Below are 55,805 nucleotides of genomic sequence, written 5' to 3'. Positions count from 1 at the left end.
AATAACCAGCAACCACTTGATTAAGATCTTGATATTTGATTGGTGTATAAGGCAGTGAGGCACTCTCAAATGCATCATTTATATTTTGCTCAGTAGTGGTACCTGAGCCTACACATATAGATTTATTTGCAAGATCTTTGAGACCACTAATTTTACTTTCCTTCTTGACCATCAATCCCTGGCCATCATGGAAGACAACTGGTGCAAAAGTTAATCCATTTCCTCCTGAGGAATCTCTACTGAGAGTGAAAGTGGTATTTCTTGACAAAAGGTCAATTTCCCCAGTTTTAATAGCCGTGAATCTTTCTGCTGCAGTTAGAGGTCTGTATTGAATTTTTTCTGAATCTCCTATGATTGCAGCAGCAAATGCTTTACATATATCGACATCTAGTCCTTGATAAGTGCCATCACTTTTCAGAAAACTAAATCCAGGAATCTTTCCACTTACTCCACAAATCAACTCATTGCGATTTTTTATAAGGTTAAGTCTAGAACTATTGTCTTGATTTGTTGTCGCACAGCCAGCTGATAGAGCTGCTAGACCAACTATTACAGATACCAATCGACGCATAATTTTTTTAATCATTAAATTTGATTTTCGCCAGTTATTTCTGTTTCCTAGGCAATTAAAGAAAATCTTTTACTTTTTCTTCATTGAAAGTTGTGATCCCAAAAATAAAGCTTACTAGATGTAATTTCTAATCTCCCTCAGTTTGATTTGGTCTTAATTATTGTGATTTATTTTCCTGTTTGGTGTTTACTTTGTACTTCTTTCTTTTGCTTAAGAGCTTCTTTTTCAGTGGCTATTTTTTGCCGCTAAGGCAAATGATTCTTAATAGGCTATCTTCACGTCTTGCTGCTCTAGCTCTCTTATCCATTAATTATGGTGACTTACATTCCAGCCACTTCGCATTCTTTCTTCAATCTTAAGAAGGGCAAATAATAGTGAATAGAATTTAATCTAATTCTTCTTTTCAAAAGCCTTTTGATAATCCTTTTTGCAGTAGTCGAGAACATGCTCAAGGTACTTGTCAGTCTATTCTTCACACTTGGCTCTTTCGAGAATGTAAAACATGATCTCATCCAATATTTCTGGTCTGCTTGTCATTGGCAAGATTGGGGATGAAAAGTGTGAACAGATTCTATTAAATCAGCCAAATCTCTTTAAGTCACTCAAGTTTAACTTGTCATTAGCCAATACGAGATATCTTTGTCTGACATGGATTATGGAGAAAATGCAGGGTTAAAATAAAGTTCGAGTAACTTCGAACCTAGTGACTCGCAAACTTTCTTTGTTAGGCGAAGTCTAATGTAGATCAAGCAGTCAAAACAGATCGCACAACACGCACGAAATAAATACGTCTTCAGCTACCCGTCGTATAGAAAGATGGGGGTTGGGTTGTCTACCTGTATATATGACTGACCTCTTCTCACCGTATACATAGCTGACCTCAATACTTCAGCCAGAGAATGGGAAAATAGTTGTCTACATCAGATCTAAGTAGTATTTGAGGCGTTGCAGTCGCAAACTATTAAGAGAAAAGCTCAAATAGAGCTTGATCAGCTAGAAAGAATATATCTAGTTACTTTTTTTGTTTTTTGAATAGGAATAAAATATATGGAAAAATCAGACAAACAAGAACAAAGAAAGAATAAATTCTTCAATATAAAAACATTCAATGTTCCATTGGATTTAGGAGAAATAAAAGAAAACACCATTATTACTACTAACACTTCCTCTAATCCTTCTGAAGAACAAATATTCGATCAAGCATTTAAGTTTCAATCACAAGGTAAAATTTTAGAGGCAGCAAAATGTTATCAATATTTAATTTCCCAAGGTATTCAAGATTCTAGAGTATTTTCAAATTATGCAATTTTATTAATATCTTTTGAAAATTTTAAGGAAGCTGAAAGATATTTTCGGAAAGCAATAGAATTGAATCCAGATTTTGTAGATGCTTATTTTAATCTTGGAAACTTACTAAAAGACTTGAATAGAATTAAAGAAGCTGAAGTATTTACACGCAAAGCTATTCAAATTAATCCTAATTCAGCTGTTTATCATTATAATCTGGCAAACATTTTAAAAGAACTTGATGATTTTGATAAGGCTCAGGATAGTTATGAAAGAGCTATAAGATTGAATCCAATGTATGCTGATTCTTATTATTCTCTTGGTTTAACACTACTTGCAAAAAATGAACACGATAAAGCTTTAAAATATTTTTCTAAATGCTTTGATTTGCTAAGAGGGTCTCAAAAGTTAGATTTTGATACCTTGGAAAGATTTAAGAAAATTAGTAAGGCAAAGATTGATCATGATATTCAACAATTCGACTATTTATCATCACTTTCGATTGAGAATAGACGATTTAGTGAGCTTGCAAATTTATATAGAAAAATCTCATTAGAGATTAACTGGCCTTCTGAAACTGAAATAATTGTTCTAAATGAAAGGCATCAAAAGTTGCTTTATGATAATTATAATCTTTCTCTAAATAAAGTAGAGTTATCTAAGCTAACTAAGCCAGCATTAAGTAATTCTATAGACGTGGATAAAATTACGATGAGTTATTTAAACCATGAATCTGGTGTGACTTATGTAGATGATTTATTATCTACTGAAGCACTTGATTTGTTGCTGAAGTTTCTTCTTGAAAGTACAATTTGGTTTGGAATTAAACCTAATGGATATCTAGGAGCATACTTAAGAGAAGGCTTAGCTAATCCATTAATTATTCAAATTGCAGAAGAACTTAGAAAGAAATTTCCAAAAATATTTAAAGATCATCTTTTGGAACAACTTTGGGCTTTTAAATACGATAGTCGCGCAAAGAATAAAGAATCAAATATTAGAGGTATTAAGATTCATGCTGATCAAGCCGCAATAAATGTAAATTTCTGGATTACAAAAAACGAAGCTAACTTAAATCCAACTAATGGCGGTTTGATTGTCTACCACTTGGAAGCACCAAAAGAATGGGATTTTAAAAAATTTAATGGTAATGATATGGCAATCCAGAAAGAATTAAAGGCAACGAACTATAAATCTACCGTGATTCCTTATAAAGCAAATCGTGCCGTTATATTCAATTCAAATTTATTTCATGAAACTGATACTTATGAATTCAAAGAGGGATATGAGAATCGTCGAATTAATGTCACGATGTTATTTGGAAAAAGAATTAATGCGTAACTAGTTTCACTGTGATGTAGAACATGATCTAATCTTTCTGAACTCTTTATTGATTATTTTTCCCAAAAGTAGATGTATTGATAAAAAGTATATTTTGTGGAACAAGGTCTTTATTCTTTATGCATTTAATCCATTCTCTGTATTCTTGACCAATAGCTAACTGATCTCCAGTATTGAGATGGTCGGTTCTTTTAAGCATATGACATATGAGGTCTGACATCGTTTCCTCGACAGAGTGATGAAATGACATTGGCTAAAAGTAGCTAATATAGGTTACCTTTTGAGATCAGTTTGTAAACTTCCAACAACCTGGCTAAAAGTAATTTAAATATTTGTAAGAATGAACATAAGCCTCTTGCCTGGTCGCTATATAAGTATCTCGCCGTTATTGAATAGATATATCTATTAAAAGTAGTTGAATTTAATCTAACCTGTAGTAAGGCAAATTCTTAATGTCTGCCTTTGAATTTTCTATTACTTAACCTGTGAATTGTACATATTTAATATTAAAGGTGAATCAACTTTTATTACATTAAAATTCCTTTACTATCTATTTTGCTTGAGAATAGAAAATATGGATTCCTAATACGATTTCAAGCATTTGGGTATGAAAAATTCCAACACAAAAAAAATATTCAGAGTTTTTTTAGTAATAGCTTGTCTTACTATCTCTTTGTTTATTGGCTTTATAATTAGCATTAATCTCGTAGTTGATCCTATTATCTTTTGGCTGGCTTCGACTGAAGGTGCAAGGATAATTATAAGCTGTATTATCTCTTGGTTTGGAGTGTCGATACTTTTCGACTTGTTTTATAAGCGTTATAGACGTCGTAAAAAATTGAAAAGGTTTAACGCTCTTAATATTCCTTATCCTCGAACCTTTAAGGGTAGGAAATGAGTATTTTAGAAACCTAAATAATGCTTACAGCTTTATAAATTTCATTTATTTTTCAGATGAAGGCTGGGAAAATATATAAAGATTGTAGAAAGGAATAAATGAACAAAATGCCCATAAAACTAAGTTTTCTTTTCCGATATCTCTCAGTCTTCTGATTAATAAAGCTATGAAAACTAAAAAAGATGGAATGCTATACAAATAACTCCAGTCATATCCCTCAGCGATGTTATAAAAATCATTTGGATCATTAGCAAGGTTGTTATTAGATAGTATTGAAACCACAGCACCTATTAATCCATCCAGAATAAAAAAGTGCCAAAAAGGTATTCTACTTGTTTTATCTTTGTAATTAAACATCTGACTCCAAGCCAGAAAGTAATTTGAAAGAACTCTGTTTAAAAAAATCATCCTTATTCTTATATGTATAAATAATTATGTAAGATCTTACTCACAAAAGGCTCTAAAGTTTTTTTTCTCATAAATAAAATAATGAACCGTATCTTTCTCGTGTCTCTATCTTTTTCTCTTATATTTCCGATGGCAGTTAATGCTGATGATCGAATTTATGAAACTAAGAACATTTGTGGACGATACTATGCCGTCGAAATTAACAGTGGTGATGCCGCAAGGTTATTAGGATTAAAAGATTCTGGTAGGGTTAGTTCAAGGGTAGAGCAGTACTGTAATTTCTTTCGCTAAGTTTCTTAACTATATTTTTCTTAACTTGCATCCTTATTCCCTATTTCATAGTTGATGTAACTGTTGAAATAGAATGTATTAGCTATTTAGCAATAACAGAATTTATTTAGAAATGTCATGTTCAAACGTTGGAAAAATTCTAGAGGACTAGGGGGTATTATTTTTAAGTTAGCTTTAGTTAAGGACGTGAGGACTTAAGCTGTGTTGATTAGTCTTGTTAATGCTTCAACAGACTTTGGAATAAAAAATCTTTTTAAAAATTTAGATCTTCATGTAAATAAAAAAGAGAGACTTGGTTTGATTGGTCCAAATGGATCTGGCAAGTCAACACTTTTGAGAGTCATTGCAGGAATAGAACCTTTGATGGAGGGAGAAAGGAGATGTTTATCATCTTTGCGGATATCTTTAGTTGGGCAAGAAACAAGTTACAACAGTGAAAAAAGTATTTTGGAGGAAGTTCTTGAAGGGTGTGGAGAAAAAAGAAAATTATTACTTAATTTCAGTCAGCTAAGTAGAAAAATCGCTCAAAATCCAGAAGATGAAGACCTTTTGAAAAAGCTAGGTCAGGCGAGTGAACTTATGGATGCCGCTGGGGCATGGAATTTAGAACAACAATGCCAAGATGTTCTAAGAAGATTAGGTATAAAAGATTTAGATAAGCCAGTAAAAGAGCTTTCTGGTGGTTATCGCAAAAGAGTGGGACTTGCCGCTGCGCTTGTCTCTAAACCAGACATCTTGCTTCTTGATGAACCTACTAACCACCTAGATGCATCTGCAGTGGAATGGCTTCAAAATTGGTTAGACCATTATGAGGGTGCCCTTGTCTTAATAACTCACGATAGATATGTTCTTGATCGTATTACCAACCGGATGGTCGAAATTAATAATGGAGAAGCTCGCAAGTATTCGGGCAATTATCGTGAATTTCTTCAACAAAAAATTGAACAAGAGCAATCAGAAGCATCTACAAAGAAAAAGTTTCAGGGTGTTTTAAGAAAGGAATTAGCTTGGTTAAGACAGGGTCCCAAGGCAAGAAGTACAAAACAAAAAGCACGTATTCAAAGGATTGCTGAAATGCAAGCGAAACCTAAAAGTCATGTCAAAGCTAATTTAGAAATGAATTCACTGAGTAGAAGAATTGGAAAAATCGCAATTGAAGCTGAAGGTGTAGGGCTATCGCTACATAATAAAGAAAATAATTTGGATCTTTTATCTGATTTCACTTATAGCTTTAGTCCAGAGGACCGAGTAGGAATTATTGGTCCAAATGGCAGCGGTAAATCCACTCTTTTAGATCTAATTGCGGGTAAAAGATTGCCTACAAGTGGGAAAATAAAACTTGGAGAAACGGTTCATATTGGCTACCTAGATCAGCATACAAATGACTTGAATCAAGGGAGTGGCCTAAACCGCAAAGTTATCGATTTTGTGGAGGAGGCTGCATTACGTATTGATCATGGAGGGAAACAAATTACAGCATCACAACTCTTAGAAAAATTTCTCTTTCCACCCAGTCAACAACATAGTCCTCTGCTAAAACTTTCAGGGGGAGAAAAAAGAAGACTTGCTCTATGCAAAATGCTCATACAAGCACCCAATGTATTATTGCTTGATGAGCCTACGAATGATTTAGATATACAAACACTAAGTGTGCTAGAAGATTTTCTTGATGATTTTAAAGGTTGTGTTGTAGTTGTATCGCATGACAGATATTTTCTTGATCGAACTATTGATCGAATTTTTAATTTTGAAAACGGTCACTTGCGAAGATATGAAGGAAATTACTCTCGATTTCTTGATCAAAAAATATTAGAGGAGCGAAACAATGAAACCAAAAAACAAGCCAAAATAGTTAATAATTCACAAAACAAGCGTGGACAAGAAATAAAATTAGATTCTAAAAATGATTCGAGACGATTGAGTTTTAAAGAAGCTAGAGAATTAAAAGAATTAGATCTGAGACTACCTATATTAGAAAAAAAGAAAATATATTTAGAAAAAAAGATAACTGATAGTGATGTAGATATTAGTGAAATTAGTCATCAATTAGCAGAGCTAATTGAATCTATTCAAGAGCATGAGGATAGATGGATTGAGCTAAGTGAGTTGTCTGAGTCAGCAAAGTAACCACGTAATTTTTCTCTTGAGGTAGACAAACAGATAGAGAGCAAATCGAAGGCGTTGACATTTATGAGTATAAATACTATAAATGTGTATAGCTTTTGCTATTCAATCGTCCGATCTGCTTATGTAGACTGCAGTTCGACTCAAGCCAAAGGACGGGGACTTGAGCGCTTCTAAGGAGCTAGTACCATGGTCAATATGTATTTCAATGGAAGATCATTTGTATATTGTAATTCAGCTTCAAAGTGTCAAATACAACTCACTTACAGAGGATTGAATTATTTAAGATAATATTTTACTTCTAATAGTTTAATGCATCTCTATTTATCCATTTTTTTATAATAAGGTTATTGTATTCTTATAGATATTAAAGATTACTGAAGTAGTTTCAATTACTGGATTAATATTTTCATAAATTTTTAGATGTCTCATTTTCGTAGTTTTTAATACATGATAAGTAAGATTTTGCTCGTCTTTAGGTCATTAGCCTTAGCTTTGGCATAGAAGAATCTCTTACAAGAATAAGAAATCCCATTATTCTAAAAAAAAAATTATTTGCAGCTTTTAACTATAATAATTTTATCTACACGGATGAATTGTGAAGTTGATCAAATGGCATAAATCATTTGTTGAACGTGCCCAAAAAGAAATGGGGATATCTAACTATGCACTGTATTGGTTTGGCTTCCTTGAGGGTGCTTTAGTTGTGTGGTTACTTATGAAAGTTATTTCTGCTTTATGGATAAAATCTGAGTTTCCCTTTTAATAAAGATGTTTTTTATATGTGAATTATGGAGTTTCTAAAAAAAATCCCTTCGAATATTTATTTAATTTTTTCTTTGATTTTCATAACAATAGCTATTGCAGTTCTTTTTTTAGGGGAATTTATGTTTGCCATCTTATCTTTGGGACTTGGACTTGTTTCATTAATTGCATGGACTTTTTTGGGATTATTTGAAGAAACTAAAAATACATAGATGCTTCAGTAATATTAGACATGAGAATATATGGCCAAAAACAAATTCTCCTGGTTACAGTATCCATCGGGAGCTTGTCTTCCTTTTTAATGAATTTATTCTGTGAATAGATAAATTATCTTTCAGTTGAAAATGGCTATTGATCCAGAAGTAATTCCCCCTTCAAATAATAAAGGGAGCAGAGCAGGTAGATATTTACCGAAATGGGCAATTTATACCTCTACCGGCATAGGCGTGTTGGTTGTAGTTGGCTTGATTAAAACCCTTCTCCCTTTGATTGGAATGGCTTGTTTATTGGCTTTCATCTGGTCTCAATCAACAACTAACAGAAGATACTGAGAACTCTGTTCTCCAATAAGTAAAGTCGTTCTCCTGATGACTTTTGAGTTATCTCCCGATAATGAAATGGTGCACAGAGGGAACCGTTCTATAGAGAATGTAAATAATAAGAACTAGTAAATTCCCTCCAACAACCGCAGCTCCTGCAGCAAAATTTCCTTCTTTAGTGGTGTAATCCCACTTTGGCTCGTTATCTGTCATGGTTTATTTATTAATCACTTTATTATTGCCATTTATCCAGCGCGATCAACAAATATAACTAATAAAAGGATAAATAAACTCCTGATTTTTTCGAAATTCAAAATATAATCCACTTTTATTCAAGGGGAAAGAGATCCATATAAAAGGGTTGAGAGTTTTCTTCTCAGCAAATCTCTTGCTATGACTACGCTGTTAAATTCAAAAATTATGCTTCCTCTTTAGAAACCACTTCGGCATCAACCACTTCTTTTGAATCAACAAATTCGTTTCTTTTCCTGTCTATCCAACTATTAATTCCAAATACTAGAGGCTTTGTTCCTCGATAAATAAAAATGGCGGTAGGAAGAACACTTATTATCCCAACCATAGGATTTTTGAATATGAGTCGTCCTGCTTTTACATTAAAAAGAATAATTAATAAAGAAGGGATTAAAACACTGAGAATGGTCTTTAGAGCTTCAGTCCATCCAACACGATAAACCCACCAAATTGTTGCTATGCCAAAGAAATATAAAATAAAATAAGTCATGAATTATCACTTACCCAATAAGTCAATTTTAATTATTCAAACAATTCTAAGAACTTCTTTTACGATTTGAGTTGCTCGTCTCAAGAATGTAAACACTAAAAGCTATCAATAGAGTTGCCAAAATCGATGCAGCCACCCAACTTAATTGACTTGAGGTCATGCCTAAGTAAGGACCATCAATAGGTTGTTCAGACCAAGTGCCAGGTAAGTGCCACACTTGAGGATTCGATAGAAAAACCATGCAATACCTTTCAGTTACTTAATGAGTAAAGTTTATATTTAAAACGCACAAATGCTATGAATAATTACTTATCGTTACTTCTTCTTAGAACTAAGATTGATGACTAATTTGATTTCAAATAGCGACGGATTTTTTTAATCCTTTAAAAATAATAATTACTCATGGCAAGACTTTGAAACATAAGTCATCTTTAAGTTGAATTCATTTCGAGGTCACAATGTCTAGAGCTATGAACTGGGTTTTGCTTCAACTTGCTATGAGTTATTACGGAGACTCATTGAAAGAGTTTCAAGTTGATAGCGATTAGTTATTTATAAGTTTTTAATATTCTTTAATTTCTCATGATTTTCATGAAATTACTTACTCAGTTCAGTATCCCTAATCCAAGCAAGGCTGATCTGGCTAAAAAAAACAATAGGACTTTAAAAACACTCAAAAAAGCAGTTAAACAATAAATCCTTGCTGAGCTTTGAGAAGCATTGATCACGTTCTCTGATGATATCTTTGCGTGAATCACTACCTTTTTATGGTTAGAAATACTTTTAAAGTTGAACTTTTAAAGAAATAATGCATACTCAATTAATAGTGGTTTTTGTCTCAGGCTTTCTTGCATTGCTAGGAATTCGAATTTTAATTTCTAGCTTTGATGATGATAATGATAATGATAATGATGGGGATGGGATGGTTTATTCCACTAGGGATCGCTATCAATTCTCAATTTTAGAAGGTTCATGACATCTAACCACTATCTACGAGTTCTTCTTAAGAGTGGCGCACTGGTGTCACTCTAAGCTATTTGTCTTGTAGGCGATTGCGACCATTGCCAGTTTGTGTTTCCCTTATGTCTTTGATTGCAATTCAGGCATTACTGTTTGGGCATAGCTTTATCCCTTGCTAAAATTCGATAGACGTGTAAGCCGAACCCGAGCGTATCTTTGTATCCCTTATCAAAGCATTTAGCTTAGATTAAAAGTTAAGTATTACATGTCATCTTCTTCTCAGGTAATTACTGAATACGGAAAGCAAAATATATTTGCTCGTGAAACTCCTCCACAAGTAGTGGAAAACTATACAAGCTATCCAAAGGAAGCTGAGAAAACCAATGGACGTTGGGCAATGATTGGAATGATCAGCCTTTTAAGTGCATACGTCACAACAGGACAAATCATCCCAGGGGTCTTTTGAGTTCAGAATCATCCTCTAAATCTGGTAACTACATCCATGTTGTTAATAAGTTCAGCCCAGAGTCCGCTGAGTTATCTAACGGTCGTTGGGCAATGATTGGTATAACTTCTCTTATTGGCGCATATGCAACAACAGGACAAATTATTCCTGGCTTTTTTTATATCACCTTTAATCTAATTCACTGTTAATTTTTAATATGTTTATAGTGCATCTATGATAAATTTATTAATCATGTCTTATTTGTACGTCTATAATATGTTGTAATTTTCTGTCTTTATATCTAATTTTAGTTGACATAATACTCTAATTGTCATAACTATAATATAATATGAAATATTGCATGTATTAATGCGCAGGTATTAAAGACTCTAACTTAATGCTCTTGGAGTACCCTTTGCAATCTAGTTTTACTCTTTTTATTCGTCCTTCTTCCCAAATCCAGTAGACGGGATAAGCCTGTCTAGCCTTTCTTAATTGTTTGTTTGATCTGAGGCTAACAGGTGAGAATTCTTTTCTTTGATCAAACATATCATCTCTAGTTGCTTGATTCAAAACAATACTTCCTTCTTTCCCTGATTCTGATCGGTGATAAGTTCCAATTGGTATTTGCAGTGCGCCCATTGCTCTATTTAAAAAAATTACATGATGCGGCTCATCCCATTTGGGGTTAATAAGAGTAAATTTTCGGCTCCCTTCAATCACTAAATTGTGATCAACTTGATGATGATGGATGTAATACTGCTCAAAATTCCCGTCATCAGGAGGAGATATGGCGTTTTTGTGATGGATGACAACATCAGCACCATTTGATCCATTTACGCCTGCATCAAAAAAAGATACTTGTGGCGTTTCACGAAAAACATGAATAGGAACAAAACGAAGAAGCATTTGTAAACCCCCCTTTCCTACAAATCATTGATAATCGAAAATAGTTAATTTATAAATCCCAGTTTTCACCTAAGCAGATATCCTTACATAAATCATGAGCTTAGCTAATGTTTTGGAGCCTAATCTTGCTTAGAATTAATACTTTTTAACTCCGAAAAAGAAAATACTTGTTTATTCATTATTGAACCTTCTGAGGCTTCTTGATGTATGGATCTAGAGGATAAAACCCAAGGACCACCTTTGAATAAAGGTATAAAAGCATCTTCGTAAAAGCTTTTTCCCTTTAAATCTTTTTTTGAAATTGGATCAAGATATTGACTGGAATAACTCTTGCTTAAGTAGCCATTACCAGTATGAGTCACATCCTTAGTGAGGATGATTATTAGATTTCCATGAATATGCCTATAAACCATCGTAACAACATCATTTTTGACCCTGTATTTGTCACCTTCGTTTTTCCCTCCAACTATAACTTCTGAGCCAATTTCATTTGTATCTCCAAAAGTAAAGGTATTTTTACCATGTGTTTGTTCAAATGATCTTCTGACTCTATGAATAGCAACTTCCCAAAGTTGTGAAGAAATGGCTTTGTGTATTTTTTCGTCATCTATTCCTTGAACAGTGGCTTTTAAATCTTGTCCTAAGCAAAAGCTTCCTTCTACTTCTATTTCGCCATCTGTCCAAGAACATCTACCTTCGTAACCTGAAAAATCTGATTCCCACGTGTAGCGATTTTCATAGGCAGACTTAAATAAATGCGTACAATCTTTTCCTGTCATTTCCTTGGTTAGCACAAAACTTAGTTTATGAATTATTTTAGTCAATTAAAGATTTTAATAAACTTATTAAAAATATATTTACGAAACACAATTATTTATAGTTATCTATAGCGATAGTTTTGAGAAATAAACACAGATAAATTACTTTTCAAGAAATAATATTTAATTGCATTTTATTTAATGGTATTAGTTTTGATAGCCAAGACCATGCAAGAAATGACTATCACGCAAAAGTTTCACCTAAGTTGAAAAACTCTTGCTAAATATTTTTAATATATCTTCCGAAAATTTTCAGATTATATGACACGTATCACAGCAAAATATTTGACTTTATTGGCAATTAAATGATGACTCGTTACTCGTTATTTTCTTCAACTGAGGATGTTCTATTTTCTGAGCTTAGTGACTCATTCTTGATATCACTTTCTTTATCCCAACCCCAGCTTCTTTTGATTTCTTCAAGTGATCGGCCACTTTCTTTTTGTTGAGGACTTAAGGGAATCCAACTCCAATCAATTAAAAGTGTGGCGGCAACGCCGAAAAGGAAATGTCCGACAAGGACTCCTACAACATCAACTGTAGTGAGTGATTCTTGTCCAATCGAGGGGTCGTACAATTTCTTTTCTCATTTGATTTTTTTTAATTATAAGAATTTAACAAGTGTTTCAAAGAAAAGGTATTGATTAAAGTTTCGTTTTTTATATAGATTTTTCTAATGGTTTTGATCATTTTTACTAGTATGTTCGGTTGCCCACCACCAATCGCAGGCACAGTTCCGTTACATTCCTTTACATAAATCTAACTACTTACAAATGACACCTGAAGCAGAAAAGTTTAACGGTTGGGCAGCAATGCTTGGTTTCGTTGCAGCCTTTGGCGCATATGCAACAACAGGACAAATAATCCCTGGCATCTTCTAAATTTTTTAACTATGCAACCTTCTAACAAAACAATTCTTGAAAGAAGTATCGGAAGGCCAGCAATGATGGCTTTCGTACTTCTAACAGGTATCTATCTAACAACTGGCCAACTAATTCCCGGAGTTGTGTAATGTCTACTCAAAAGAACAATACAAGAAACATTGATCCTGAAAAGGTAACCGCAGAAAGGCTTAACGGCTATGCAGCATTATTTGGTTGTATTGCTTTAGTTGGAGCATATGCGACCACAGGTCAAATCATACCTGGTTTTGTGTAACCAATAAATAGTTACTCATAATTGCTGAACTTTTTAATTTAAGTTCTACAATTATTATTTTACTAGGTTCAATTTGATAGTGGATTCTTTGACTTTATCTCTTTAATCAAGATGTTTAAAGTTTTTAAAATCAATAAAAAAGCTCTCTACAAGAGAGCTTTTTTATTTTTTTTAAGGAATATCTAATATCAATGAACTCAAAAATCAAAGGAATATTCCTCTCGATTGAACAAAACTGTGAAAAGCTGGATTATGAAGATATTCAATATAAAGTGCGATTAAAAATGCCCCACTTAAGCAACCACTTGCAAGTATTGATCCAAAAATAAAAACTTGTTTTTTGCTTAAATTTGGTTTCGTATCTACAAATACAAATCTCCTTGATCTTGAGATAGTCATTTAAGTTTTTTCATCTACTTAATACCTAGCCATAGCACGTCTTGATTATTTCCTGCTTAAGGGTTTCTTTATGAAATCATGTCTTCTTTGAAAATAGCTAGACAAGAGAATTCTTGAATTTCTCCATTAGGTAAAAGTTGAGCGAATCTAGGTTCATCCATTCTTAATCCATTTTTCTCATCTTGATAACTCCATAACCATTTCTTGTCCGTGAAAGATATATCACCGACTTTAAAAGATACTGGAAGCATGAGATTTATATCTCGCCAATGAAGAACGACAAAAGCTCCTTTATCAATATTTTCAAGATTATTGGTTATGGCAAAATCTCCATTTAAGTTATTTCTGATGACTGCAGTTAATCTATCTCCATCGCAATTGAAATCTGAAGAAGGATTTAGAGTAAGAAGTAAACTTAGAAAAAACGAAATAAAAGTCATTTGTTTTGAGGATAAGAAAACTTTATATTTTATAAATGATATTTATCATTTTTGGTTTATCTCTGCTAATGGAACTTATTTAATAATAGGTAAGAGGTTATATTCGTTAAAATAAAATTATAGACTAGGGCCTTCAAATCAAAAACTCGAAAAATGCTAATTTAAATTCTACCAAGATTAGTTGCAACTATCTTGGAGATTTGCACACTGAGGCAAAACATTCTCTTTCAGGGAGTGTCATTCATACCGATGCACCTAAAGACCATGATGGGGAAGGAAAAGATTTTGCTCCAACTGATTTATTAGCCTCTTCTTTGGGGACTTGCGTAATAACAATTATGGCTATAGAGGCAAAACGTAGAGGATGGAAACTTGGTAATATTAAAATTGATGTTTATAAGACAATGACTTCAGAGGGGCCTAGGAAAATAAAGACTCTAGTATTAGAAATTTTTATGCCATCTGATTTGGATTCTCAAAAATATAAAATACTTCAAAATGCAGCTAAGGATTGTCCTGTGAAGCTTAATCTTGAATGCTCTATCGATATTAAGTTGAATTGGCACTATACAAATATTTAAAACTTAATTTAAAAATTTAATTATATTTATTTGTCTGGTTATTAAAAAGTTCTTTGAGTGAATTACCTTTTATATTGTTTGACCCAAGTATTAAACCTCCAATTAGCCCAGCATTCATTAATACAGCTTTTATTTGAAAAGGATAAAAATGAAAAATAAAAGTTGTTGGAACTATAAATATAAGCAGAAGATATGCACCGAATCTTTGCTTGAATCCTGAGATGAAAAGTATTGAACCAAAAATCAAGCAAATGATAGCTGAAAATAATAAAAAAGGAGCTAATATTGGAGGTATATTTTTATTTGATATAATTTCAACAGTTCGTTCGAAATTTATTATTTTACCTGGAATTGCATAAATAAATATAGCTGAAATTAGGATTCTTCCTATTAAATTTTTTGTTTGTTCAAAGTTCATTTAATAAATACTAGGGTAAAATAATAATTTTTTTGGAAATTTTTAATGTTTAGATTTTTTCGAGTTTAATCATTATGGAATATATATGTTGTTTCTGTGGAAATCTTTTGGCTTTTGAAAAAAATGATTTTAAATTGTATGGTTTTGTTTTGAAGCAATAAAAAAACAACTCTATTGCTATCTTATCTTATAGATTATTTGTTTTTAATAATGACTAGGAATTGGGATTCGGGTCAGTCATTTTACAAGAAGGGTTCTTTCCATAATAAAATAGGTATGGTATTACTATGGACCTTTATATGCTTGGCTTTAATACAAATTTTTATATTGATTCTTGGTTGAATTATATTTACATAATCCTTTAATATTAGATGAGTAATCGATTTGTATGATATTTATCAGTAAATAGTTTACTTGATTTCAATTTATCTAAGTTTCGATTTCATTATGATTCTTCTCAAAATTACTAATGCATCAGATGTTGTTGCCTCTAAAGCAGGAAAATTATTTGAGAAAATGACCCCAGAAATGATTGATCAGAAATTAGTAGAAAGTCAGGTTATTCAGCAGATGATTGATCAACTTCAATTAGAAGGACTAAAAGGACAGATTTCTAGTGTTAAAGGTTTAGATCTTTCTGATGATACTTTAATCACTAATAGTAGTTTTAAAATTAGGTCTAGTAAGACGTTTTGAAATTAAAAAATTTAAAAGTATTTACTCAATTTATTTAAGAAGAAAACAAAAATTGCGGGCAAAGACCTAGTTTGTATATGTTTACTAGCATTTGTTGCCTTGTAAGTTTATTTTTTTGATTAGACATTGCTTAATATTGTTGATGTTTTTCTTATAGAAACTTAATTATTTATTATTAAGAAGAGATTCTATTTAATAACCCAGTCTTATCTATTCTTTAATCATATTTACAAGGAATTGTTTTGGGTTTTGGCGCCCCAAAAATAAGTAATGAAGAAGAGCGTTTAAGAGCTCTTGCTGAGTATAGGATTTTAGGTACTCAGCCTGAGCAATGCTACGACGACATAACGAAAATTGCTTCTTTAACTTGTGGAACTCCTATCTCATTGATGAGCTTGGTTGATACAGATACGCAATGGTTTAAATCAATGTGTGGATTTGAGACGAAAGAAACATCAAGGGACGTTTCTTTTTGTGCTCATGCAATTGCTAGTTCAGAACCATTGATTGTTGAGGATGCTCTATTAGACGAGCGATTCAAGTCAAACCCTTTGGTGGTTGAGGAACCAAAAATTCGTTTATATGCTGGTTTTCCATTGCAAACCCCAAATGATCAGCGAATAGGAACTCTCTGTGTGATTGATAGAAAGCCTGGACATTTGTCTGACCAACAGCATCAAGTTATGGAGGCATTATCTAGGCAGGTTGTAACTTTGTTGGAACTTCGTAAAAGATCTATTCGTCTTCTTGATGCTCTTACTCATATGCATAATACGGAAGGTATTTTAACGACATGTTCATATTGCAAAGAGGTAAGGGATTCGGATGGTGAGTGGCAGCATCTAGAAAAATACCTATCGAAGATCGCAGATGTTCGTTTTAGTCATGGGATTTGCGATTTATGTATGGAGAAGCACTTCCCAGATGTATTAGAGGTCTGGAGTGAGGACAAACTTAATTTAAATAGTAAAAAAAACAAGCCAGAATGCAAGAAAAGTAATTAGTTCCCTAGAAAATAAATTTGTGTGAGTTATCTCCTTTCTAGATTTTTGATGAATATTTAAATACTTTTAAAATTTGTTTGTCAGAAATTTTTAAATATGATTGGTTTTTTTGCAGCAATTTCAGCGGTATTATTTTGGACATTTTCATGTTCTATCTGGCGCAAAGAATCTGAGAATTTATTACCAAGGCAAATAAATATTTATAAAAATGTCCTTGCCTCAATATTATTTTTCCCAGTGGTATTAACTATAAGTTGGCTGTCAAATATGAGTTCTATCTTTGTTCTGATAATAAGTGGAATAGTCGGTATTTCTATCGGTGATACTTTATACATAAATGCTTTGAAAATAATAGGAACTCGAAAAACTCTTTCATTCGAAGCTTTGACTCCAATAATTGCAACTACATTAGGAACATGGAGCATTGATGAGATATATCCTCAAAAAGTATGGCTAGGATCTTTGATTGTTTCTTTCTCTTTATTAATGATTGTACGCCAGAATACATTTCAAAAAGAAGAGCCTATAGGAAAAAATATTCTTGGTACTCTCTGTGCATTTGGATCGGTCCTTTGTGCTGTTTTGGCAGCTTTATTGTCAAGGGTGATTTTAATTAGCTCTACATTATCCCCTTTACAAACAACTGAAATCAGACTTTTATCAGCATCAATATTTTTATTTTTTATTTTTAAAAATGATTTTCTTTGTATTCTTAATAATAAAACACTAACTAAAGAAAATCATTCAAATTTAATTTTATCAACCTTACTTGGCACTAATTGTGGAATATTGTTTCAACAGATAGTTTTTAAATTTTTACCTATTGGGATTGGTTGGACTTTGCTAAGTCTTTCACCTGTCTGCGCACTTTTTATTTCAAAGAGAGAGGGAGATGAAATAAATAAATTAACAATTTTTTATTCTTTTTTATCTTTTGTTGGAGTTGCTATTACTTTAATTTAGACCTCAAAGTAATCATTTTCTTTCCAATATTCATCTGGATCATCTTCTACGTCGGGTGGATCTTCTAGTTCTCCAGGTCTCTCACCAAGTAGTATAAGTAATCCCTCTAAATATCTCATTTCTGAAGGATCATCTGATTTATCAAGGCGATCCTTTACTTCTTTGGAAACTTTAGGATCGCCTTGCTCAACAGCTTTTGTTAATAAATAAAGAGGATCATTTTGGGGGTCTATTTCATTCATTTTAATTAAAAATTATTTAGATAGGTGAGATTCAGTCTTTCCTATATTCTAGATAAACTTCTATCGGTTGTCCCTGGATAGAAAAGAGTATTTTGTTCAATATTAATCTCTGAAAACTTGATAGGTTCCCAAAATAAATCTCTTGTAATTAAAAACCGAATATCTTTCTCTTTTAGAAATTTCTCATTGACAAGACCTTGTAGTTTTTTGATCGGAATTTCTCCCCATTTACTGGAATTAGTTACCCAATTATCCATTTCCCATACAGGTTCAGAATTTATGATTTGAAATCCAAAAGCTATTTTTCTATCTACTGATATCTCCGAAAGATACCAATCACCAACAACGCCGTATAGGTGACAATAAATCAAATCATCAATCGAACCCTTGGGTTCGATTGACATCAATTTCATTGACTTAGCAGTTGTCTCTGGAACTAGGACAAGTGGGTTTTGGTTTTGCTCGGGCAAAATAAATAATTGTGTAACCCTTATGATAAAGGATTTATTTTCTCATTATAATTTTTTAAAAACTCCATTTTGGTTTTTAAATTTCTTATGTAATAAAAGACTAATGTTTTATTATTATTGATTAGATCCAGTCGCTTTGTGCGCTTGTAGAGCCATATTTATATGTGCACCCATCGCCCCAAAGGCCATAAGAGATTTAGGATCTCTATTCTTAGTGAAAACTTTTTCCTTGCTATTCATAATTAAGAGTATTTTTTGACTTGTTGTGGTCCAATTTTTTATTAAATCATTAAAATCCTCTTCTTCCTTACTTTTGTTATCTTCAAGAGAATCATTTAAGGGTGAGTCTTTTTGGGCTTTTATCAAAAAAGCATTTAACTCCTTGTGACTAATAGCATTTTCGGGGGAATGATTTGGGTTCAACTTATTTCTAGCAAATCTGCATATAAATTATCATGTGTAAAATAATGACCAAGGGTGGATCTCCGACCAAGTCTAATCTGTTTTGATAAATCAGATCATTTGGATAGGTGTATACTTTTTAAGTAGATTTTTGAAATGATCCCCTCTTTCTTCGTAGTTTTTATATTGATCAAAACTTGCACAGGCTGGTGATAATAGTATGCTTTTTGAGTTGGTTTTCCTTGCCATCTCTATAGATGCTATTGTCGCTTCTTCTAGATTTTGTTTGACAATTATTTCTCCTATATAAGAAAACTTTAATAATTTTTCTTTCAAATTATTTGCACTAAGTCCAAATAAAACTATCCCATTGGTAGATCGCTTTATTTGTTTCACCCATGGCAGATAATCTCCTTTCTTTTGTATCCCACCAGCTAGTAAAACTATTGGATGAGGAATAGATTTTAGACCAGTTAGTGAAGAGTCGAAATTAGTGGCTTTGCTGTCGTTATAAACACTTAAATTTTTTATCTTTCCTAAATACTCCAATCTATGAGGGATTGATTTAAATGAATCTATTGATTTGGCTATTGATAAATGATCAAGCCCTACTTCTCTTGCCGCAGCTATTACAAGCAATAGGTTTTGTAGATTATGTTCGCCTGGTATCTTGAGTATAGAACTATGAAATAGTTTCTTTTTGTCTTCAAAAATATAACCTTTTTGATCGATCCAGAATTTTTGATATTGAGAGTAGAAGGATTGTTGTTTTGTTCCAACCCATATACCTTTAGGTAATTCTTTTCTTTTGCTGGACAAATATTTATCATCAGAATTATAAATCCGAATTGATGATTTCTCAAGTAAACTACGCTTTATTTTGAAATAATTTTCTATATTATTATGTCTTTCTAAATGATCAGGGGTAAATGTTGTCCATATACCTATGTTAGGGGCTACTTTTGGTGAACTTTCAATTTGATAACTACTTAATTCTAGTACTAGCCAGTTTAACTCTTGGTCATTATTCTTTATACTTTCTAAAGCAATTTTGGATAATGCTTTCCCAATATTTCCTCCCATATCAGTTCTTAAATTATTTAATTTAAGAACATGGTTAAGCATGTTTGTGACGGTAGTTTTTCCATTAGTTCCAGTTATTCCGATAGACGGGATATGCTTTAATCTTTCCCAGGCTAATTCTACTTCTCCCTGGATTTTGATATCCTTATATCTTAATTCTTTCAGCGCTATATGCTCCCAATCTATTCCTGGACTTACAGTAATAGAACAAACACTTTCTATCCAGGGGATAAAATTATTAATATGAAGTGGTTCGTCAAGTAAAATAACGTTGATTCCTTCTGATTTTAATTTTTTGGATATATTTAATAGTTTTTCATTTGAATTACTCTCTAAAACTAAAACGTTTTTTCCTTCTGATTTAAGTAGTTTTGCGGCACTTATTCCAGAGCAGCCTAGTCCAAGTACGATATGTATTTGATTTGATTTTTCTTGTTTTGACAATTTGATTTGGATTTTTATGTTAATAGATTTTATCCTTGGTATTTAGCTGATGCATTAGAGGGGGGATTTGATTGCAGTCTATTTTTGACTACTCTCTAATATAAAATATCTTTATATTAGTATTGTTTTGATTCTTAAATAAAGATATTTTGTTCATAGCTTCTTGAATATCTTCCCTTTCAAGAAATGAAGTTAATCTTATTAAAATTTATTTTAATAAAATAAAAAAAAGATTAATAGCTCTAGCTTTGTTCTCTAAAAGTTGTTTTGATGCAAATGTATTTGCTTCTTTTTAATGGCTGTAAAAATTGATGGTATCGAAATTTTGAAAGGAAAAGAAATTCAAGAGCCAACGCATGTTGAGTATTCTCTGAATGGTCTGGTAGATCAAAGCGAGAGTGAAATCAAATGGATTAAACTTCATCAAATGTTTGATAAGTAAAGAGATGGAAAAACCTTCACTATCGTTGTAGTTTGGAATATGTCTGCACCCGTCGGATGTTAATGAATGGGCGATACTGGAATCGAACCAGTGACCCCTACCGTGTCAAGGTAGTGCTCTACCTCTGAGCTAATCGCCCTTGAGAAACATCTTGGAATTGAGTTATCAAGTTACTTAGTAAAGTTAGCAGGCAATAGGTCCTTATCCTTACTGCCTTAGTAATTTGATTCTCCAGCGCTCTTTTTTTGTTTTATCAATATTTAAAATTTTAAGCGAACCTTTTTTCTCTAAATGAATAAGGTCTCCAATATTTACCGATTTGCTGGGCTGATCATTCAAAGCCCAGTTAAGTCGCAAACACCCTTGCTTGATTTGTGTAGTTATTTTTGATCTTGAGAGCCCAAAGCCTGCAGAGGCTATTGCATCAATCCTTGTAGAGGCCTCAACCGTATTGATTACTTTCTCTGGTCTATTGAATGGGATCTCCATCTCATTTAAATCTAATGCGTGGATTGATATTTCAACTTCTCTTAGCCTTCCATTCTTTTGATTTATTGAATCAGCACATTTTTCCGAGCAAATAGCTTGAGCTCCTCTGTCTCTTATTAACCAAATGTCTCCAATTTCATCTGCTTGTGCATGAAGTTCATATAAGACATCTCTAAAATCATTTTGTTTGGCTCTGTCAAACAGGAAATTGCCTTTTATATAAAGACCTTTTATGGGGATATTGATAGAGGGATAGTTCATTTCTTCTTCAGATCTTAGGAAACATATTCTTTTACGTTCTGCTCTTGGGAATCCTCCCTCAAAAAGAAGATTTATATCATTCAAGTTATTAAATTTATTTTTAACTTCCTCTATTAATTGTGCTGATAAAAAAGGGGACCATGTCGCTACTCTGTCGCTTAGAGCCTTCTCTGCAAAATGAAGCAATATCTCTAACTCTTTGCGAAAAGGACTTTTAAATAGGATCTTTTCTTTTGGAAGATGCATGAAGATAGATAGGATTTTCTAATTTTTATTAGTAAATAGTCTAAACCATATTTTTGTTTTTCTTCTGTATTTAGAGAAATATAATATTCAATTTTGGACGGAAACTATCTAATGTTTATAATCACTTTTTTGTAAATATTGTTGAATTAAGTAATATTATTTGCTTAGGATTATTATTTCTATGCTGTCTGTTTCTTTTAGAATTACCCAAGGTGGTTCTATTTCTATTGGTAATTCTAGGATTAATAGCCAACAACCCTCTTCACTTTTTTTTCGAATAGCTCTCAAATCATCAAATGTCTCTTGGTTAGTGCCTCCAGCTGAAAAAAAACTTCCCAGCGCTCCTGAAATCATTCCAACTAGGCCACCTAAGAGCTTCTCTAATTGATTTGGGAACCCCATATTTGCAAACGTCTTTAGATCGGTCATTTGGGAAAAACTTAGGCCTGCAATAAAACCAAAGGGTATTAACCATGTCGCTAGAGCTTTTTGGCGATCTTTCCTAGCAAGTGCTGGATTCAAAAGCTTGATATCCTTAAAATTTGATTGATTGACTAATATTCCTTCAGACGTATCTAGATTTGAATCTTCATTATCCGTCCTATTATCCAATGGTTCTACAAGATCGCAATTAGTGATTGGTGTTTGAGCTTCCCTTAATTTGAGTAATAACTCTTTTGCTAGTTTCTTTTCTTTTAAGGTGATTACGTATGTGGACACAAATTAACTCCTAGAAATGTTTGGATATTCAATCCTGCTCAACATAATTCTGGTCAGCGGCAAATAGATCACTAAAGTTCAGATCGGCACGTTTATCGCCCTTAATGACGAAAGTTCTTGTTTCTGATCCCATTGATCAAGCAGGTATAGATATTCTTACTCAGGTTGCTCAGGTTGACCAAAAAGTAGGTCTTTCAGCAGATCAGTTGAAGAATATTATTGGTGATTATGACGGATTAATGATCCGTTCCGGAACCCAAGTCACATCAGATGTTATATCTGAGGCTAAGAAATTAAGAATCATTGGTAGAGCTGGAGTTGGTGTGGATAATGTTGATGTGCCAACTGCTACGAGAAAGGGTGTCTTAGTCGTTAATTCTCCAGGTGGAAATACGATTGCAGCAGCTGAGCATGCTTTAGCAATGATTCTTGCATTATCTAGAAATATTCCCCAAGCGCACGCAAGTATGTTCTCTGGAGGTTGGGATCGAAAAAAATACGTAGGAAATGAGCTTTATAAGAAAACCTTAGGAGTCGTTGGACTTGGCAAGATTGGATCTCATGTCGCAAAGGTTGCAAATGCAATGGGTATGGAAATCATTGGATTTGATCCTTTTGTTTCTACTGAAAGAGCTCAGCAAATGCAGGTTAGATTAAGCGATATTGAAGAGTTGTTTAAAGAATCTGATTATGTAACCCTTCATCTTCCAAGGACACCTGAAACAGAGAATTTAGTTGATATTAAGCTTCTAAGAAAAATGAAACCAACGGCAAGATTGGTGAACTGTGCAAGGGGTGGCATTATTAATGAAAATGATTTAGCTAATGCATTAGCCGAAAATGTTATTCAAGGTGCTGCAATCGATGTATACGCAAAAGAACCTTTAGCTGAGGACTCCCCTTTACGCGCTGTAAAAAAAGGCTTGGTACTTACTCCTCATCTAGGCGCTTCAACTGTTGAGGCGCAGCAAAATGTAGCAATTGATGTTGCAGAACAAATTAGAGATGTCCTTTTAGGCTTGCCTGCACGCAGTGCTGTAAATATTCCTGGTCTTAGCGCAGAGATAATGGATAGTCTTAAACCACATTTAAAACTTGCGGAGACATTAGGATTATTGGTTAGTCAAATTTCAGGGGGACAGATTCAAAAATTAGAAGTACGTCTGCAAGGGGAATTCGCTCAACATCCATCTCAACCTCTAGTTATTGCAACTTTGAAGGGATTACTCACCAATGCATTGGGCGATAAAATTAATTATGTAAACGCTTCATTGGAAGCTAAAGGACGTGGTATTGATGTGGTGGAAATTAAGGATGAGTTGAGCCCAGAGTTTGCTCGAGGCTCTTTGCAGTTGGATAGTTTTAGTGATAAAGGTGCTCACAGTGTTTCTGGTACTGTTTTTGGTGATGGAGATCTGGGTATTACAAGTATTGATGAGTACCCGATAAATTTTGTGCCAAGTAGACATATGCTTTTTACAAGACATAGGGACATGCCTGGAATCATTGGTCAGATAGGTTCACTTCTTGGAAAATACAATGTGAATATTGCCTCAATGCAAGTAGGAAGAAGGATTGTAAGAGGTGAGGCCGTTATGGTTTTAAGTATTGATGACCCTATCCCCTCTGAGTTGTTGGGCTCAATTCTTTCAATGCAAGGAATAAATGAAGCTCATTCTGTGACTCTATAAATTGATAGTTAAAAAAACTATAAATTTGCAAAACTCTCAGTTTTCTTGGTTGAGATTGGAGCAGGAATTTTCTTTTGAACTAGAAGATTCTTTTTATTGGTTGTTGAGCAATTTAGAAATTCATAGATTCTCTTTTGAGCATGATCCAAATAACAACTGCACTAAAACTCTATTTATATGGCTTCCCTTAAGTGAGTGGTCAGTTAGGCAGCAAGAGGCCTTAGCCCAATCACTAATTTCGTTGTCAAAGACTTTTGAATTGGAGTTGCCTCCTTGCAAATGGATTCACGTAAAAGATGAAGATTGGAGCTTAAGTTGGAAAAAGAACTGGAAGCCTGATCCCATAGGAAAATCAATTTTGATTTTACCGGCGTGGTTAGACATTCCTGAAAAATTTTTAGCACGAAAAATTATTCGTTTAGATCCTGGAAGTGCATTTGGAACTGGTAGCCATCCTTCTACACGACTATGCATTGAAGCCTTGGATAAAGATCCTCCAGTAGGTCAAACAATTGCTGATTTAGGTTGTGGAAGCGGAATATTATCCATAATTGCATTGAAATTGGGCGCGAAGAGTACTTTCTCAGTTGATACTGATTCTTTAGCAATTTCAGCTACCAAAACTAACTCTGATTTAAATAATTTTCCTGAAAACAAATTAAATTTTTTTCATGGTTCTATTGAGGAAATTGAGGCGAATATGCCGAAAGAAAAAATTGATTTGGTCCTATGCAATATTCTTGCACCCGTCATAAAATTAATGGGTCCCAGTTTCGAAAAAATCATTGGACATAAAGGTAAAGTGATTTTATCTGGTTTATTAGTTCAGCAAATCAAAGAACTTCAAGAATTCTTTTTACAGCTTGGTTGGCAAGTTCTTGAAATAAAGACAAAGGAACAATGGGCCTTAATGGTTTTGACTCCAAATTTCTCTTGATTAAATAAAATCTAACTTTTCAGATTAAAAAGCTTCTATGACATCTTTTAAGATCACTTTTATTAATGAGTTAAGTGGTCTTAAAGAAATTATTGAGATACCAGATGATAAATATATTCTTGATGCTGCATGTGAACAAAATATTGAGCTTCCTTGCTCCTGTCGATCGGGAGCTTGTTCAACTTGTGTTGCTAAATTAGAAAAAGGAGAGGTAGACCAACAGGATCAAAGTTTTTTGGATGATGATCAGATTAAAAAAGGTTATGTTTTGATTTGTGTGGCATATCCGACTTCAGATTGCACGATTAGGACCCATGCAGAAGACGAAATATATTGATATTAATTTTTTCGCCAGATTTTCATCGTTTTGCTTGCCAAAGATCTCCTTTCTCGCCAACCTCTTATTTATGTGCTCATGGGCGCAAATAAAATTACTTAGTTTCTAATTGATTTCAGAAGTTTTGCCAACAAATAAAGTTCAAGGTCTTTTAGATCATGGTTCTATTCATTCAAGTATTGGTGGTCAATTTAGTTTTAGGGTTCTAGGACCATGTTGTCGTCTCTACGACCGTGAGGAATTACCTTGGCCTTGTTGCAGGCTCTCATGGCGAAGTAAGGAGCCTAGTTGGAGGAGAATTGGGAAAAGATTGGTTGCTGATATTGCCGCTCAAAAGTGTCCATCATATTCGGTTGAGATTATCCAACCAGGAGTGAAACCAACAAAAACTATTTTGACTTTATTCTCTAGTCGTTTAGATACGAATATTCAGGAATGGTGGTATAGCAAGCATCCACGTTCTAGAGATAGCTCAAATATTGCACCTCAAGTGGCATGAGTTTTGAAAAAAGGAAATTCTTTTTGGATTTAAAGTGATGAAGATATGAGGCATTTCGGGTATGATTTCATACCATTTTTCAAATTTGAAGGATAATTGTAAGTAATTAAATTTCAACACAGGGATGAACTTCGACTATCACGCTGTTGCTTCTGCAGCTACTGCCGCTATTCCTTTAGCTGCTGGAGCTGCTGGAGTTGGCTATTTTATACTGCGCCAAAAAGGATTTGGCTTTGGCACCTCACATTTGTTAGTTGGTTTGCCTATGTTTGCGGTTGGAGGAGCTGCAGCGGCTTTCTTTCTTGTGACCAAGTAAAAAAGTTAGTTAATAACCAATAAAAAAAGGGCCATTGGCCCTTTTTTTATTGGTTATTAATTCTTTGATGAATTTAAGTACCTGGGTTGAAACCTTGACCTTTGGTCGCAGGCACGTATCCAGCAGCTGTAGTACTACAACCAAGACTTTCGGCTGTGCTACCAGTCGCTACTTCGCAGAGTTTTTTCTGTTGACTTCTATCTAATACAGCATCAGTAAAGTCAGCACCATCAATGGTTACACCATCAAAAACACTCTTAAGCAACTCTGCACCCGTAAGATTTACGTTTGTTAGGTTCGCATTATCAAACCTTGTAGCATAAGCAATAACATTGGTCATGTTTGCTCCTGTTAGATCAGAGTCCTTCAAAGTTGAGACACTGAAATAAGCCCCAGTGAAATTCGCCCCACCAAGATCTTTTCCTGATAAGTCGTATTTTACATACTCTGTATTTTGCAAGTCCTTACCAGCCAAGCTTGTATCTAAGCTCTCCACTGAAGAAGGATCGCTGGGATACAAGGCACTTACAGAAAGAGGACTAATAATGAGACTTGCAAGCACAGGTATCAAGACAAATAGTCTTGTAAAGGACCTTTTCAGGGAAGAAATAAAAGAATTCATTAATAACGCCAGCGATTAAAGAAGCACCAAACTCGACTATTGTTTCATGTAGAGGCATTTCATAGGCAAAGGGATCACGAACTGTTGCAGTTTCAGCTTTTATTTATATCAATTTGTAGAAAGTCTCTTGCTAACTGGGTATTTGGAAAAATTGCTTTTGCTTCATTAAGCAAATCATTAGGACATGTTTGATTGCCAGGGGTATACCTTGGACTCAAATGAGTAAGAATTAGTTGATCAACACTCGCTTTTGCAGCAATCTGAGCGGCCATTGTTGCAGTTGAATGTCCGCGTTCATATGCCATTTCAGTTTCTTTATATGAATAAGTTGATTCATGGATTAGTAGATCGGCTTTTCTAGAAATCTCAATTGCTGATTCTGTATAAACAGTATCTGTGCAATAAACCATGCTTACACCAGGTCTAGGCGGACCGCAGAATTCTTTCCCAGAAAAAATGCGACCATCTTCTAATTTCACTTCCTCCCCTCTCTGAAGGTCTGCATAAACTGGACCAGGAGGTATTCCTTTTGACTTCGCTTTTTCTATATCGAATCTACCTGGTCTAGTTTTTTGATTCACTCTGTAAGCAAAAGATGGGATTCGATGCTTGAGTGGGGCAGTTTTGACTTCTAACTCAGAATCTTCAAACAAAATTTCTTTGTTAGTAGCAGCACTTTCGACTCTATGGAATTTGAGAGAGTAAGCCAATCTGCTTGAGCTGTTGTATAAACAAGAATCAATAAAGTTTTTAAGAGAAGCTGGACCGTACAACTCAATTCCAGAGCTGTTGCCTGATAATCCAATACTTGCTAGAAGTCCAGGCAGACCATAAATATGATCCCCATGCATATGGGTAATAAATATTTTTTTGATTTGAGAAAACTTGAGATTGCTTCTGATGAACTGATGCTGTGTACCTTCGCCACAATCGAACAACCACAATTCTGATCTTTGTGGAGGTTTTAGTACCATTGCTGATACGTTCCTATTTAGAGTTGGAACCCCTGAACTTGTTCCTAGAAAAGTGACTTGCAAGTTTTCCTCTTTTAAGAAATTCTGCTATTCATAGATCTGACCACTGGTGGATCTTCTTTCTTATAGGCAAAATTAGTACCTAAATCCAATTTTTATTTTGAGCGCATCACCTAAAGCAAAATCTGGATGGTCAATAATCTTTGTAGCTATATTTTTCATCTCTCCAATAAAGGCAATTGCGGCGAAAGAACCAATAATTCGTGTTTTGATAAGTAATGAAAATAAGGCAAGATTTAGAGCAGATAGTGTAGAAAATATTTTTGTTAAAGGTATCTCTTCTAATCATAGAAGAATTAAATCATTCAATTTAGTCTATAGCAATAATAAAGTTAAATATTCAATTAATAATGACTTGAATTCATGGTTTGAATTGCCAAATAATTTTAATTTAATTATTAGAAATAGTGATAAAAGAGGGATTTGGTTGAATAATAGAAGATATGCCGGTGAATTAAGAGTTTCATTGAATGATAAGAAGTTAAATATAATAAATTATTTAAAATTAGAGAAGTATTTGAAAAGTGTTGTTGGTAGTGAAATGCCAAAAGATTTTCCTCTTGCAGCTCTTCAAGCTCAAGCTATTGCAGCTAGGACTTATGCCTTAAAACTTTTAGATAAAAATAAATTATTTGATCTTCATTCAACACAAGCTAGTCAAGTTTACTTAGGTCTTGAATCGGAAACTGTAAAAATTAATAGGGCAGTGAGAAGTACAGACTCACTTGTTCTGTTTTATAAGGATCAGCTGATTGATGCTGTTTTTCATAGTAGTTCTGGTGGTAGAACTGAGAGTAGTGGTCAAGTTTGGAAGTATCAATTCCCTTATTTGAAAAGTGTTATTGACTATGATCATAATAGTAGTAAATATAGATGGTCGAATAAATTTACGTCTGCAGAATTGGAAAAGATATTTCCGAACTTAGGCGGAATAAATAGTATTCATATAATTGATAGAAGTAATACTGGTAGAGTCTTAAAAATCAGACTTTACGGGACGAATCGAAATCAGATTATTTCTGGAAAAGATTTAAGAAAAAAGTTGCAATTACTTAGTACTAAATTTGAGTTTGATTTGATATTTGATCCAAGTAATCTAGATAATAAATTGAATTACGAGAATAAACTAGTTAACGATTCTGCACTTCAACCTCTGCCCCCAATTCCAGAAGAATATTTTCTATTAGTTAGAGGTTTTGGGGCTGGGCATGGAGTGGGGATGAGTCAGTGGGGCGCAAAAGCTATGGCTGAAAGAGGTTCCAGTTTTCGTAAAATTCTAAAACATTATTATACTGGAGTACAAATAAAAAACTATTAGTAAAATATTTAATAGATATATTATTATCATAGAATTTTAATTTGATCTTTCTAACCAATTGCATTAAAAACAACCTTAGGTTTAATTTCAAAAACTTCATCTAAATTACCTATGCCAAGGATTTTGTTTTTTTCACCCAATACTAATATATTTTTATTATCAATAATACTATCTTCGACCTCATTTTTTTTAGCTATATTTAGACGTTTAATATGATTGTGAAAATTGATCTTTCTTCCTGAACGCCAGCTTATAATTTCTTCTTCAGAAATTAATTTAAAAGAAGATAGATGTTTAAAAAAGATATTAGGATTAAGGACTTTAGGTTTATCTTTCACTGGGTAAAAGTCCGATTTCTCAGGAAGTATTACTGAATCATTTTCATTGAAATTATATGCTTTTGTACGCCGTAAACTTTTTAAATAACCACCGCATCCGATTTTGTCTCCAATGTCTCTAGCCAAGGATCTAATGTATGTTCCTGTTGAGCAGTCGACGTCAACTAATAACTCACCTTTATTTTGAGACCAACTTATTAAATTTAATTTATTTATGGTAACTTTTTTTGGAACTAAATCAAATTTTTCTCCTTTTCTTGCTTTCTTATAAGCTCTCTCGCCTTTAATGTGAACACTAGAAAAAATAGGAGGCTTTTGTGAAATCTCACCTCTAAAATTTTCTAGTAGAGAATTTATAGCATTTTCGGTAATTAAGGGCCAAACTTTTGATCTTATAACTTCCCCTTGCATATCATCAGTATTTGTAGTTGCACCTAACTGAATGATTCCTGTATAAGCTTTAGAGCCTTGTAAATAAGAGATTAATCTTGTTGCATCACCTATTGCTATTGGAAGTACTCCAGTAACTGCAGGGTCTAGAGTTCCAGTATGTCCAATTTTTTTGATACCAAATACTTTTCTAAGTCTATTAACGCAATCATGAGAAGTAAGCCCATAAGGCTTATCAATAACAACAAATCCAAAGGGCTTTTCCAAAATTGATATTGCAGGTTTAGGCTCATATGAAAATATTGTTCAAGTAACCCTGAACATTTAAAGTTATAACTCAGTGCGTTCAGTCAGCCAAATAATATGAACTATTTAGATCTAAGTATTTCCTCTTTCCTTAAAGATGGCTTTAATTTGAAAAAACATCTTATTGATTTCCTAAATATTACTAATGAGCAATTAGATCAAAGGTTGCTTAAGGGTGTTGATGATTTAGCAGCTCTTCATCCAGGAGCATTTACTGAGACCAATGCAGGCGATTTTTACGAAGAAAAAGTTGGAGATGCTCATTTAATAGATCTAGCTTCTTGGCATCTAAATAGTTTTAATTACATAGCTGATACTCTTCGCTTGCAAGAAAAATTTGTTTCTGGAAAAGTTTTAGATTTTGGTGGTGGTATTGGTACACATGCTCTAGCAGCCTCATTTTTGCCAGAAGTTGAACATGTTTGGTTTGTTGATCTTAACCCTCAAAATAGAAGCTTTGTAGAACATAGGTCTAAGGAATTGGGTATAGAAGATAAGATTTCAATTTTTAGAGACTTAGAAAGCACCAATGATGTTGTTTTTGATTCTTTAGTTTGCTTGGATGTACTTGAGCATCTTCCAAATCCTGCCAAACAATTAAAAATATTTCTAGAAAAACTTTCTCCTGAAGGAATAGCTCTTATGAATTGGTACTTTTACAAAGGAAAAAACGGAGAGTATCCTTTTCATTTTGATGATCCTAGTCTTATTGAAAAATTTTTTTCTACTTTGCAATTAAATTATTTAGAAGTTTTTCATCCTTTATTAATTACTACTCGAGCTTACAAACCCCTGAGAATCCAAACTAGACAGCCTTAGCAGTGGAAATATTAATCCTTTTTCTATTTCTTAGGCCTCTACGAATACTTTCAAAATGAACTGAACCATCAGTTAGGGCGAAAAGAGTATCATCTTTCCCCCTGCCAACATTGATTCCTGGAAGAACAGATGTTCCTCTTTGACGAATAAGAATAGATCCAGCTGTTACTTTCTCTCCTCCATAGGCTTTGATACCAAGTCTTTTGGAGTTTGAATCTCTTCCGTTTCTAGTGGAGCCGGTACCTTTCTTGTGAGCCATGATTTATTTAATCTTTTGAATTTAACTAATTAGATTCTACTTTATTAGCAGTGGTTTTAACATCTTTTGATTTTTTTGTGTTTGATCCTACTGAAATGGACTGAACAAAAACTCTTGTAAGTTCTTGGCGATGTCCATTCTTTCTCCTAGTCTTTTTCTTGGGTCTCATTTTATAAACTATTATTTTTGGGCCTCTTCTATGCTCCAATACTTTGAGTTCTACTTTCGCATCTTTTACATAAGGTTTGCCAAGTTTTAAATCTTTCCCATCATTGATTAGAAGAACCTTTTCAAGAGTTAAAACATCATCAACTTCTGCCTGGCATCTATCTAAATCGTAATAACGGTTGGGCTGAAGCCAAAATTGTTTGCCTGAGGCCTCTACTATCGCATAAGTTTTATCTTGCGGAGTTTCCTTCTTGAGAGATGATTTTTTATCAGCCATGGTTATTTGTGACACGTTAAGGCTCGAAATAAAATAAAGGGAGTTTCCTTTTTTAATCGATTAAGCCCTAATCGTAATCGGAAAACAAACTAACATTTTGGCCTTTTGTTGGTTACTTAGTCAAGATCTAAGAAGGGCAAATGTTCTGTTGATTTTCCTGAGGTTTTAAATGAATGCAAGAAAGACATATATTCTCAAGCTTTATGTGGCGGGGAATACACCAAATTCTATGAGAGCCTTGAACACGTTGAGAGAAATCTTAGAGAGTGAATTCAAAGGTGTCTATGCTCTTAAGGTTATTGATGTTTTAAAAAGTCCTCAATTAGCTGAAGAAGATAAAATACTTGCTACACCAACCTTAGCTAAGATTTTACCCCCTCCTGTTCGAAGAATAATTGGTGACCTTTCAGATAGAGAAAAGGTGCTAATTGGATTGGACCTTTTGTATGATGAATTGACAGATCAAGAAATGTTTTACTCTTCAGATAAATAATGGAGCTACATAAACAAGAAGTAAATGAATTCTTAAGCCCAACCGACAACTAAGCTATTTTTAAAGATTGTTTATTATGTTTTGTACATAAGAGCTTTTAGCGTTCTTCAATAAAAAAAATCTACCCACAATGCATGTTCAAAAACTCCCCACTGGTATAGAGGGCTTTGATGATATTTGTCATGGTGGATTGCCTAATGCAAGAAGCACTCTAGTCAGCGGAACATCAGGTACTGGGAAAACTGTTTTTTCTCTTCAATATCTTCATTATGGAATATGTAATTTTGATGAGCCAGGGATTTTTGTTACTTTTGAAGAATCGCCTCTAGATATTATTCGAAATGCTGCAAGTTTTGGTTGGGATTTGCAAGGGTTAATTGATCAAAATAAACTTTTTATTTTAGATGCATCTCCAGATCCAGATGGACAAGATGTTGCTGGAAGTTTTGATTTATCTGGGTTAATTGAAAGGATAAGCTATGCGATTAGAAAGTTCAAAGCTAAGAGAGTAGCTATAGATTCTATGACAGCAGTTTTTCAACAATATGACGCTATTTATGTTGTTAGAAGAGAGATTTTTCGATTGATAGCAAGACTTAAAGAAATAGGTGTGACTACTGTTATGACCACTGAAAGAATAGATGAATATGGTCCAATTGCTAGATATGGAGTTGAAGAATTCGTTTCTGACAATGTTGTTATTTTGAGAAATGTTTTAGAGGCAGAGAAGAGGAGAAGAACTGTAGAGATTTTGAAATTAAGAGGAACTACACATATGAAGGGTGAATTCCCTTTTACTATGGGTTCCCAAGGAATAGTCGCATTCCCTTTAGGTGCAATGAGGTTGACTCAAAGATCATCCAATATTCGCATAAGTTCTGGTGTCCCTGCTTTGGATGAAATGTGTGGAGGAGGATATTTTCAAGATTCAATTATTCTTGCAACTGGTGCAACTGGTACCGGAAAAACAATGCTAGTTTCTAAGTTTGTTGAGGATGCATACATACATAAAGAAAGAACAATCCTTTTTGCATATGAAGAATCAAGAGCACAACTTCTGCGAAATGCAACTAGTTGGGGAATTGATTTTGAAAAGATGGAAGCTGATGGATTGTTGAAGATTATTTGTGCTTATCCTGAATCAACTGGTTTGGAAGATCATCTGCAAATTATAAAAACGGAGATTAGCGAATATAAACCATCCAGAATGGCGATAGATTCTCTATCCGCATTAGCTAGAGGCGTAAGCTTGAATGCATTTAGACAGTTTGTTATTGGAGTTACTGGTTATGCGAAACAAGAAGAAATAGCAGGATTCTTTACTAATACTGCAGAAGAATTTATGGGAAGCCACTCAATTACTGATTCGCATATTTCAACGATAACTGATACTATTTTGCTTTTGCAATATGTAGAAATAAGAGGTGAAATGGCAAGAGCAATAAATGTTTTTAAGATGCGCGGATCATGGCATGACAAGAGGATTCGTGAATATATCATTACTAATGAAGGACCTGAGATTAAGGATTCATTCTCTAACTTTGAACAGATATTTAGTGGAGCCCCTCATCGTATTAATCCTGAAGAGCAGATACCTGGCGTTTTTAAAAGCATTAATCCAAAAGAAGGGTAGTTAGTAAATCTATTTAATTAATGACTTATCATTTTCAAGTTCCCAATTCTTTCTTGCAGATATTAGTAAAAGCTGATCAGCGTCAGAGTCTTCAACAGGAAGTTCAAACCAAAAAGTTGTCCCAGTATTTGGTTCGCTTGCCATTCTTATCTCACTTCCGTGTTTATCAACAATCCCTTTAACGATTGAGAGGCCAAGTCCAGTTCCCACTTCAGTATGTACTGAATCTTCAACTCTGTAAAAACGTTCAAATATTCTCTGTTGATCAATTTCAGAAATACCGTATCCAGTATCAGAAATTTCAATTCTGATTTTTGGCATTGGGGATAAAATTTCACAATGAGGAGCTTTATTATCTAGATCAACTGGCGAAGCAACGCATATATCTGGCCATGTATAGGCCTTTAAATTTATTGTTCCTCCTTCTTGACTAAATTTAAGTGCATTTCCAACAAGATTATCAAAAACCTGGAGAAGCATGTCCCAGTTACCTAAAACAAATGCCAAATTGTTTTCAACGTTCAATATTAATTTTACATTTTTATCTTCTGCATTGAGTTTATAGTTTCTTAGGGTTTGTTCCATAGCTTCTTTTATACTTAGTGCTTCTAATTGGATTGTTCTCCCGGACTCCAGTTTGGATAAGTCAAGAACATCATTGACCAAGCGAGTGAGTCTATCTGTTTCTGAATTTGCAACACCTAAAAATTCTTTTTGCTCGTCTTTTGTAAGCTGTTCTCCTAGGTCATATAGTGTCTCAACATAGCTTTTAATATTGAATAATGGCGTTCTTAATTCGTGAGAAACATTACTTATGAATCTTTTTTGTGCTGCATTTAATAGAACTTCCCTAGTAAGATCCTGAACCGTAACTGCAATACCTTTTATATTCTCTCCAGTCGTGTCTCTGACAGACTTTAAAACTATACGAAGTGTTCTTGGTGGCTCTTCAAGATTGCAACGCAAATCATCGCTGTCTCCGAAATTGTTCAATAGAGATGTTATTGGTGTTTCAAGTTCTTTTACAAGAGATTCAGGAAGTTGATTCAATAAATTTTGACCTTCAAGATTTCTTCCTTCCCAGCGGAAGAGTCTTCTAGCAGTTGGATTGACTAATACAACATTTCCTTTTTCGTCAAGAAGTAGTGCTCCATCTGCCATTGTGGCTATTAAGGATTGCTGTTTGACTTGGGCAGCTCTTAGTTCCTCAATATTTGCAGCATCATAATCTTCTAATCTGGATGCCATTGCATTAAAACCAGTTAAGAGTTCCCCGAGTTCACCACTCATTGGTAGATCAACTCTTGATTTAAAATTACCTTTAGCAATCTCTCTGACTCCAATAACTAATTCTCTTATTGGACGAGTGATTGTTAGAGCATTAAATACTGCGCCTATTATTACTAAAACCCAAATAGAAATAAATACTGCAACAGTAATTTCTCTAGTTAATGCCGCTGTGGCAAGAGCTTTTTTATTCGGTGTTACTCCGAGAGCTAAGGTGCCTAAATATTCACCCTTCCAAAGCATAGGAACAAAAACATCAGTTACCTGTCCTTGTGGAGTTGAATGTTGTCTTACTAATGGGAATTGAGGCTGTTTCTTTAATTCACTGGGTAATTGAAGCTTTCTGGTTAGTTGCAAGTCTCCTTCAGCCTCAGATTCTGAGGTCGTTGCACTCACAGGAATACCCAATTTTACAAATCCATCTGGGTCAGTGAAGAAAATGTACCTTAAGTTCCTACTTGAACGCCAAAACTTCTCAGCAACGTTGAAAAGTTCTCGTGTTTGATTCTTCGCTACTAATTCCGTAACGTTCCCTGATAATAATAATCCTAAATCTCTGGCATATCTTGTATCGTTCATCCCAGCATCTTTTTGAATAGTACTTAAAGCAAAGAACGTAATAAGTGTCATTATAAGACTAACCACTAGCGTTCCTAATGCTAGTAATTTAGACCTTAAATTAAATCTAGCCCACCACAAATTTATTTTTTCTATTATATTTAATTCATCTAGTAGTACATCATCTTTTGATACTTGAAATGGTTTACTTTGATTTGAGTTAGTATTATTCATTTAGGATAAACTTAATCAAATATTTCTAACTTGGTAACCTATATCTTTGCGAAAATGCATACCATTAAAGTTGATTTTTTTAAGGTTAGAGTAGGCTAAATCGAAAGCTTTGTCGAAACTTTCTCCCTGAGCAACTATCGAAAGAACTCTTCCCCCAGAGGTAATTATATTGTCAAATTTGTCGACTGTGGTACCTGCATGAAAAATTTGGAGTGAAGAATTTGATTCAACATTGATTTCAATCTTGTCACCTTTTTGTGGACTTTCCGGATATCCCTGAGAGGCTGCAACTATACAAGCACTGTATTCAGAGTTAAATGAAAGTTTTGGTGCATTTTCAATCTCTCCTCGAGCACAAGCAAAAAGGACAGAAGCAAATTCATCTCCCATTAAGGGCATTAAAGCCTGACATTCTGGATCCCCAAAGCGGCAATTAAATTCAATAACTTTTGGCCCTGACGATGTAAGCATTAGGCCGGCATAAATAACGCCAATGTAGTTGATATTCTTTTTTTTCAAACCTTTTAAAGTTGGGATAAGAACCAGTTCAGTTAAGTCTTGAAGATCTTGTTCGTTAATTAAAAGTGCAGGTGCATAAGCTCCCATACCGCCTGTATTTGGACCATTGTCTCCGTTAAGTAATCTTTTGTGATCCTGAGCTGGAGGAAGAACTATTAATTTCTCTCCATCACAAAGGGCAAAAATAGAAACTTCTGGCCCTTCAATTTTTTCTTCAAGAATAACTTTATTTCCTGCAGAGCCAAACTTTCCAGAAAATATTTCCTTAATTGCCTCCTTAGATTCCTCAATGGTTTCACAAACAGTTACACCTTTACCTGCGGCAAGACCATCTGCTTTGACAACAAGAGGTTGGTTGAATTTTCTAAGAATTTCTAGTGCTTCTTCTTTAGATTTTGTAGACCAGTACTTAGCTGTAGGAATATTGTTCTCTAACATTAAAGCTTTAGACCAGTCTTTACTTGCTTCTAATTGAGCACCATCTTTGCCTGGACCAAAAACTGTTAATCCTGCTTCACGCATTTTATCTGCCAAGCCCTCAGCTAAAGGGACCTCAGGACCAATGATTACTAAATTAATTCCAAGTCGCTGAGATTCCTCAATGATCGCTTGTGCATCTTCAGGTTTAGGTTTTAGGCAAATACATTTTTCAAAGTTGGCGGTTCCACCATTGCCGGGACAAACATATATTTGTTCAATAGATTGATTTTTTGATAGAGCCCAAGCAATAGAGTTTTCTCTTCCTCCACTTCCAACTATTAATATTTTTTTTAATTCCTCAGCCTTTTGATTCTTTGTCATGATTTGCGTTTGCTTGAATAAAAAAATAGTTTTAGTGGATCTTTAATTACCTTTTGATTATTAGTTAATACATATCTTGAAGATAAGTTATTTAGTTGTTTGAAGTTTAGCCTTTAAATAATTTTATCTTGATTGAGGTGATTTTTGTAGCATTGTCTATTTATACTAATTAGATATCTGAGGCATTAATGAATCATATCCAAGGATCACTAATTTATGAAGGCAAGGCAAAAAGAGTTTTTGCTTGTGAAAATCCAAATAGGGTTTTAATAGAGTTCAAAAATGATGCTACAGCTTTTAACGCAAAAAAACGATCAGAGATCGAAGGTAAAGGGCGCCTGAATTGCAAAATTTCTGCGGCACTTTTTAAATTGCTTGAATCGAATGGAATCCCCACGCACTTTATTGAACTTCAATCGGAAACATTCATGATTGCGGATAAAATTGAAGTAATTCCTTTAGAAGTTGTTATTCGGAATATTGCTACAGGTTCATTATGCAGAGAAACACCGATCAATCAAGGAACAATATTAAACCCGCCACTCCTCGATTTTTATTATAAAGATGATAAATTGGGAGATCCTATACTAACAGAAAGAAGAATGAAATTGCTTGATTTGATTAGTCCTTCTCAGATAGAAAAAGTAGAGAATATTACTAGAAGTGTAAATAAAATTTTAAAAGAATATTTTGATTCACTAGATTTATTATTGGTTGATTTTAAATTAGAGTTCGGTTTTAATTCATTTAGCAAAATTGTGATAGCCGATGAAATAAGTCCAGATAATTGTAGGTTTTGGGATAAGACAAATTCTGATCCTAAGGGACGTATCCTTGACAAAGACCGATTTCGGCAAGATCTTGGAGGGGTGATAGATGCTTATGAGGAGATTTTGAAACGTATAGAAAAAGACTCTTCTAACCCTTCTTAATCAAATTATTCTTAGCCAAAGAATCCCTCGTTTAATTGAATTGCTTTGAAATTTATGTTCAAAAGACCCGCCATCTCTAATCAAAAATTAATAAGCAAAAGTGCGTATGCAATTGCTTTGGCAGTTCCTTTTATTAGTCTTTTTGGAGAAACTAAAGCCTCTAAAATAATCTCAAGTGAAAATCAATTTTTTGTTGAAAACAAGCTGACTCAAAGTCTGAGATTTACTCACCAATCAAATCATAATAGGTTTAATTTAAATCTTGAAGATTTTTTAATTTCTGAGGGAAAAAATCAAAATGATAAAAATACTATTGTTGAAGAAAAAAGAGTATTAATTTCAGAGATTATTATTCAGGGACTTGAAGATCATCCTGACAAAGAGCGTTTAGAAGTCATTGCTTATGATGCAATGTTAATTAGACCAGGTAGTAAAGTTATAAGTGAAGATGTTAAGAAAGATTTAGATCGAATTTATTCAACAGGCTGGTTCTCTGGTGCAAAAATCGAGTCTTTGCAGAGTCCTATAGGAGTTCAACTTCTGATTAAGATTGAACCTAATCCGATATTAAATAATATAAGTATAATTCCGCTTGAAAGAAAACTATCTAATACAAAATTAAATGAGATTTTTAATAATGATTATGGAAAAACCTTAAATCTCAATACTCTACAAATAAGGATCAAAGAAATTAAGGATTGGTATAGTAGTCAAGGATACTCATTGGCAAGAATATCTGGTCCAAGCCGTGTAACTAAAGAAGGCAGAGTTGAACTAAATATTCAAGAAGGATATATTGCTGGCATTCAGATAAATTTTATAGATGAAGATGGAAATACAGAAGATGAAAAAGGTAAGTTGATAAAAGGAAAAACAAAGAAATGGGTAATTGAAAGAGAATTAATTACCAAAGTTGGAGATATTTTTAATAGAAATAAATTAGAATCAGATATCAAAAGATTATACTCAACTTCACTTTTCAATGATGTTAAAGTAACTCTTAAACCAGTAAGTAATGAACCTGGAAAGATTGTAGTTTCACTAGGCGTAACAGAGCAAAGGACAGGTTCATTGACTGGGGGGCTTGGCTATAGTGGAGGACAAGGTGTATTTGGACAGATAGGATTGCAAGAGTCCAATTTGGTTGGGAGAGCATGGTCATCAAATATGAACTTGACTTATGGAGAATATGGAGCACTCCTAAATCTTTCTTTATACGATCCCTGGATTAAAAATGATAAATATAGAACATCTTTAAGAACTTCATTATATTTAAGTAGAGAAGTACCTCAAGAATTTAGGAGTCAAGATGGCGGAAGTATTCGAGGAGTTACAGATAGATATGAAGCACCTAATTCATTAATAAGTTACGACACTAATCAATCACAGAAGTTAGACGTAAACGATGATAATACTTTAATTGAAACGGGCCCATTTGCTAATCTTTCTTCTGCTCAGTTATCTGCACCCCAATTTAGCTGGTTTGATTATGAGGGCGACTCTATTGTTCTTGAGCGAACAGGAGGAGGTTTCTCTTTTGCAAGACCTTTGAATGGTGGTCAGCCTTTAAAAAAGGTTCCTTGGAGTGTACTTATTGGTGCAAATTTCCAGAAGGTTAAGCCAATAGACTACGCCGGAGATAAAAGACCTTATGGCGTAGCATCAACAAATTTTTTAGATGGTAAAGTTCCTGAGAATGAAGTTATTTGTGTCGCATATAATTGCTCTACAGAAAATACATTAGTTAGCTTCAAAAGTGCCGTTACTTACAACAATTTAGATAATTCACGAAATCCAACTTCTGGAGATTATTTAAATATTGGTTCTGAACAGTTTTTTAGTTTAGGTGAGAATTCTCCTACTTTTAATAGAACTAGGTTAAATTATTCTCGTTTTTATCCTGTTAATTGGTTGAAGTTTCATAAGGGTTGTCGCCCTAAGCCTGGTGAAAAATCAGATTGCTCACAATCGATAGGGTTTCAAGCAAAGATTGGAACAATCATCGGAGATTTACCACCTTATGAAGCATTTTGCTTAGGAGGAGCCAGTTCTGTTAGAGGTTGGAGTTCTTGTGATCTAGGCGTAGCAAGAAATTTTGGAGAGGCAACAGGAGAATACAGATTTCCTATTTGGCGATTAGTTTCCGGAGTTCTATTTGTTGATGCAGGATCTGATTTTGGTTCTCAATCAAGTGTCCCAGGGAAGCCTGGAAAAATCCTAGAAAAACCAGGATCTGGTTTTTCTGTTGGACCTGGAGCAGTCATTAATACACCTGTTGGCCCAATTCGGATAGAGGCAGCGACTCAAGATTTTAGTGGTAATTGGCGATATAACATCGGAATTGGCTGGAAATTCTAGTGTTCTCCTTCCCCGATGACTATGAACAAGGTTGGACGCTTCAAAATGAAATTAAAAAAGATGGTATTGGATTGCATACAGGTCTTAAATGCACAGTCATAATTAAGCCAACAGAATTACCTGGATTTCATATCTCTTTTTCAAATGAACCTAATAAAGTTAGCCTCATAGATATTTCGCAAGTAAGGAACACTCCTTTATGTACAACTCTTGATGTGAATGGAAAAAAAGTAGCTACCGTTGAACACTTATTGGCTTCATTAATTGGATCAGGCTTAACTCATGCACATATGGAAATAACTGGCAGTGAGATTCCCTTGCTTGATGGTTCTGCTATTGGTTGGATCGAGGAAATTCAAAAGGTAGGAATGGTTAATTCCATTACATCTCCCAGACCAAGGCCAGAACTCAAATCTCCAATTTTTGTTAGCAAAGGAGAAAGTGTAATTTTCGCAATACCATCAAAAAAATTGCAATTAGTAGGTTTGATTGATTTCCCATATAAGGCAATCGGACAGCAAATGTTTTCTATTGAGCTGTCCCCAAATAATTTTGTTAAAGAAATTGCACCTGCACGAACTTTTGGCTTTCTTGATCAGTTAGAAGAATTAAAGAAAGCTGGTCTAATTAAAGGAGGAGCTCTTGAAAATGCGTTGGTTTGTAATGGTGATTCTTGGGTTAATCCACCCTTGAGATTTTCAAACGAACCAGTGCGTCATAAATTGCTTGACTTGATTGGAGATTTAGCTTTTGTTGGATTACCGAAAGCGCAAATTTTTGTTTATAAAGGGTCTCACGCTCTTCATGCTGAATTTGCAGCTTCTCTTCATAAGGTATTAAATTAATTAAATCTAATTTTGACTGACATTTCTTCTCCCCAACCTCTTGTTTTAAATAGCGAGCAAATAATGGGGCTTTTGCCACATAGATATCCCTTTGCGCTTGTGGACAGAGTGATAGAACATGATCAAGGCAAGAAAGCTGTGGCAATAAAAAATGTCACTCTTAATGAGCCTCAATTTCAAGGCCATTTCCCCGATAGACCCTTAATGCCAGGAGTTTTAATAGTAGAAGCAATGGCTCAGGTAGGTGGTTTGATTGTTTCTCAAATGCCTGATCTTCCAAAAGGACTTTTTGTGTTCGCTGGGATTGATTCAGTCCGGTTTAGGCGTCCAGTGGTTCCTGGAGATCAATTATTGATATCTTGTGAGTTGATAAGCATCAAAAGGAAGAGATTTGGGAAAGTTAGGGGAGAAGCAAAAGTGAATGGTCAGCTGGTTTGTTCCGGAGATTTGATGTTCTCTCTTGTGGATTGAACTGATGAGTGAACGTCAATCTTCTGAAAGCTTAATTGCAGATAAAGAAGTAAATATTCATAAATTTGCAGACGTCTCTCCAAAAGCTGAACTTGGCAGAGGTGTATGTGTAGGTTCAGGCTCTGTTATTGGTCCAGATGTAATCGTTGGTCCTAATACTTGGATAGGAGCAAATGTAATTATCGAGGGGAAAGTAAAAATAGGATCTAATAATAAGATTTTCCCAGGAGCATGTATTGGATTAGAACCCCAAGATTTGAAGTATGGAGGAGATTCTACTGATGTTTTAATTGGAGATAATAATACTTTTAGAGAATGTGTAACTATTAATAGGGCCACCTTTGAAGGGGAGAAAACTATAGTTGGGAATCAAAATTTGTTAATGGCTTATTCACATTTAGGACATAATTGTGATATTGGAAGCAGTGTAGTTATAGCTAATAGCGTGCAGATTGCAGGTCACGTTGTTGTTGATGATAGAGCTGTTATTGGAGGTTGCTTGGGGATACATCAATTTGTTCATATTGGTTATTTGGCTATGGTTGGAGGCATGACAAGAGTTGATAGAGATGTTCCTCCATATTGCTTAGTGGAAGGACATCCTGGAAGAATGCGAGGACTAAATAAAGTTGGAATTAAAAGGCAAACTTTAGATAAAGATAGTAAAGAAGAATATCTACAGTTGAAAAGAATTTGGAACTTATTATTTAAATCTGAATATGTGATTTCTGATGGTTTAAAAATGGCAAGACAAGAGAATTTATTAAAATCTTCCGAAAGACTATGTGGATTTATAGAACTCTCTATTGGAAAAGGTAGAAGAGGACCAATGCCTCATTTTATTTCAACTAATAAATAATGAAGTTATTAATCAGCACTGGTGAAGTCTCTGGAGACTTACAGGGAAGTTTATTAATAAATGCTTTAAAGACTAATGCAGAAAAAAGAAAAATTGAATTAGAGGTAATTGCTTTAGGCGGTGAAAGGATGAAAGAAGCTGGAGCTAAATTAATATCTAATACTTCGTCGATAGGTGCGATTGGTTTTTTAGAAGCTCTTCCTTATATTCTACCAACTTTAAATGCACAATCAAAAATTGACAATTATTTAAGTTCTTCCCCACCTGATGCAGTTGTGTTAATAGATTATATGGGGCCAAATATTCGACTAGGATTAAAAGTAAAAAAAAAGTTCCCTAATATTCCAATAGTCTATTATATCGCGCCTCAGGAATGGGCATGGAGATTAGGTGATTCGGGTACAACAGATTTGATTAATTTTACAGATAAAATATTAGCTATCTTTGAAGAGGAAGCTAAATTTTATTCAAATAAGGGAGGAAATGTAAAATTTGTAGGTCATCCAATGTTGGATTTCTATAGAAATATTCCTACTAGAGAAGAATCCTTGAGAAGAATAGGATTAACGGCGGATCAGAAACTTCTTCTTATTATCCCAGCTTCTCGAAAACAAGAACTTAAATATATTTTACCCACATTACTAAAAGCAGCTAAGCTTCTTCAGGAAAAAGATCCTTCTATCACTGTTCTAATACCATCAGGACTAAATGAATTTGATGAACTATTAAATAATTCTTTAAAAGAATATTCTCTTTCTGGAAGGATTATTTTATCTAATGAAGTTGATGATTTAAAACCATTTATATTTTCAGCGGCTCATCTTGCTTTAGCCAAATCTGGAACGATAAATATGGAATTGGCTCTAAATTCAGTTCCGCAAATCGTGGGATATAAAGTAAGTAGAGTTACTGCTTTTTTCGCAAGATATTTATTAAGATTCAATGTTAAATATATTTCCCCAGTTAATCTTCTTTTAAATAAAATGTTAATACCAGAGTTTATACAAGAGGACTTTATAGCTGAAAAAATTTTTAATGCAGCATTGAAAATCCTTGAAGATAATTCAACAAAAGAGAACATAAAGCTTGGTTATGAAAAATTGAAAAATAAATTAGGAAAACCTGGAGTTACAGATAGGGCATCAAAGGATATTCTGGACTTATTAGTTGAATGATCGCTATGAAGAAAATCTTCAGAAGACTATTAGTATTTTCTATGCTTCTGCAATTATTAATAGCTTGCCCTTCGCAAGCATTTGCCGAATCAGAAGAAGCTATTTTTGCAGGCGGTTGCTTTTGGTGCCTAGAACATGATCTAGAAAAACTTGATGGAGTCGTCTCTGCGGAAAGTGGATACTCCGGAGGAGATTTAATTAATCCCACATACCAAGATCATAGTGGGCATCAAGAAGTTGTAAAAGTTATTTTCGACTCTCATATTATTAGCTATAAAAATTTGCTTAAGCAGTATTGGGTTAATATTGACCCTTTTGATAATAAGGGACAATTTTGTGATAGAGGTGATTCATATAAGCCAGTTATTTTTACATCTAATGAAGAGCAAAAGCGGGATGCAAAAGAGAGTAAAGAAAATATCTCTGTTGGATTAAATATACCCTTTGAGCAATTAAAGGTTGATATTGTTGAGTCAAAAGTCTTTTGGATAGCAGAGAACTATCATCAAGATTTTGCAGTTAAAAATCCACTCAAATACAATTTTTATAGAGCGAGTTGCGGTAGAGATAATAGATTAAAAAAAGTCTGGGGCTAATAGTAAGTGATAATAAAATAATTAAACTATAGATCTAAAATTTACATATTTTAGATCTATAGTTTATATGTGAATATATTAATTGGTGTTTAGACTCAACGCCTTAATCCAATTAACTAACGTTCTAACTCCATAACCAGTTGCACCCTTTGGAGTTATATCTCTATCTTTTTCTGTCCAGCATGTACCTGCTATATCAATGTGCGCCCATGGAATGCTTGAGTTCACAAATTCTTTGAGAAACAAGGCAGCAGTAATAGAACCCCCTGGCCTAGGCCCTGTGTTTTGCAAATCAGCAATAGTTGATTTAATTCCCGATTTATATGAATCTTGCATTGGCATTCTCCAAATACCCTCTCCAGCTTTACCAGCAGCTTTTGTTAATTGCTCAGAAAGCTGATCATTGTCAGTCCATAAACCTGCTATTTCATCTCCTAATGCAATGACACAAGCACCAGTAAGAGTGGCTAAATCTATAATGGCGTCAGGCTTCAGTTTGCATGCATAAACCAAAGCATCAGCTAAAGTTAATCTTCCTTCTGCATCGGTATTGTTTACTTCAATGGTTTTCCCATTCGAAGCTTTGATGATATCTCCAGGATGCAATGCAGAACCGTTAATCATATTTTCACATGCAGCAACAATAAAATGAATCTCGATGTTATTCGGTTTTAATTCTGCGATGGCTCTGGCTGCTCCAAGTACAGAAGCACTCCCTCCCATGTCGTACTTCATTTTTTCAATTTGAGAGGCACCTACTTTTAAGTTGTATCCACCAGAGTCAAAAGTTAAGCCTTTGCCAATTAATACGACTTTGTTTTTTGCGTTTTTTGAAGAATATTTTAAATGTATAAAATTAGGATCTAGATCTGATCCTTTAGCAACTGCTAAGTAAGCTCCCATTCCTTGATCTTCGCACTCTTTTTTATCTAGAACTTTCAAGTCAAGATCATAATCATTGGCTAACTTCTCAGCCTCTTTCGCCATTTGATATGGGGTAAGAAAATTGGGAGGGGCTGAAACAAGTTCTCTTGCAAATTTAACTCCTTCGCAAATTGGATTTATTTCCTCAATCGCTGATTTAGTGGTTTTGGTGTCCAAACCTATCAATTCAACTTCATCTATTGAAGTAGATTCCTTTGGATCTGATTTGAATCTTAAATCTTTAATAGACGACAATCTAACTGCTTCGCCAACTGCGCATGCAGCGGAGGAAGGCTCAAATGCATCCCAGGGGAAAAATATTCCTAACTTTTTTTCATAGCCTGAAACTTGACGAGTACCAATTGAAGTTGCTTTCCGCAGATCATCAATTCGAAGAGTTTCGGCCTTGCCTAAGCCTACAAAAATCACTTTTTTAACTTTGCCTTCTATGAGTTCAATTGATAATTTCTGATTTTTTTTGCCTTCGAATTTTGAATCAATAAACCTTTGGATCAAAAAAGTATCTTTTATTATTGTCTTAAATAAATTAATTTGGCTTTCGATTGTTCCTTCCAAAATCCCAGCAATAAGAACTGATCCTGACCATTCGTTAATTTCTTTGGGGACTGCTGAAATTTGCATTTAATTTTTATACTTCTATGCTTGATAATAACAATTTTTTACTAATTGATTTGAGAAGTAAATGGCGTTGCCCATATTTCCCTTGTCTCTTTATTAAATGGTGGAAGCCAAGTTTGGATAAGCTTTTGTTCTAACTTTCTTCTCTCCTTGGTTTTAATTGGAACATCAAGCCAAAAACGAATGTTTAACTTTGTTGTCATATTTGCTTTATGTAGAGAATCTGAATAGCTTGAAAGATAATTTTTACAGTCATGTTCCCCTTTCCACCTTTTTTCGGCAGAAATTGTTTCTCCAATATATAAAATTATATTTTCACCCGAATCAATAATCTTATCCATTACAAAATAAACTGCAGGCCCCTCATGCATTGCTTTTGGCCACCTCCAAAAACTTAAAGGTAAAGGAGTAAGCTCAATTGGATTGAAAGATGCATTAAGCTCAGCTGAATTAGATTCAAATAGTGAAGATTGATTTACATCTATATGGCCGGGTTTAAAAATGGGAGATTGATGAGCAATGATTTTTTCTTGCCATTCTTTAATTATTTTTTTGTCAATAAATACATCTTGAATAGGACTTTTGTCTGAAAAATTAAAATTATTATTGTTAAATAAATTACATTGACGATTTAATTCTATCATTTTAAAAAGGTTAAAATAAAAAATGATGTTCAATTAATATTTTTATCATGACATAACTGGGGTTTTATGTTATTTGGATTGAGAACAGTTTGAGCTTAGCTTGTAAAGATCAGATAAAAAGTGTTTTTCTTCATTAGTAAGTTTTTATGTGATTTGAATAAGAATTATATTTTTTTGGTGGTGTGGCTATTTACACTTCCTAAACAAATGCTTTTAGGTGGAAATGGCCTAAAATTATTGGTAGATTTGAATGTTACAATCAATGGTAGTCGTTGAATTCAAAATCGATCAATTGTTCTATCCGCTTGGGTTAAGGATATGAGTTTTTTCGAGTCCGAAATTGTTCAGGAAGAGGCAAAAAAACTTTTCACTGATTATCAGAATCTGATGCAATTAGGCTCTGATTATGGGAAATTTGATAGAGAGGGAAAAGTATTGTTTATTAATACCATGGAAAATTTAATGGAAAGGTATAAAGTTTTTATGAAACGATTTGAACTTTCAGAAGATTTTCAGGCAAAAATGACAGTAGAGCAGTTAAAGACTCAGTTGAGTCAATTTGGGATTACTCCTGATCAAATGTTTGATCAGATGAACAAAACTTTGGTGAGAATGAAATCAGAATTGGATAAATGATTTTTAACCTTTTTAATGTTTAGAATATGTTAAATAAAATCAATGAATTACCTGATTGGATCTCTAGAGGTTTAGATGATCTTTTCCCTAATGATAATTCAGGAGATTCAGATCAAAGTTTTCTAAAAAGATTAGAACTTTCATCTCTAGATAAAAAGCCTTTACGTGTAAAACTTGGAATTGATCCAACAGGAACTGATATTCATATAGGTCATAGTATTCTTTTTAGAAAATTAAGAGCTTTCCAAGATGCTGGACACAAGGCAATACTTATAATTGGAGATTTCACAGCAAGGATTGGAGACCCAACTGGAAAAAGTAAAACTAGAATTCAGCTTTCAAAAGATGAGGTTGAATCAAATGCATTGAATTACCTTGAGCAACTAGGACTAGGTAGAGAACCTAAAGATTCATTACTTGATTTTTCAACTCCCAGTCGCTTAGAAATCAGAAGAAATAGTGAGTGGCTTGAAAATCTTAATTTGCCTAAAGTTATAGAACTTTTATCAAATTCAACAGTTGGTCAAATGCTGGCTAAGGAAGACTTTAGTAATCGATATAAATCTGGCACTCCTATATCTCTTCATGAATTTCTCTATCCGCTGCTTCAAGGATATGATTCAGTTGCAATCAATTCTGATGTGGAACTAGGTGGTACTGATCAAAAGTTTAATATTGCTATGGGACGAGATCTGCAAAGAGCTTTTGGACAGAAACCCCAATTTGGAATGCTATTACCTATTTTAGTTGGATTAGATGGGACACGAAAAATGAGTAAGAGCTTAGACAATATTGTAGGAATAAATGAAGATTCATTATCGATGTATTCAAAATTAGAAAAGGTTCCAGATGATTTGGTTCTTACATATTTAAATTTACTAACTAATGAAAACTTAAAAGAATTAAGTGCAGATCCAAGAGAGGTTCAAAAATTTATGGCTTTAAAAATAACATCTAATTTTAAAGGAATTAAGGCGGCAAAAAATGCTCAATTGAATTCTGAAAAGTTAGTTTTGGGTACTAAAGATTCTCTTGAGGAAATACCAGAAGCATCAGTTTCTCATGTAAATTTTCCAGCTAAAGCTTTTTATTTATTTAGTAAGATGGAAATGTGCTCAACTAGCAGTGAAGCAAGAAGACAAATTCTTGGAGGCGGAGTGAGAATTGATGGGGAAAAAATTATGGATCCTAATTTAGAGTTTCACACTCCAGATGATCTCATAGGAAAAATATTACAAGTAGGAAAGAAAAAATTTCTTCGTGTTTCAACTTGATAGATCGCTATGAAAAATATTGATAATCCAAGTGAAAAAATAATTATTGCTTTAGATGGTATGGATAGAAATGATGTTGTTAGGTTATTGGAAAAAATACCTGAAATTGTCTGGGTTAAAGTTGGACTCGAGTTGTTTGTTAGTGAAGGACCAGACGTATTATCGATGTTAAGAGATAAGGGTAAAAAAATATTTTTAGATCTTAAGTTTCATGATATTCCTACAACAGTTGCTAGAGCATGTTTCGCAGCATCACAAACTGGTGCTGAATTTATTTCTTTGCATACTTGCGCTGGTATGAAGGCTTTAAAGATGGCCAATGAAGCGGCACATGAAGGAGCCGCTAAAGTTAATATAATACCGCCAAAACTTTTGGGAATTACAATATTGACTAGTTGGACTCGCGAAAGTTTTTCTAATGATCTTCTGATTAATCAGTCAATAGATCAACGTGTTAAGCATCTGGCAGAGATTGCATCGAATTCTGGTTTAGGAGGATGTGTCTGTAGTCCTAAAGAGGTTCAATTTCTTCGTGCAGTTTATCCTGAGACTTTTGAGTTGATAACTCCAGGAATCAGGCCATTAGGTTCAAATGTTAACGATCAATCTAGGGTTTCTGATGCATCTGAAGCTATTAAGATGGGAGCATCAAAGTTAGTTATAGGAAGAGCAATTACCCAATCAAATGATTCTGCTTATATGTTTAAAAGTTTTTGCGATAAAATTATTATTTAATTTCTTAGGGCTGACCGATTCTTGGTTCTTTACCCTTAATTAGTCTAGCTATATTCTCTCTATGTCTCCAAATTACTAATATCATAGCTAATAGTGAAATAATTAAAAATGGTAAAGAAATATTTGAATTGCTAAAGCTTAGAAACATTATTAAAGGTAGAGCTAATGCTGCGCTAACACTTGCAAGTGATACTATCCTAAATAATGTAATCATGACGATAAAAACACCTAAAGTTGCAAGTCCAACTTGCCATGAAAGTCCAAGAAATATTCCTAATCCTGTTGCCACAGCTTTACCACCTTTCCAATTAAGCCAGACAGGCCAAATGTGACCAATTAAAGTTGATAGTCCTATAGCCACTTGCCACGAATCATTTAGTAGTAAATATTTCGCTAATAAAATAGATAGAACTCCTTTAAATACATCTAGTAGAAAGACTGTAATTGCTGCACGCTTTCCTATATGTCTTAATACATTTGTTGCTCCTGTAGACCCAGAACCTAATGAACGAATATCAATTCCTTTAGCAATTCTTCCAGCTAGATAACCACTAGGAAAAGATCCAAATAAGTATCCGAAAAATAGAATGAAAAGATTCAAAATAATTTCAATTGGAATTTTTATATTAATCCATCATCTTCATAAATTTCATTGGGACTTCCTGCAAAAGCAAGCCAAATAGGAAACTGAAGAATTGGAATTTCTACATTAATTTCAGCCGCATCAATAATTATCAAAGGCAACTCACCTCTTTCTTCAAGTCGATCTGCTCTTTCAATTAGTCCATCGGAGCGCTCGAAAAGAACTATTCCGCTATTAGGCCCGAAATCCTCACGGCTAAGTCCTAATGAATCTTGGAGACATCTTCTCCATTCTCCCAGTCGCTCTGGTTGACTCGCTAAAACTAAAGTCTGAAATTGTTCGCCGTATAACTCACCTAAAATTGCAATGATCCCTGCGGTAACTAAAGCATTCTTTGATCTACTCCCTCTGCTTGGTTGAGCGCCTCTTCCCCCCATGCTGAAGAACCAATCTTCGAGAATTTCAATATCAATTGATTCAAGACTCCTTCTAAGTTTCCAAGGTTCAGCATAGAAATCGGGTTGTTCTAGAAATTGACTAAAGCATCTTCTGATTAAAGTCTCGTCAGGTTTGAAAGTATCAGAAACAGCTGAGATAACTTCTTGCTCTTTAGAAGGCTCAATTTTTTTATTTTCATCAAGAGGCGATGGCTTAACTATTACTGGCGGAACAACAAGCTCTAGTTGCTCAGCTGAATGAGCTAGATCTTGTAATGCACCAGTTAAATATTCCTGAAAACCTTTAACTTTTCTAGCTATTGCATCAGATTGGCCTGCAAAAGAGCTTTTAAGTTCAGTTTCAATTTTTACTTTCTTTTGAGAAAGTTCCTCTAATTCTTTCTCTAACTGCTGACGTGAAAGCTGAAGATCTTTAAGCGCAATTTCAATGAAGGGCTGCGTCTGCGCGTTAGAGGTTTTTTTATTGTTTTCATGATTAATGACACTTTGTGATTTGGTTTGCTTCTCGAGTGGTTTTTGAGATGTATTTTTTATTGAAGAAGAATTGTCCACAGCAAAATTCTGTTTTGAATTTTGTTTCTCTCTAGATAGATTTTCTTCGGATTCCATATTTCAAAAACTTCAATTAAGTTTTAGATTTTCATGAGTCTACTTCTTTTTGTATTTCTAAATCCTTTACCCTTAACCTTAGCTGTTCTTTTAATGAGTTGACCTCAAAAAGTATAGGCAATAGATGCGGGCTTGCTTCTTCTCTAAAATAAAGAAAACCTGGCAATTTAGGTAATATAATTCTCCATGCTATCCAGTTTTTAAAAGGAAATCTTCTTAATTCATTCCCAAGTTGCATGACAATTAAATCGTCCTTGGTAAATTTTAATTTTAAGGTAAATGATTGCAGTAATAGGAAAAATCCAAAACTGCTGATTACAATAGTTGGCCAAGGATGAAATGGTGTTATTAACAAAAATAAGCCCGACAATATTATGAAGATGGGTAAACGATAAGAAGGCGATAAAATCACACTATCGTTATCAACAAGATTTTCAGAAGTCATAGTTTTTAGCCAAAAAGAACTTGGGTGAGTAAAACATCTACTAAAGAAACGGATATTAGTGTCATTACGACTGCGCCTGTAGTGCTTGAACCTACTTCTTTTGGTCCGCCTCTTGTGGTTAATCCCCATCCGCAAGCAATAATTGCGATTAAGAGACCAAACACCAATGCTTTAACAAGCATAAAAGGAAGATCAGATGTTATCAGCCATTCTCTAACTGAATTCCAAAAGATGCTTGGTGGAATCTGGTAGAGAATGGTGCTGCTAAATTGACCGCTAAATAAAGCGATAGAAAAAAATAGTAAGCATTGAATTGGCGCCATTACAACCATTGCACATAGCCTTGGAACAACTAGATATTCAACGGGATCTGTTTGTAACATGGTAATAGCATCTATTTGCTCAGTAACTTTCATTGTTCCTATTTGAGCAGCATAAGCAGTTGCAACTTTTCCAGTAAGAAGAGTTGCGGTAAGTAAAGGAGCTATCTCTCTTGCCATACCAATTGCCAAAAGTCCTCCAACAGCAGAACCTAAGCCTTGTTTACTTAATTCTGCTGCGACTTGAATATTGAAAACGGTTCCTGCTGCAATGCCTGTTATTAAGACGATCAAAAAGCTTCCTGGTCCTGCCTCCATTAATTGATCTATTAAATCTGATTTATTGATATTCCCTTTAGCTATTGATGCAATTGCTTGCCCTCCAATTAAAATACTGCTAAAAAATCTTCTTAGCCAACGAGGTGAGTAGTTCATTGGTTTAATCTTCTAGATTTGAAATCTAAACTTCGCCAAGGTTTCATAGTTATTAATCCAGCAATTACTAGTAAAGAAGGTATTAATCCCATGCAAAATCTAATGGTAATAATTGCGGTTAGAGGTTGATCTAAGTATTCAAGACTTGATAAGCAATTAGTGGATGATTTATATCCTGATAAAGATAAAAGAAATCCTAGAAATTGAACGCTTAAACCAATACCTATCTTCTGAGTGAAAACCATCCATGCTGTATATATTCCTGAAGGCTTTTCGGGATCTTGATCAATAGCATCAGGAAGTAAAGACCAAGGAATAAGATATGCTGTTGAAGCTCCAAATCCTACTAAAATAATTATTAATAAAAGAATCACCAGTTTTACACCTTCAATATTGCCAAAGGATAATAAAGAATTGATACTGACTCCTTTAGTTATAGGGGGCATAAACATAACTAAGAGGCAGGCTAATACCCATATTTTTCCTCCCTTGAATAGTGCTGATATTCTTCCATATTTATTAGAGTAAAAGCTCCAAAACTGTAGACCTACTAGAGTACTAATTTGAAATGGTATTGGGATCCATTTTGAAATTTCTATTGGAACAAGCATTACTTGCTCAAGATAGATTAATGAAACGGTTTGCATTAATTGCAGTCCGCACCAAAGCAGCAAGTAAAGAGCAATAATTCGTGTGAAAAGTTTATTATTTAAAACCCTTTTTAGTTGCTGATTAAAAGGTTCTGATTGAGAAGTGGGCTTTCTAGCTTTTTTTGCAAAAGGAGCTAGTCCCCAGCAAGCAATTAACGTGGTAAAAGTAGCAATAATTCCTGTTACTCTTCCCATTGAAGTATAACCTTCTACACCTTGAGATAAGAAGCCTGCAGCCACTATTAATCCAGTGGTCCCAGCTATAATAGATCCAGTAAATCTTGCAGCATTAAGTCTTGTTCTAATAGCGATATTTTCGGTTAGCTCAGTAGATAATGCTGCAAAAGGTAGATTTACGGCTGTGTAAGCTGTCATCAACAAAATTGCTGCGAATATGTAATAAGTTGTTTTCGCATCTATTCCTCCTGGAGGGACCCACCACATTGCGGCCAGGAATAAACCAAGTGGAACAGCACCTCCAATCATCCATGGAAGCCTTGGACCCCATCTTGATCTGGTGTGATCACTCATCCATCCAATTAGAGGATCATTTATCGCATCCCAAAGTTTTGAAACCATGAGAAGCGAGCCTGCAATAAATGCAGGAATTCCTGCAGCACAAGTGAAAAAAAGAAATAGATAAGTACCTAACTGTATTGCGGCTAATCCCGTTCCAGCATCTCCCATGGCATAAGAGATCATTAGTCTTGTGCGATTATTTCCTTCGTAAAGTGATGTGGAATTATTCACTCTTTTTTGGATAATGGGACTCGCAAGGTAATAATGGAGAAAGCTGAATTAACTTTTACTCCAACAGTGAGTAGTTTTTTAGTTCTAGCGCGGGCGTAGTTTAGTGGTAAAACCTCAGCCTTCCAAGCTGATGATGCGGGTTCGATTCCCGCCGCCCGCTTGATTTTGATTCTCATAGCTTAATTTTTTTTGAATACTCGCTGGAGACCATAAGAACAAGACTGTTACTTTCAATCCGCACATTTGATTGATTCGCTACAGGTTTTTTGGAGACATTTTTAGTTTTCAAAATAGAGGTATCAATGTATTTTTTCCAAGGAGAAATTGGGGTTGGCAAGTCAAAAAGCATTGATTCTTTGTAAGCATTAAAGCCAAGCCAAATTGCTGAGCCATCATTGTTTTTGTTAATGCTAAATCCAAGAGTATGTGACCAGTCACCCCAGTCAGGTTTATTAACTTTAATGCCATGCCACTGAATCCAAAAATGAGATGTTTTGACCTTGGTATTGTCTTTTTGACAATCATAAATACTATCAGGACTGAAAAATTCAGATAGTTGTTTCCTTAGAGATATCAGCTTTAATACAAATTCTCTTAAGTCATGATCCCAATTATTGTGATTCCAATCCATCCAACCAAGTGGGTTGTCTTGACACCAGGTGTTGTTATTACCTCCTTGGCTTCTACCTAATTCGTCTCCCATTAAAATCATTGGTACTCCAGGAGATAAAAGTAGTGTTGCAAGAAGATTTCTTTGTTGTTTTTGTCTTAAATTATTTATTTCTTCATTAGTAGTTGGTCCTTCAACTCCATAATTATAACTATTATTATTGTTCTCCCCATCTCTATTGTTTTCGCCATTTGCTAGATTATGCTTTTTGTTGAAACTTACTAGATCTTTTAATGTAAATCCATCATGAGAAGTTATGAAATTAATACTAAATATATTTGCTAAATTATTATCATTGTATAGGGATTTATTCCCTATTAATCTATCTTTAAGTGGCCAAATTGTACCTTTTTCCCCTTTCCAAAATCGTCTAATATCATCTCTAAAATGACCATTCCAAGTTCTGAAATGTTTTGCTGGAAAATCACCTAGTTTATAAAGCCCACCACAATCCCAAGGCTCACTGATTAATTTCACATCACTTAATTTAGGATCTGCTTCTATTTCTTCAAATAAGGGAGGTTTATCTAAAGGAATTAAATTTTCGCCTCTACTCAAAGCAATACCTAAGTCAAAACGAAATCCATCAACACCTAACTCAATTGCCCAACAACGCAATGATTCCAATATTAATTTTCTAACTAAAGGACGATTAGCGGCAATACTATTTCCACATCCACTCACATCTAGGTAATTTTCCTTTTCATCTTGATGGTAGTAAGTTTTAGGACCAAAATTTTTCCAACTTATACTTGGACCGTTTTGATTCCCTTCTGTTGTGTGATTATAAACAACATCTATTAATACTTCTAGTTCATTATCGTGGCAAACTTCTACCAACTGTTTGAATTGTTTCCTCGCTTCTAATGGATTACAATTATCTACAAAACCTTGATGTGGCGTGAACCAATTGATAGGGCTATATCCCCAATAGTTAACAAGTCCGTCAGGGGCATCATTAGAATCAAAAGCGAATACCGGAAGCAATTCAATACTTGTAATGCCAAGACTTTTAAGATAAGGTATCTTTTCAATTAAACCTAAAAATGTACCTTTTTTGTTTTCACTAGTGTTTGAATCAATACTTTTCGTAAATCCACCAACATGTAATTCATAAATGATAGTTTTATTCCATGAATGTTTAGGCCTAGGGTGAGATTTGAAATCAAAATAATCTCTTTTAGTTACTACTCCTTTCAGGCAATTAGCATAACCTCTATTCACTTTTTCTTTATGATTCCTTATGTAATTCCCCCACCCTGAAATTGCTCTGGCACATGGATCTAAAACAATATGATCCTCGGCAGCTTTTTGCCCATCAATTGATACTTTATATCCATATAACGTTCCTTCAGTTAGGCCCTCTATTTCAACGTGCCAATAATCTCCAGACCTGTTTTTGTGA

69 protein-coding genes and 2 tRNA genes (2 of these 71 running past the window's edge) are annotated in these 55,805 nt (G+C 34.1%); 37 read left to right on the top strand and 34 right to left on the bottom strand.

Translation table 11 applies throughout. From position 1 onward, the window contains the following. Window positions 1-586 carry the 5' portion of an amino acid ABC transporter substrate-binding protein gene (locus EW15_RS08295; protein ID WP_038654053.1) on the bottom strand. Its footprint begins 476 nt before the window's first position, so the window shows 586 of its 1,062 coding nt (coding positions 1-586); its start codon is at window positions 584-586; its stop codon lies off the left edge, out of view. A gap of 1,032 nt (window positions 587-1,618) precedes the next feature. Here EW15_RS08295 and EW15_RS10365 point away from each other — a divergent pair. Continuing rightward, the gene (locus EW15_RS10365; protein ID WP_052041212.1) at window positions 1,619-3,199 is read left to right on the top strand and encodes a tetratricopeptide repeat protein; all 1,581 of its coding nucleotides are present in this window, start codon (window positions 1,619-1,621) and stop codon (window positions 3,197-3,199) included. A 46-nt stretch (window positions 3,200-3,245) separates the two neighbouring features. Here the strand turns inward: EW15_RS10365 and EW15_RS08280 are convergent, their stop codons facing one another. Then, window positions 3,246-3,449, bottom strand: coding sequence for a hypothetical protein (locus EW15_RS08280; RefSeq protein ID WP_038654051.1), 204 nt, complete (start codon window positions 3,447-3,449; stop codon window positions 3,246-3,248). A gap of 693 nt (window positions 3,450-4,142) precedes the next feature. Then, complete coding sequence (locus EW15_RS08275; RefSeq protein WP_225866558.1) at window positions 4,143-4,454, bottom strand: DUF805 domain-containing protein; 312 nt, start codon at window positions 4,452-4,454, stop codon at window positions 4,143-4,145. Window positions 4,455-4,586: 132 nt separating this feature from the next. Between EW15_RS08275 and EW15_RS10945 the strand changes: the two genes are divergently transcribed. The 5 genes from EW15_RS10945 to EW15_RS08260 all read left to right on the top strand — a co-directional run bounded on the left by EW15_RS10945 (window position 4,587) and on the right by EW15_RS08260 (window position 8,236). Continuing rightward, window positions 4,587-4,796 carry a hypothetical protein gene (locus EW15_RS10945; RefSeq protein ID WP_197049676.1) on the top strand — a complete coding sequence of 70 codons (210 nt, stop codon included), beginning with the start codon at window positions 4,587-4,589 and terminating at the stop codon, window positions 4,794-4,796. Between the two features lie 201 nt (window positions 4,797-4,997). Then, window positions 4,998-6,923 carry an ABC-F family ATP-binding cassette domain-containing protein gene (locus tag EW15_RS08270; RefSeq protein WP_038654047.1) on the top strand — a complete coding sequence of 642 codons (1,926 nt, stop codon included), beginning with the start codon at window positions 4,998-5,000 and terminating at the stop codon, window positions 6,921-6,923. 595 nt (window positions 6,924-7,518) lie between these two features. Next, complete coding sequence (locus tag EW15_RS11380; RefSeq protein ID WP_197049675.1) at window positions 7,519-7,686, top strand: hypothetical protein; 168 nt, start codon at window positions 7,519-7,521, stop codon at window positions 7,684-7,686. A gap of 25 nt (window positions 7,687-7,711) precedes the next feature. Further along, the gene (locus EW15_RS08265; protein WP_038654045.1) at window positions 7,712-7,897 is read left to right on the top strand and encodes a hypothetical protein; all 186 of its coding nucleotides are present in this window, start codon (window positions 7,712-7,714) and stop codon (window positions 7,895-7,897) included. Between the two features lie 132 nt (window positions 7,898-8,029). Beyond that, window positions 8,030-8,236 carry a hypothetical protein gene (locus tag EW15_RS08260; protein ID WP_038654043.1) on the top strand — a complete coding sequence of 69 codons (207 nt, stop codon included), beginning with the start codon at window positions 8,030-8,032 and terminating at the stop codon, window positions 8,234-8,236. A 48-nt stretch (window positions 8,237-8,284) separates the two neighbouring features. Here the strand turns inward: EW15_RS08260 and EW15_RS11375 are convergent, their stop codons facing one another. From EW15_RS11375 to EW15_RS08250, 3 genes are all read right to left on the bottom strand, one after another. Beyond that, window positions 8,285-8,437 (bottom strand): hypothetical protein, encoded by a 153-nt coding sequence (locus tag EW15_RS11375; RefSeq protein ID WP_011295035.1) that lies wholly within the window; start codon window positions 8,435-8,437, stop codon window positions 8,285-8,287. Window positions 8,438-8,642: 205 nt separating this feature from the next. Further along, entirely contained in the window at window positions 8,643-8,966 is a 324-nt protein-coding gene (locus EW15_RS08255) for a hypothetical protein (RefSeq protein ID WP_038654041.1), read from the bottom strand. 46 nt (window positions 8,967-9,012) lie between these two features. Then, complete coding sequence (locus tag EW15_RS08250) at window positions 9,013-9,183, bottom strand: hypothetical protein (protein WP_197049674.1); 171 nt, start codon at window positions 9,181-9,183, stop codon at window positions 9,013-9,015. 591 nt (window positions 9,184-9,774) lie between these two features. On the opposite strand from EW15_RS08250, the gene EW15_RS11370 reads away from it, so the two are divergent. The 3 genes from EW15_RS11370 to EW15_RS08240 all read left to right on the top strand — a co-directional run bounded on the left by EW15_RS11370 (window position 9,775) and on the right by EW15_RS08240 (window position 10,580). Further along, entirely contained in the window at window positions 9,775-9,942 is a 168-nt protein-coding gene (locus tag EW15_RS11370) for a hypothetical protein (RefSeq protein WP_197049673.1), read from the top strand. Window positions 9,943-10,191: 249 nt separating this feature from the next. Beyond that, entirely contained in the window at window positions 10,192-10,392 is a 201-nt protein-coding gene (locus EW15_RS08245; protein ID WP_038654037.1) for a high light inducible protein, read from the top strand. Further along, window positions 10,389-10,580: a hypothetical protein gene (locus EW15_RS08240; RefSeq protein WP_038654035.1), complete on the top strand. Its 192-nt coding sequence runs from the start codon at window positions 10,389-10,391 to the stop codon at window positions 10,578-10,580. The genes EW15_RS08245 and EW15_RS08240 overlap by 4 nt, the downstream gene beginning before the upstream one ends. A 157-nt stretch (window positions 10,581-10,737) precedes the next feature. On the opposite strand, the gene EW15_RS08235 is transcribed toward EW15_RS08240, so the two are convergent. The 3 genes from EW15_RS08235 to EW15_RS08225 form a co-directional block, all read right to left on the bottom strand. Then, window positions 10,738-11,280 carry a hypothetical protein gene (locus EW15_RS08235; protein ID WP_038654033.1) on the bottom strand — a complete coding sequence of 181 codons (543 nt, stop codon included), beginning with the start codon at window positions 11,278-11,280 and terminating at the stop codon, window positions 10,738-10,740. Between the two features lie 119 nt (window positions 11,281-11,399). Further along, on the bottom strand, window positions 11,400-12,059 hold the full coding sequence (locus EW15_RS08230) for a DUF3386 domain-containing protein (RefSeq protein WP_038654031.1): 660 nt from the start codon (window positions 12,057-12,059) through the stop codon (window positions 11,400-11,402). A 355-nt stretch (window positions 12,060-12,414) separates the two neighbouring features. Further along, entirely contained in the window at window positions 12,415-12,675 is a 261-nt protein-coding gene (locus EW15_RS08225) for a hypothetical protein (RefSeq protein ID WP_225866557.1), read from the bottom strand. 196 nt (window positions 12,676-12,871) lie between these two features. Here EW15_RS08225 and EW15_RS08220 point away from each other — a divergent pair, with 196 nt between their 5' ends. From EW15_RS08220 to EW15_RS08210, 3 genes are read left to right on the top strand one after another with little or no spacing between them, the layout of a single operon-like run. Further along, window positions 12,872-12,979, top strand: coding sequence for a high light inducible protein (locus EW15_RS08220; RefSeq protein WP_011125327.1), 108 nt, complete (start codon window positions 12,872-12,874; stop codon window positions 12,977-12,979). Window positions 12,980-12,990: 11 nt separating this feature from the next. Beyond that, complete coding sequence (locus EW15_RS08215) at window positions 12,991-13,110, top strand: high light inducible protein (RefSeq protein ID WP_011294968.1); 120 nt, start codon at window positions 12,991-12,993, stop codon at window positions 13,108-13,110. Further along, window positions 13,110-13,256 (top strand): high light inducible protein, encoded by a 147-nt coding sequence (locus EW15_RS08210; protein WP_011824346.1) that lies wholly within the window; start codon window positions 13,110-13,112, stop codon window positions 13,254-13,256. Before EW15_RS08215 ends, EW15_RS08210 begins: the two co-directional genes overlap by 1 nt. Window positions 13,257-13,460: 204 nt before the next feature. Here the strand turns inward: EW15_RS08210 and EW15_RS08205 are convergent, their stop codons facing one another. Continuing rightward, entirely contained in the window at window positions 13,461-13,655 is a 195-nt protein-coding gene (locus EW15_RS08205; RefSeq protein WP_038654029.1) for a hypothetical protein, read from the bottom strand. 68 nt (window positions 13,656-13,723) lie between these two features. Then, window positions 13,724-14,095 carry a hypothetical protein gene (locus EW15_RS08200; protein WP_038654027.1) on the bottom strand — a complete coding sequence of 124 codons (372 nt, stop codon included), beginning with the start codon at window positions 14,093-14,095 and terminating at the stop codon, window positions 13,724-13,726. Window positions 14,096-14,295: 200 nt separating this feature from the next. On the opposite strand from EW15_RS08200, the gene EW15_RS08195 reads away from it, so the two are divergent. Then, on the top strand, window positions 14,296-14,676 hold the full coding sequence (locus EW15_RS08195) for an OsmC family protein (protein WP_038654025.1): 381 nt from the start codon (window positions 14,296-14,298) through the stop codon (window positions 14,674-14,676). A 16-nt stretch (window positions 14,677-14,692) separates the two neighbouring features. Here EW15_RS08195 and EW15_RS08190 read toward each other — a convergent pair whose 3' ends face one another. After that, window positions 14,693-15,094, bottom strand: a complete 402-nt coding sequence (locus tag EW15_RS08190; RefSeq protein ID WP_038654023.1) for a DoxX family protein — start codon at window positions 15,092-15,094, stop codon at window positions 14,693-14,695. A 447-nt stretch (window positions 15,095-15,541) separates the two neighbouring features. Here EW15_RS08190 and EW15_RS08185 point away from each other — a divergent pair, with 447 nt between their 5' ends. The 3 genes from EW15_RS08185 to EW15_RS08175 all read left to right on the top strand — a co-directional run bounded on the left by EW15_RS08185 (window position 15,542) and on the right by EW15_RS08175 (window position 17,757). Next, window positions 15,542-15,790: a hypothetical protein gene (locus EW15_RS08185; RefSeq protein WP_038654021.1), complete on the top strand. Its 249-nt coding sequence runs from the start codon at window positions 15,542-15,544 to the stop codon at window positions 15,788-15,790. Window positions 15,791-16,032: 242 nt separating this feature from the next. Continuing rightward, window positions 16,033-16,794 (top strand): GAF domain-containing protein, encoded by a 762-nt coding sequence (locus EW15_RS08180; RefSeq protein WP_038654019.1) that lies wholly within the window; start codon window positions 16,033-16,035, stop codon window positions 16,792-16,794. A 96-nt stretch (window positions 16,795-16,890) separates the two neighbouring features. Further along, window positions 16,891-17,757 (top strand): EamA family transporter, encoded by an 867-nt coding sequence (locus EW15_RS08175; RefSeq protein ID WP_038654017.1) that lies wholly within the window; start codon window positions 16,891-16,893, stop codon window positions 17,755-17,757. On the opposite strand, the gene EW15_RS08170 is transcribed toward EW15_RS08175, so the two are convergent. The 4 genes from EW15_RS08170 to murD form a co-directional block, all read right to left on the bottom strand. Continuing rightward, window positions 17,754-17,999, bottom strand: coding sequence for a hypothetical protein (locus tag EW15_RS08170; protein ID WP_038654015.1), 246 nt, complete (start codon window positions 17,997-17,999; stop codon window positions 17,754-17,756). The two genes, EW15_RS08175 and EW15_RS08170, sit on opposite strands and share 4 nt — an antisense overlap. Window positions 18,000-18,040: 41 nt before the next feature. Then, on the bottom strand, window positions 18,041-18,469 hold the full coding sequence (locus EW15_RS08165; RefSeq protein ID WP_038654013.1) for a hypothetical protein: 429 nt from the start codon (window positions 18,467-18,469) through the stop codon (window positions 18,041-18,043). A gap of 114 nt (window positions 18,470-18,583) precedes the next feature. Further along, on the bottom strand, window positions 18,584-18,892 hold the full coding sequence (locus EW15_RS08160) for a hypothetical protein (protein ID WP_038654011.1): 309 nt from the start codon (window positions 18,890-18,892) through the stop codon (window positions 18,584-18,586). Between the two features lie 90 nt (window positions 18,893-18,982). Continuing rightward, entirely contained in the window at window positions 18,983-20,398 is a 1,416-nt protein-coding gene (gene murD / locus EW15_RS08155; RefSeq protein ID WP_038654009.1) for a UDP-N-acetylmuramoyl-L-alanine--D-glutamate ligase, read from the bottom strand. 295 nt (window positions 20,399-20,693) lie between these two features. Here murD and EW15_RS11365 point away from each other — a divergent pair, with 295 nt between their 5' ends. Beyond that, window positions 20,694-20,840 carry a hypothetical protein gene (locus tag EW15_RS11365; protein WP_197049672.1) on the top strand — a complete coding sequence of 49 codons (147 nt, stop codon included), beginning with the start codon at window positions 20,694-20,696 and terminating at the stop codon, window positions 20,838-20,840. 67 nt (window positions 20,841-20,907) lie between these two features. Here EW15_RS11365 and EW15_RS08150 read toward each other — a convergent pair. From EW15_RS08150 to EW15_RS08140, 3 genes are all read right to left on the bottom strand, one after another. Continuing rightward, window positions 20,908-20,979, bottom strand: a tRNA-Val gene (locus EW15_RS08150). A gap of 68 nt (window positions 20,980-21,047) precedes the next feature. Then, window positions 21,048-21,836 (bottom strand): photosystem II S4 domain protein, encoded by a 789-nt coding sequence (locus EW15_RS08145; protein ID WP_038654007.1) that lies wholly within the window; start codon window positions 21,834-21,836, stop codon window positions 21,048-21,050. A gap of 156 nt (window positions 21,837-21,992) precedes the next feature. Continuing rightward, window positions 21,993-22,556 (bottom strand): hypothetical protein, encoded by a 564-nt coding sequence (locus tag EW15_RS08140; RefSeq protein WP_038654005.1) that lies wholly within the window; start codon window positions 22,554-22,556, stop codon window positions 21,993-21,995. Between the two features lie 104 nt (window positions 22,557-22,660). Here EW15_RS08140 and serA point away from each other — a divergent pair, with 104 nt between their 5' ends. The 5 genes from serA (at window position 22,661) to EW15_RS08115 (ending at window position 26,336) form a co-directional block, all read left to right on the top strand. Then, window positions 22,661-24,247 (top strand): phosphoglycerate dehydrogenase, encoded by a 1,587-nt coding sequence (serA, locus tag EW15_RS08135; protein WP_038654003.1) that lies wholly within the window; start codon window positions 22,661-22,663, stop codon window positions 24,245-24,247. 25 nt (window positions 24,248-24,272) lie between these two features. Next, entirely contained in the window at window positions 24,273-25,184 is a 912-nt protein-coding gene (prmA, locus tag EW15_RS08130; protein ID WP_225866556.1) for a 50S ribosomal protein L11 methyltransferase, read from the top strand. A gap of 37 nt (window positions 25,185-25,221) precedes the next feature. Next, window positions 25,222-25,521, top strand: a complete 300-nt coding sequence (locus EW15_RS08125; protein WP_038653999.1) for a 2Fe-2S iron-sulfur cluster-binding protein — start codon at window positions 25,222-25,224, stop codon at window positions 25,519-25,521. 109 nt (window positions 25,522-25,630) lie between these two features. After that, complete coding sequence (locus EW15_RS08120; protein WP_038653997.1) at window positions 25,631-26,020, top strand: hypothetical protein; 390 nt, start codon at window positions 25,631-25,633, stop codon at window positions 26,018-26,020. Window positions 26,021-26,144: 124 nt separating this feature from the next. Beyond that, window positions 26,145-26,336, top strand: a complete 192-nt coding sequence (locus EW15_RS08115; protein WP_038653995.1) for a hypothetical protein — start codon at window positions 26,145-26,147, stop codon at window positions 26,334-26,336. Window positions 26,337-26,409: 73 nt separating this feature from the next. On the opposite strand, the gene EW15_RS08110 is transcribed toward EW15_RS08115, so the two are convergent. Together EW15_RS08110 and rnz are read right to left on the bottom strand one after the other, a co-directional pair. Beyond that, window positions 26,410-26,958 carry a pentapeptide repeat-containing protein gene (locus EW15_RS08110; protein ID WP_038653993.1) on the bottom strand — a complete coding sequence of 183 codons (549 nt, stop codon included), beginning with the start codon at window positions 26,956-26,958 and terminating at the stop codon, window positions 26,410-26,412. Between the two features lie 92 nt (window positions 26,959-27,050). Then, entirely contained in the window at window positions 27,051-27,995 is a 945-nt protein-coding gene (rnz, locus tag EW15_RS08105) for a ribonuclease Z (protein ID WP_038653992.1), read from the bottom strand. Between the two features lie 97 nt (window positions 27,996-28,092). On the opposite strand from rnz, the gene EW15_RS08100 reads away from it, so the two are divergent. Beyond that, complete coding sequence (locus EW15_RS08100; protein WP_038653990.1) at window positions 28,093-29,310, top strand: SpoIID/LytB domain-containing protein; 1,218 nt, start codon at window positions 28,093-28,095, stop codon at window positions 29,308-29,310. 50 nt (window positions 29,311-29,360) lie between these two features. On the opposite strand, the gene truB is transcribed toward EW15_RS08100, so the two are convergent. Then, complete coding sequence (truB, locus tag EW15_RS08095) at window positions 29,361-30,305, bottom strand: tRNA pseudouridine(55) synthase TruB (protein ID WP_038653988.1); 945 nt, start codon at window positions 30,303-30,305, stop codon at window positions 29,361-29,363. Window positions 30,306-30,401: 96 nt separating this feature from the next. On the opposite strand from truB, the gene EW15_RS08090 reads away from it, so the two are divergent. Next, complete coding sequence (locus tag EW15_RS08090) at window positions 30,402-31,163, top strand: bifunctional 2-polyprenyl-6-hydroxyphenol methylase/3-demethylubiquinol 3-O-methyltransferase UbiG (RefSeq protein WP_038653984.1); 762 nt, start codon at window positions 30,402-30,404, stop codon at window positions 31,161-31,163. Here EW15_RS08090 and rpmA read toward each other — a convergent pair. Together rpmA and rplU are read right to left on the bottom strand one after the other, a co-directional pair. Further along, entirely contained in the window at window positions 31,150-31,422 is a 273-nt protein-coding gene (gene rpmA / locus EW15_RS08085; protein WP_038653981.1) for a 50S ribosomal protein L27, read from the bottom strand. The two genes, EW15_RS08090 and rpmA, sit on opposite strands and share 14 nt — an antisense overlap. 25 nt (window positions 31,423-31,447) lie before the next feature. Then, a complete protein-coding gene (gene rplU / locus EW15_RS08080) occupies window positions 31,448-31,867 on the bottom strand; it encodes a 50S ribosomal protein L21 (RefSeq protein ID WP_038653979.1) in 420 nt (139 codons plus the stop codon). A 169-nt stretch (window positions 31,868-32,036) separates the two neighbouring features. On the opposite strand from rplU, the gene kaiB reads away from it, so the two are divergent. Then, the gene (gene kaiB / locus EW15_RS08075; protein WP_038653978.1) at window positions 32,037-32,360 is read left to right on the top strand and encodes a circadian clock protein KaiB; all 324 of its coding nucleotides are present in this window, start codon (window positions 32,037-32,039) and stop codon (window positions 32,358-32,360) included. A 130-nt stretch (window positions 32,361-32,490) separates the two neighbouring features. Further along, complete coding sequence (gene kaiC / locus EW15_RS08070) at window positions 32,491-33,993, top strand: circadian clock protein KaiC (RefSeq protein ID WP_038653976.1); 1,503 nt, start codon at window positions 32,491-32,493, stop codon at window positions 33,991-33,993. Window positions 33,994-34,002: 9 nt separating this feature from the next. Here the strand turns inward: kaiC and EW15_RS08065 are convergent, their stop codons facing one another. Both EW15_RS08065 and purD read right to left on the bottom strand, forming a co-directional pair. Next, window positions 34,003-36,072 (bottom strand): ATP-binding protein, encoded by a 2,070-nt coding sequence (locus tag EW15_RS08065; RefSeq protein ID WP_038653975.1) that lies wholly within the window; start codon window positions 36,070-36,072, stop codon window positions 34,003-34,005. Window positions 36,073-36,087: 15 nt separating this feature from the next. Then, a complete protein-coding gene (gene purD / locus EW15_RS08060) occupies window positions 36,088-37,392 on the bottom strand; it encodes a phosphoribosylamine--glycine ligase (RefSeq protein ID WP_038653973.1) in 1,305 nt (434 codons plus the stop codon). A 188-nt stretch (window positions 37,393-37,580) separates the two neighbouring features. On the opposite strand from purD, the gene purC reads away from it, so the two are divergent. The 7 genes from purC to msrA all read left to right on the top strand — a co-directional run bounded on the left by purC (window position 37,581) and on the right by msrA (window position 44,628). Continuing rightward, window positions 37,581-38,324, top strand: a complete 744-nt coding sequence (gene purC / locus EW15_RS08055) for a phosphoribosylaminoimidazolesuccinocarboxamide synthase (protein ID WP_038653971.1) — start codon at window positions 37,581-37,583, stop codon at window positions 38,322-38,324. A 54-nt stretch (window positions 38,325-38,378) separates the two neighbouring features. Beyond that, complete coding sequence (locus EW15_RS08050; protein ID WP_038653968.1) at window positions 38,379-40,682, top strand: BamA/TamA family outer membrane protein; 2,304 nt, start codon at window positions 38,379-38,381, stop codon at window positions 40,680-40,682. Continuing rightward, window positions 40,682-41,527: a UDP-3-O-acyl-N-acetylglucosamine deacetylase gene (gene lpxC / locus EW15_RS08045; protein ID WP_038653966.1), complete on the top strand. Its 846-nt coding sequence runs from the start codon at window positions 40,682-40,684 to the stop codon at window positions 41,525-41,527. Before EW15_RS08050 ends, lpxC begins: the two co-directional genes overlap by 1 nt. Window positions 41,528-41,590: 63 nt before the next feature. Continuing rightward, a complete protein-coding gene (gene fabZ / locus EW15_RS08040) occupies window positions 41,591-41,998 on the top strand; it encodes a 3-hydroxyacyl-ACP dehydratase FabZ (RefSeq protein ID WP_038655439.1) in 408 nt (135 codons plus the stop codon). A 4-nt stretch (window positions 41,999-42,002) separates the two neighbouring features. After that, the gene (gene lpxA, locus EW15_RS08035) at window positions 42,003-42,857 is read left to right on the top strand and encodes an acyl-ACP--UDP-N-acetylglucosamine O-acyltransferase (protein WP_038655436.1); all 855 of its coding nucleotides are present in this window, start codon (window positions 42,003-42,005) and stop codon (window positions 42,855-42,857) included. Then, window positions 42,857-44,032 carry a lipid-A-disaccharide synthase gene (lpxB, locus tag EW15_RS08030; RefSeq protein ID WP_038653964.1) on the top strand — a complete coding sequence of 392 codons (1,176 nt, stop codon included), beginning with the start codon at window positions 42,857-42,859 and terminating at the stop codon, window positions 44,030-44,032. Before lpxA ends, lpxB begins: the two co-directional genes overlap by 1 nt. Next, window positions 44,029-44,628: a peptide-methionine (S)-S-oxide reductase MsrA gene (gene msrA / locus EW15_RS08025; protein WP_038653961.1), complete on the top strand. Its 600-nt coding sequence runs from the start codon at window positions 44,029-44,031 to the stop codon at window positions 44,626-44,628. The genes lpxB and msrA overlap by 4 nt, the downstream gene beginning before the upstream one ends. A 78-nt stretch (window positions 44,629-44,706) precedes the next feature. Here msrA and EW15_RS08020 read toward each other — a convergent pair whose 3' ends face one another. Beyond that, window positions 44,707-46,194, bottom strand: a complete 1,488-nt coding sequence (locus EW15_RS08020; RefSeq protein ID WP_038653959.1) for a leucyl aminopeptidase — start codon at window positions 46,192-46,194, stop codon at window positions 44,707-44,709. A 41-nt stretch (window positions 46,195-46,235) separates the two neighbouring features. Then, entirely contained in the window at window positions 46,236-46,835 is a 600-nt protein-coding gene (locus EW15_RS08015; RefSeq protein ID WP_038653957.1) for a hypothetical protein, read from the bottom strand. A 318-nt stretch (window positions 46,836-47,153) separates the two neighbouring features. Between EW15_RS08015 and EW15_RS08010 the strand changes: the two genes are divergently transcribed. The 3 genes from EW15_RS08010 to pyrF are packed head-to-tail and all read left to right on the top strand — an operon-like array spanning window position 47,154 to window position 49,480. Next, window positions 47,154-47,471, top strand: coding sequence for a DUF1825 family protein (locus tag EW15_RS08010; RefSeq protein WP_038653955.1), 318 nt, complete (start codon window positions 47,154-47,156; stop codon window positions 47,469-47,471). Window positions 47,472-47,497: 26 nt separating this feature from the next. Next, window positions 47,498-48,745, top strand: coding sequence for a tyrosine--tRNA ligase (gene tyrS, locus EW15_RS08005; protein WP_038653953.1), 1,248 nt, complete (start codon window positions 47,498-47,500; stop codon window positions 48,743-48,745). A 9-nt stretch (window positions 48,746-48,754) separates the two neighbouring features. Further along, on the top strand, window positions 48,755-49,480 hold the full coding sequence (gene pyrF, locus EW15_RS08000; protein WP_038653951.1) for an orotidine-5'-phosphate decarboxylase: 726 nt from the start codon (window positions 48,755-48,757) through the stop codon (window positions 49,478-49,480). A gap of 4 nt (window positions 49,481-49,484) precedes the next feature. On the opposite strand, the gene plsY is transcribed toward pyrF, so the two are convergent. From plsY to EW15_RS07975, 5 genes are read right to left on the bottom strand one after another with little or no spacing between them, the layout of a single operon-like run. Beyond that, window positions 49,485-50,081 carry a glycerol-3-phosphate 1-O-acyltransferase PlsY gene (gene plsY, locus EW15_RS07995; protein ID WP_038653949.1) on the bottom strand — a complete coding sequence of 199 codons (597 nt, stop codon included), beginning with the start codon at window positions 50,079-50,081 and terminating at the stop codon, window positions 49,485-49,487. Window positions 50,082-50,101: 20 nt separating this feature from the next. Continuing rightward, window positions 50,102-51,130: a DUF3086 domain-containing protein gene (locus EW15_RS07990; RefSeq protein WP_038653947.1), complete on the bottom strand. Its 1,029-nt coding sequence runs from the start codon at window positions 51,128-51,130 to the stop codon at window positions 50,102-50,104. Window positions 51,131-51,161: 31 nt separating this feature from the next. Then, a complete protein-coding gene (locus EW15_RS07985; RefSeq protein ID WP_038653945.1) occupies window positions 51,162-51,575 on the bottom strand; it encodes a DUF3119 family protein in 414 nt (137 codons plus the stop codon). Between the two features lie 5 nt (window positions 51,576-51,580). Continuing rightward, window positions 51,581-52,330, bottom strand: coding sequence for an ABC transporter permease (locus EW15_RS07980; protein ID WP_038653943.1), 750 nt, complete (start codon window positions 52,328-52,330; stop codon window positions 51,581-51,583). Further along, window positions 52,327-53,682 (bottom strand): MFS transporter, encoded by a 1,356-nt coding sequence (locus EW15_RS07975; RefSeq protein ID WP_038655433.1) that lies wholly within the window; start codon window positions 53,680-53,682, stop codon window positions 52,327-52,329. Before EW15_RS07975 ends, EW15_RS07980 begins: the two co-directional genes overlap by 4 nt. Window positions 53,683-53,819: 137 nt before the next feature. On the opposite strand from EW15_RS07975, the gene EW15_RS07970 reads away from it, so the two are divergent. Continuing rightward, window positions 53,820-53,890 (top strand) — tRNA-Gly (locus EW15_RS07970). Window positions 53,891-53,902: 12 nt separating this feature from the next. On the opposite strand, the gene EW15_RS07965 is transcribed toward EW15_RS07970, so the two are convergent. Continuing rightward, a protein-coding gene (locus EW15_RS07965) for a glycogen-debranching protein (RefSeq protein ID WP_038653940.1) crosses the window boundary here: on the bottom strand, window positions 53,903-55,805 show its 3' portion. The gene runs 158 nt beyond the window's last position; 1,903 of the gene's 2,061 nt are visible here — the last part of the coding sequence; its start codon lies beyond the right edge, outside the window — the gene reads right to left on this strand; it ends in the stop codon at window positions 53,903-53,905.

Source organism: Prochlorococcus sp. MIT 0801 (assembly GCF_000757865.1).
Lineage (GTDB): Bacteria > Cyanobacteriota > Cyanobacteriia > PCC-6307 > Cyanobiaceae > Prochlorococcus_B.
The sequence above is the reverse complement of the archived record's forward strand: the minus strand, read 5'-3'. Positions and strand labels throughout refer to the sequence as shown.

Coding starts and splice junctions, on each gene's coding strand:
- EW15_RS10365 (WP_052041212.1), top strand. CDS start 1,619: ATGGAAAAATCAGACAAACAAGAACAAAGAAAGAATAAATTCTTCAAT.
- EW15_RS08280 (WP_038654051.1), bottom strand. CDS start 3,449: ATGTCATTTCATCACTCTGTCGAGGAAACGATGTCAGACCTCATATGT.
- EW15_RS08275 (WP_225866558.1), bottom strand. CDS start 4,454: ATGTTTAATTACAAAGATAAAACAAGTAGAATACCTTTTTGGCACTTT.
- EW15_RS10945 (WP_197049676.1), top strand. CDS start 4,587: ATGAACCGTATCTTTCTCGTGTCTCTATCTTTTTCTCTTATATTTCCG.
- EW15_RS08265 (WP_038654045.1), top strand. CDS start 7,712: ATGGAGTTTCTAAAAAAAATCCCTTCGAATATTTATTTAATTTTTTCT.
- EW15_RS08260 (WP_038654043.1), top strand. CDS start 8,030: ATGGCTATTGATCCAGAAGTAATTCCCCCTTCAAATAATAAAGGGAGC.
- EW15_RS11375 (WP_011295035.1), bottom strand. CDS start 8,437: ATGACAGATAACGAGCCAAAGTGGGATTACACCACTAAAGAAGGAAAT.
- EW15_RS08255 (WP_038654041.1), bottom strand. CDS start 8,966: ATGACTTATTTTATTTTATATTTCTTTGGCATAGCAACAATTTGGTGG.
- EW15_RS11370 (WP_197049673.1), top strand. CDS start 9,775: ATGCATACTCAATTAATAGTGGTTTTTGTCTCAGGCTTTCTTGCATTG.
- EW15_RS08245 (WP_038654037.1), top strand. CDS start 10,192: ATGTCATCTTCTTCTCAGGTAATTACTGAATACGGAAAGCAAAATATA.
- EW15_RS08235 (WP_038654033.1), bottom strand. CDS start 11,280: ATGCTTCTTCGTTTTGTTCCTATTCATGTTTTTCGTGAAACGCCACAA.
- EW15_RS08230 (WP_038654031.1), bottom strand. CDS start 12,059: ATGACAGGAAAAGATTGTACGCATTTATTTAAGTCTGCCTATGAAAAT.
- EW15_RS08220 (WP_011125327.1), top strand. CDS start 12,872: ATGACACCTGAAGCAGAAAAGTTTAACGGTTGGGCAGCAATGCTTGGT.
- EW15_RS08215 (WP_011294968.1), top strand. CDS start 12,991: ATGCAACCTTCTAACAAAACAATTCTTGAAAGAAGTATCGGAAGGCCA.
- EW15_RS08210 (WP_011824346.1), top strand. CDS start 13,110: ATGTCTACTCAAAAGAACAATACAAGAAACATTGATCCTGAAAAGGTA.
- EW15_RS08205 (WP_038654029.1), bottom strand. CDS start 13,655: ATGACTATCTCAAGATCAAGGAGATTTGTATTTGTAGATACGAAACCA.
- EW15_RS08200 (WP_038654027.1), bottom strand. CDS start 14,095: ATGACTTTTATTTCGTTTTTTCTAAGTTTACTTCTTACTCTAAATCCT.
- EW15_RS08190 (WP_038654023.1), bottom strand. CDS start 15,094: ATGAACTTTGAACAAACAAAAAATTTAATAGGAAGAATCCTAATTTCA.
- EW15_RS08185 (WP_038654021.1), top strand. CDS start 15,542: ATGATTCTTCTCAAAATTACTAATGCATCAGATGTTGTTGCCTCTAAA.
- EW15_RS08175 (WP_038654017.1), top strand. CDS start 16,891: ATGATTGGTTTTTTTGCAGCAATTTCAGCGGTATTATTTTGGACATTT.
- EW15_RS08170 (WP_038654015.1), bottom strand. CDS start 17,999: ATGAATGAAATAGACCCCCAAAATGATCCTCTTTATTTATTAACAAAA.
- EW15_RS11365 (WP_197049672.1), top strand. CDS start 20,694: ATGGCTGTAAAAATTGATGGTATCGAAATTTTGAAAGGAAAAGAAATT.
- EW15_RS08145 (WP_038654007.1), bottom strand. CDS start 21,836: ATGCATCTTCCAAAAGAAAAGATCCTATTTAAAAGTCCTTTTCGCAAA.
- serA (WP_038654003.1), top strand. CDS start 22,661: ATGACGAAAGTTCTTGTTTCTGATCCCATTGATCAAGCAGGTATAGAT.
- EW15_RS08125 (WP_038653999.1), top strand. CDS start 25,222: ATGACATCTTTTAAGATCACTTTTATTAATGAGTTAAGTGGTCTTAAA.
- EW15_RS08115 (WP_038653995.1), top strand. CDS start 26,145: ATGAACTTCGACTATCACGCTGTTGCTTCTGCAGCTACTGCCGCTATT.
- EW15_RS08110 (WP_038653993.1), bottom strand. CDS start 26,958: ATGAATTCTTTTATTTCTTCCCTGAAAAGGTCCTTTACAAGACTATTT.
- EW15_RS08090 (WP_038653984.1), top strand. CDS start 30,402: ATGAACTATTTAGATCTAAGTATTTCCTCTTTCCTTAAAGATGGCTTT.
- rpmA (WP_038653981.1), bottom strand. CDS start 31,422: ATGGCTCACAAGAAAGGTACCGGCTCCACTAGAAACGGAAGAGATTCA.
- rplU (WP_038653979.1), bottom strand. CDS start 31,867: ATGGCTGATAAAAAATCATCTCTCAAGAAGGAAACTCCGCAAGATAAA.
- kaiB (WP_038653978.1), top strand. CDS start 32,037: ATGAATGCAAGAAAGACATATATTCTCAAGCTTTATGTGGCGGGGAAT.
- kaiC (WP_038653976.1), top strand. CDS start 32,491: ATGCATGTTCAAAAACTCCCCACTGGTATAGAGGGCTTTGATGATATT.
- EW15_RS08065 (WP_038653975.1), bottom strand. CDS start 36,072: ATGAATAATACTAACTCAAATCAAAGTAAACCATTTCAAGTATCAAAA.
- purD (WP_038653973.1), bottom strand. CDS start 37,392: ATGACAAAGAATCAAAAGGCTGAGGAATTAAAAAAAATATTAATAGTT.
- purC (WP_038653971.1), top strand. CDS start 37,581: ATGAATCATATCCAAGGATCACTAATTTATGAAGGCAAGGCAAAAAGA.
- EW15_RS08050 (WP_038653968.1), top strand. CDS start 38,379: ATGTTCAAAAGACCCGCCATCTCTAATCAAAAATTAATAAGCAAAAGT.
- fabZ (WP_038655439.1), top strand. CDS start 41,591: ATGGGGCTTTTGCCACATAGATATCCCTTTGCGCTTGTGGACAGAGTG.
- lpxA (WP_038655436.1), top strand. CDS start 42,003: ATGAGTGAACGTCAATCTTCTGAAAGCTTAATTGCAGATAAAGAAGTA.
- lpxB (WP_038653964.1), top strand. CDS start 42,857: ATGAAGTTATTAATCAGCACTGGTGAAGTCTCTGGAGACTTACAGGGA.
- msrA (WP_038653961.1), top strand. CDS start 44,029: ATGATCGCTATGAAGAAAATCTTCAGAAGACTATTAGTATTTTCTATG.
- EW15_RS08020 (WP_038653959.1), bottom strand. CDS start 46,194: ATGCAAATTTCAGCAGTCCCCAAAGAAATTAACGAATGGTCAGGATCA.
- EW15_RS08015 (WP_038653957.1), bottom strand. CDS start 46,835: ATGATAGAATTAAATCGTCAATGTAATTTATTTAACAATAATAATTTT.
- EW15_RS08010 (WP_038653955.1), top strand. CDS start 47,154: ATGAGTTTTTTCGAGTCCGAAATTGTTCAGGAAGAGGCAAAAAAACTT.
- tyrS (WP_038653953.1), top strand. CDS start 47,498: ATGTTAAATAAAATCAATGAATTACCTGATTGGATCTCTAGAGGTTTA.
- pyrF (WP_038653951.1), top strand. CDS start 48,755: ATGAAAAATATTGATAATCCAAGTGAAAAAATAATTATTGCTTTAGAT.
- EW15_RS07990 (WP_038653947.1), bottom strand. CDS start 51,130: ATGGAATCCGAAGAAAATCTATCTAGAGAGAAACAAAATTCAAAACAG.
- EW15_RS07985 (WP_038653945.1), bottom strand. CDS start 51,575: ATGACTTCTGAAAATCTTGTTGATAACGATAGTGTGATTTTATCGCCT.
- EW15_RS07980 (WP_038653943.1), bottom strand. CDS start 52,330: ATGAACTACTCACCTCGTTGGCTAAGAAGATTTTTTAGCAGTATTTTA.
- EW15_RS07975 (WP_038655433.1), bottom strand. CDS start 53,682: ATGATCTCTTATGCCATGGGAGATGCTGGAACGGGATTAGCCGCAATA.